This window comes from Bacillus cereus group sp. MYBK220-1 (assembly GCF_051916445.1).
GTDB lineage: Bacteria > Bacillota > Bacilli > Bacillales > Bacillaceae_G > Bacillus_A > Bacillus_A cereus.
On sequence record NZ_JBQAGQ010000004.1, the window covers coordinates 288357 to 346027 of the forward strand.

Genomic DNA, 57671 nt, shown 5'->3' on the forward strand with positions numbered 1-57671 from the left:
ATAAAGAAGATGGTACATTTACGTACGATAAAGAAGTGAATCTTATTGACCAATCATACGTTGCATATCATCGAAGTTTAGGTGGTCTTTCATCAGCTGCTTATTTGGAATTTATAAAGAAGAAGTTCCAGGAGGATGGAAAGCTATACGGTCGTTACAATTTAGAAACGGGAAAACAAACGGTGAATTATGAATCGCCGGCCGCGTATGGACTAACGATTTTGTACGTACTACAAACAGGTGATACAAAGTTTGCGAAGGAATTGTATGATCATATGGCCACATTCCGAAATGACAACGTATTTAGTAGATATTACGGTGGATATGTAACAGGTGAAAATAATAATACGCATATTTTTGATAACGTACTACCACTTTTAGCTGAAATGGAATTAAAAAAGAGTGAACAATAAAAGGTGCCACCATATGAGGGTGGCACCTTTTATTTGTTCATATAATTTTACGTCCTAATATTAGAGAAGTAGTCAATCACGAATTCACGGAATTGCTGAGCTGTTTTTGATAAGTAGCGTTTTTTTGACCAACTTAATCCGATGGTTCGCTGACAAGTGGGTTCAATAATACGCAACTTGCTCGATGCTAAAGTAGAGTTTTTTAATAAAGTTAAACTTGGAACAAAAGCGATGCCGAGACCTTGCTTAATGAGGTCGCTAATCACGGTCGGTTCATCGACTTCAAAAGCAATATGTGGAGTGAAACCAGCTTCTTTACAAAATTCATCCGTTAAGTGCCGAAATCCATAACCAGTGTTCATACTAATGAACGGTTCGGCCTTTACTTCATGGAGGTGGATATTTTCTCGGCCTGATAAACGATGGCCTGAAGGGACGACTAAGAAAATTTCTTCTGTAATAAGTGGTTCCCAAACAATTTCTTCTCCTTCAATTGGCACAGAGGAGATACAAAAGTCAATTTCTATATTATCTAGTTGTCGTTTCATAGAAGGAGTGGATGCCAGAAATTGTTGGAACCGAACGTTAGGATGTTCTAGTAAAAAAGAGCCAAGTAGTTCTGGTAATATTCTCGGAATAGAAACGGCTAGTGTAATAGAGCTTTGTTGTAATTCGGCTAAATCTTTAATTTCTCGTTCCCCTTCGCTTAATTCATGAAAAATACGCTCTACTCGTTTTAAAAATACTTTTCCGAAAGAATTTAAAGTAATCTGTCGACCTTGGCGATCAAATAAAGGAACGCCTAAATCCTTTTCGAGTCTAGCTATTGTTTTGCTGAGTGAAGGTTGTGCGATATGCAATTCTTCAGCTGCCTTTGTCATATGTTCTAGTCGTGCGACTGTCTGAAAGTATTTTAACTGGAGCAGTTCCATTTCGAGTCTCCTTTCTATAGACCAAAAGGAATGAATTAATAATTAAAGATGTATTATACAGTATGGAAAGTGACGTGTATAGTAAATCTGTTAAACCATTCTAATGGTGTTAAATTCGGAGAAGGAGTATGTTTCATGAAGGGAATTCAACTTGTATTTAAAGATTGGAAAGCGATGTGGCACCATAAACATGGACGTATCGCTTTAATTTTTTTATTAATCGTTCCGTTAATTTATTCAGGATTCTTTTTAGCTGGATATTGGGATCCGTACGGAAAATTAGATAAATTACCTGTTGCGGTTGTGAATTTAGATAAAGGTGCTGCGATGGATGAGAAAACAATTCATGCAGGAGACGATTTTGTAAAAAATTTAAAGGAGAATAAAGAACTGGCTTTTCATTTCGTATCAGAAAAAAATGCTGATGAAGGGCTAAAAGAAGATAAGTACTATATGGTTGTTACGATTCCAGCTGATTTCTCTAAAAAGGTAAGTACACTTATGGATGAGAAACCAGAACCAGCACAATTGCAGTACAAAGTAAATCCGGGTAAAAACTTTGTAGCAGCGCAAATTGGAACGACAGCTGTTGAAAATATGAAAACAAAAATTTCAAATAGTATTACGAAATCTTATACAGAAGGTGTGTTTTCAAAGTTTCAAGACTTAGCACAAGGGTTGAGTGATGCAAGTAATGGTGCTGGGAAGTTACATGAAGGAACGACAGATGCAAGAAATGGGGCAGATCAGCTTGTAGATGGTATTCATCGTTTAAGTGACGGGACATCAAAAGTGAAAGAGGGAAGTGAAAAACTTGCTTCTAGCAAATCAGCCTTAACTGACGGAGCGAATGAGCTAAGTCAAGGAGCAACTTCACTTCATAGCGGTATGGAGTTATTAGCACAAGGTGAAAAAACGTTACAATCAGGGGTTAGTGAATTAAGTGCTGGTACAAATGAATGGGTGAGCGGAAGTGAGAAGCTTGCTGAAGGCCAAGTAAAAGCGGATGGTGCAGCTAATAGTATAAAACAACAATTAGAAGAGTACGTGAAAAATCATCCAGAAGTGCAGCAAGATCCCGCTTTTCAAAAAATTGTTGCTACATCTAACGGACTAGCTAAAGCAACAAGTACTTTAAATAATAGCCAACAACAATTGACACAAGGTGCGCAGAAGCTTACTGACGGTCAACATAAGATTGAAGAAGGCATAAATACATTCGGAGTTAAGTTAAATGAAGCTACTGCTGGAACGAAAAAGATAGCAGATGGTGCATCGAATTTGGCTGATGGATTTACGAAGTGGGGAAATGGATTTACATCACTACAAGAAGGTGTAAATCAACTTGCGAGTGGCGGAACAGAGCTGAATCATGGTGCTGATCAGTTAACGAACGGACTTGTTAAACTTGATGATGGTGCGAAAGAACTTTCTAGGAAATTAGGAGAGGGCGCAGAGAAGATAGCGGATATTCGTAATGATGATGCACGCAATACGATGTTCTCAGAGCCAGTTCAGTTAGTGAAGTCAACAGTTTCTGACGTTCCTAACTACGGTTCAGGCATTGCACCATATTTCTTATCGCTTGCATTTTATGTTGGCGGAATTATGGCATCGAATATTTTACCGCTTGGCCGCAGACAAAATATGAAGGTAAGCGGAACGGTACATTTTATTAATAAACTAGGATTGGTATATTTAATTGGACTTATTCAAGCGCTACTCGTAGATGTAGTTGTGCTAGGTGTTATGAAATTAGAAGTCGCAAGTGTGCCACTTTTTGTTTTATCAAGTATTGTTATTTCCTTTACGTTCATGACATTTATTCTTATGCTAGTAACAGTATTTGGTCTTGTTGGAAAGTTCTTAGCGGTAACCCTTCTTGTCCTGCAATTAGCGACGAGCGGAGGTACTTTCCCAGGAGAATTAAATATAGCTGTTCTTAGTAAAATTGGACAATTTCTCCCAATGTCTCATTCTCTTAGAGGATTACAAGATGTTATCTCTTTAGGAGATTGGTCGCAATTACAAATGCAAATTTTAATATTGTTATGTTATCTCGTTGTTGCCGGTGGAATTGCTTGGATCACGAGTCATATACAGCATAGAGAAACGAATATAGAACAAGTTTCTTAAGATGAAATAAGCTATCCGATTTTTTCGGATAGCTTATTTTTTATTTACGTTCCATTACTGCAAAGTAATTATTTTCATTATCAGCAAAGTTGAATGCTCTACCAGTAGGTAAATCTACAACCTGTCCAACTGTGACATTTTTCTCAGAAAGATCTTTATATAGACGGTCTAAGTCATTTGAGAAGAACATAAGTGAAGGTGTATTTAGGTTTAGTTCAGGTTGCATCTTCGCGATTAACGCTTTATCGTGAAGGACGATGCTTGTTCCTGCTTCTTTCGCCGGTGCAATTTCAATCCAGCGGAATCCGTTTCCGTTATTTTCTTCCGCAATGATTTGGAACCCTACTTTTTCTGTCCAAAATTGTACTGTTTCGTCTTGGTTATTTACATATAGCATAATTTGTCCAACTTGATTAATCATAGGTGTCTCTCGCTTTCTTTTTATATGCGTATTATTATATCAAATATATGGCTTGAATAGTTTTTTATGATTTTTTCGGAATACAACCTTCGTCCATTTCACCTTTGTTGTAGGAGAAGGCCCTGTAATCCAAATATGAAATGGTATTGTGCTACAAATGACCATTGTTGAAATAGAGATAATGGCTGTTAACACAAATAGTAATAGGGTATATAATATAGTATTTTCTTGCAGCGTGAATAAGGAAAGAAGTTTTGTACATAGTTGCAAGAAGAATAAATGAGCTAAATAAGCACCATACGTGTAATTTCCAATGAAACGTAACGTTTTATATAAGAAACCACGACGCTGTACTATCATAATAGATAACACATACAGTATGATAATTTCGCATACGATATATAAAAACATAGATGGTTTTAAATAGGTAGAAACAGTTAAATGAATAGAGTTTGCTCCGTAAAAACTAAACAACTCATAATTGATGAATAAAAATAAGATGAAAAATAATATTGTTATAAGCGGGATATGTTTCATGACGAATAGCCGCCAAGTTTTTAGTGCTACAGCGGCGATGCCGCCCATAACGAAATAGAATGAGTAGAATAGAAATGATCGATCTGTATAATGTAAAATTGTTGAACTTGTTAATTTTTCTCCATTAAAAATATAGTGAGAAGAGAACCACATTAATAGAAAATATAGGCAAGCGAAAAAGGTCATATATTTATATATGTCTTTTTTATTTTCTGTTCGTTTTTGAAACCAATAAAAAAGTGTGCATAGTAAAGGGAACAATAAGTGAATTTGGAACATCATAATAACGTACCAAAGATGGGGCGCGGCTGTTCCGAGTAATAAACTTTTTATTCCACTTTGTAACGTAATAAGATCATTTGTTGTTAATAAGTAAAGAATAGACCAAAAGAAATAAGGAATGAGTAAGTGTGTCGCTTTTTCAGAAATATATTCTTTATATACTAATTGCTTCGTATAGTGACGAATTAAGTGAAATCCAACGATAAATATGAATGCTGGTGCTGAGAATTTTGCAAGATTAAATAGCATGCCCATAATGAGGGATTGCTCAAGTAAGACATTTCCTTGCTTCATTGTATATAATAACGAACTTTGCAAAACGACAGCGAGAAATGCAATGCTTTGCAAAACTTTAAATTCAGGTGCGCTTTGTGTCATCGTTTCCATCTCCTTTTCCATACATGATTATAGTACGGAGAATGGATAATGGATGTGGAATATTTGTGAAGATTTTAACAAATTTGTGGCGAGAGGAGATATCAACCTATCAATAAATAACGAAAGAAAGAGGATGCTCGTTTGGAGCATCCTCTTTCTTTCTATTAAGCAAATTTGTTTTTGATCCAATTCTTACCTTCTACAAGGCGAGCTGTCATTACGGCACAAGCGTTATCTGCTGTTACGTTTAACATCGTTGCAGGTGGATCAATGATTGTACTAATTGCTGCGATAATTGGCAGTGCTTCTGGCGGGAAACCGTATAGAGATACGATTAACATTTCACCGATCATACCACCGCCTGGAATAGCACCCATTACTGTTCCTACTAATAGAGAAACAACAAGTGCGATTGCTAATGTTTTCGGTCCTTCGAATTCCATGTTGAAAATACCGAATAAGAAAGCAATTTTTAATACGCCACCTAAAACAGAGCCGTCTTTATGAAGTGTAGAACCAAGAAGGACAACTGTTTCACGAACGTCTGAAGAAATACCCATTTTCTTCGTTGCTTCTAAGTTCGCTGGAATACTTGCGGCACTACTACAAGTTGCAAGTGATGTAACTGTAGGAGAGACCATGTTCTTCCAAAATACTTGTACACCTTGTTTGCGACCTGCAAGGTATACATAGAACGTGAAGAATACAAAGAAGTAGATAAGAGAAGCTGGATAGTATACCATTGCTGCTCGGAAGTAAGTTCCAAGAAGTTGTGGTCCGAATTCGCCAACTAATGCTGCAAAGTAAGCAGCAAGTCCGATTGGGGCGTAGTACATAATGAAAGATACAACCTTCATTGAAATCTCTGCACCAGCCTGTAGGAATGTAGCGAATGGCTTTCCTTTTTCGCCAACTGCTGAAGTTGCAATCCCCATTAAGATAGAGAAGAAAATAAGAGCTAACATATTTTCACGAGATAGTAACTTCGAGAAGTCAGATACTGTTAAAATACCGACGATTTGATCTGCAACACTAACAGCTTTGCCGGCTTTGTCAGGTTGTGTTAGTTCTAGTACAACACCTTGTGCTGGCGGGAATATTTTCACAACAATAATCATAAAAATAGCAGCTAAAATACTTGTAAATAAGAAAGTCCCAGCCATACTAGACATAATTTTACCGAAACGTTTTAATCCATCCATATTAGCAATAGACGATGCGATGCTAAAGAACACTAGAGGTACAACAATCGTAAACATTAAGTTTAAGAAAATGTCACCAAGCGGCTTTAAAGCAACTGCATCGGCACCCATGAAATAACCAATGAAACCACCAATTAGGATAGAAGATAATAAAATAAGTGGAAAGCGATATGCCTTCATAAATATATCCTCCTATCAATTAAAAAAATCATACTGAATCATTATAGCGAGTTAGAGTCCTCTTTACTAGGAGAATACGGATAAATGGAATAGCGCGAAAACCAAGAAATTTTTGTTTTTAAGCTCGGCATACAGCAGGAAATCTAGACATATATATTTGTAACCTAGTGGTGGCAAGGAGTGCACCATAATTTAGGTAGAGAAAAAAGGGGAGGGAAGCGGGATGAATATTTTACTTTGCTGTGCAGCGGGAATGTCTTCCAGTTTGATTGTTACAAAGATGGAGAAATCAGCAGAGGCAAGAGGGATAGAAGTGAAAATCTGGGCAGTATCAGGTTCTGAAGTGAATAGTCATATTGATAAAGCTGATGTCCTTTTACTTGGACCGCAAGTACGTTATTTATTACCGAAAATGAAAGAATTATGTAAGGATAAAGGGATACCTGTTGATGTCATTCAATCCGTTCATTACGGACTTTGTAATGGAGAAGCTATCTTGCAAGCAGCGTTGTCAATGAAACCATGAGGAGAGTGGGATAGATGATACGGTTTTTAGAGAAGTATGTGATGCCGGTAGCAGGGAAGGTTGCAGAGCAGAGGCATTTACAAGCAATTCGAGATGGAATTATTTTAACGATGCCTTTCTTAATTATTGGATCGTTTTTCCTCATTATTAGTGCACTGCCGATACCCGGATATAACGAGTTTATGGCAGGTTTGTTTGGTGAGAATTGGCAGAGAGCTTTAGGGTATCCAGTTAGTGCAACTTTTAATATAATGGCTTTAATAGCTGTTTTTGGAATCGCTTACAGGCTTGGAGAGTATTATAAAGTGGATGCTTTAGCATCCGGGGCATTGTCGCTTGTGACGTTTTTACTTGCGACGCCGTTTCAAGTTGCATATATTATACCAAGTACAAAAGAAAGTGTACTTGTAGAAGGCGCTATCCCAGCTGCATTAATGGGAAGCCAAGGGTTATTTGTAGCAATGATTATTGCACTTATATCTACTGAACTGTATCGATTTATTGTACAAAAAAAGATAATTATAAAGATGCCAGAGACAGTTCCACCAGCTGTCACGCGTTCATTTGCGGCACTTGTTCCAGGATTTATTGTTGTAACAGTTATTTGGATTTTACGCTTAATTATAGAAAATACTTCTTTTGGCAGTATCCATAATATTGTAGGACAAATTTTACAGGAACCACTTAGTGTACTTGGTGCTAGTCTTTGGGGCGCAATAATAGCAGTTATTCTCGTTCATGTTCTTTGGTCGTGTGGAATTCATGGTGCTACTATTGTTGGTGGTGTAATGAGCCCCGTTTGGTTGTCGTTAATGGATCAAAACCGAGTCGCTTTTCAAGCTGGGCAAGATGTACCAAATACGATTACGGCACAGTTTTTTGACTTATGGATTTATATGGGCGGTTCTGGTGCAACGCTTGCTCTAGTTGTCGGAATGTTACTATTTGCACGAAGTCAACAATTAAAAAGTTTAGGGAGATTGTCAATTGCACCTGGTATATTTAATATTAATGAGATGGTAACTTTTGGTATGCCGATTGTAATGAACCCACTTTTACTAATTCCATTCATATTAGTTCCAGTTGTGTTAACAATTGTTTCTTACTTTGCAATGGAATGGGGATGGGTCGCACGTCCGAGTGGGGCCGCTGTACCTTGGACGACACCTATTCTTTTTAGTGGATATTTAGGATCGGGCGGGAAAATTTCAGGTGTTATTTTGCAACTTGTTAACTTTGCGCTAGCATTCTTCATTTATTTACCGTTCTTAAAAATATGGGATAAACAAAAACTGGCGGAAGAAAAGGGGGAGTAAAGAACTAAAATGGATACGATAGAGACGAAAGCTTTTCATTTAATCTTGCATGGGGGAAACGCGAGAAGTTGTTCAATGGAAGCAATTGATTGTGCGAAGCGTGGGGAGTTTACAGAAGCTGAAGCTAAATTACAAGAAGCACTAGAGGAATTAAAAGAGGCGCACCGTGTACAAACGGAGCTTATCCAGAAAGAAGCTGGTGGCGAAAAGACCGAAGTTACTCTTTTAATGGTACACGCGCAAGATCATTTAATGAATGCAATTACGGTGAAAGAATTAGCGAGTGAGTTTGTAGAGTTATATAGGAAGATGTCGGTGGATGAATGAACCTTGCTTATGCAAGGTTTTTTTATCTCGAATTAACGGGCAGTAAAACACCCACTAATTAAAATTTCATTTTATGTATGTGCCTGTACCATCAGCGAAATGTTCATCCCACTGATGGTATTTTACAATCCTCCTTTTTTCGGATGAGTAAGAGTTATAATTAATCGGCAGTAACAATTTCTCCTATACCACGAATTAATCTTTTTATATGCATCCGCTCCGGTTTTAATATATTTACGATATAATCAATCGATATTTGTGGTTCAACGGTTGTACCGCAAGTATAACAGTCAATAGCTGCAAAATTTTGTTCCGGGTAAGTGTGAATGGAAAGATGGCTTTCTGATAATAACACTAATACAGTAACACCATATGGCTGGAACTCTTTTTTACTTACGTTTAAAACATGGGCACCAGAGTAATCTGCAGCTGTAACTAGATGATATTCTAAAAATTGCATATCATCTAATAGGGAAAAGTCCACTCCCCACAAATCTACTATTATATGCTTGCCAAAAGTAGAATATTCCATAGGGTAGCACTCCTTATTATAATATTGTCAAAACTTCATTTCCTGTTTGTAGCATTGATGTAAGATAAGATTTGATTCTGAATTTAAAAGAGCGAGGTTACGTTGTTCTAAATGTTCTTCTTTAAATTGAAATAAAGGAAAAAGAAGAGCAGGCAATGTTCGAGGAGTTGGTACTACATATAATTGTTCAATTTGATCGAGTACATGTGCAGAATTAGTAGCAAGATGAAATCCCCAGTCAGTTCCGAAAGAAGGAACGATTGTATGATAACTCTTCACAGTTAATCCAGCGTGTTCAATTGTATTACCGATACTCCAATATACTAGAGGTGCATCAGCAGGTGAATTAGATTGACAGACGAAAGCACCATCTTCTGTTAAGAATGTAGCTATACGAGCAAATAGTTCGCTTGTATATAAAGTACTTAATAATTCTGTCGCTGGGTCTGGAAAATCAATAATGATTACATCGTATAAAGATGAAGGTGAATTTAGAAATTCTTTTGCATCGCATACGTGCACGTTCACACGATTATCAAAAAAAGCATTTTTGTTTAAAGATATTATTTCTGGAACATTACGTGCCATATTAATCATTGCCTCGTCTAAATCAACAAGGTCTACATGTAGCACAGTTTCATATTTCAAAACTTCTCGTAAGGCAAGGCCATCGCCACCACCTAATATGAGAACACGTTTTGGATCAATTACTTTTGCCATAATCGGATGTACAAGTGCTTCATGATAAATTTGCTCATCAACGGAACTGAATTGTAGTTGCTTGTCCAAGTATAAGCGAACATCGTTTACTTGGACTAAATTAATATTTTGATAATTACTCTTTTCTTCAAATAGGCTCGTATGTTCACCAGCTTGTATTTCCTTTAGAGAAATTTCATCCCACACATCTAAGCTGTGTGAATCTGTAGGTACTATAGTTACATTTTCCGATTGTACTTGCTTATCTTGCTTATCTTGCTTATTCTGCTCATCCTGTTTGTCCTGTTTGTCTTGTATATCATGCTTGTCCTGCTGTTCTAGTTCAAATTTGTCAGAGTCTAATTCAGAACGCTTGTCTTTTTTATAGCTTGTTATTCTATAAATCTTTATTTTGCTTTGTTTTCTATGTTTTGGCATAGGAATCCCCTTTCGAATTGTGTTATTTTATTCTATTTTATTTTATGTAATCTAGTAGAGTTTGCTTGGACAATAGAATAGATAGAAGACTGAGCCCAAGAAAATGTTGTTTTTTACTAGATTTCTACGATAAAAAGGTTTTTTTAGTGTTTTTTCATATTAAATACAACTAGACAACTAAACACTAATCTATTTTCATACAGTTATGTGTTAAAAGCGTGTTGTTTTATAACACACTGTGTGTTTTTTGGACGACACACTAATTGAAAGCGTTAACACACAAAGAAAATAGTCGAAAAAGTGCTGATTTTAGTGGTTTTAAAAAGTTGGCAGGCTAATTGCATTAATAAATAGCGTAAAGAAAAATAAATAAAACATAAATTTTTTTATACTACACAAGGGGGATTTTCAAATGAATATTTTATTATGTTGCTCAGCAGGGATGTCTACAAGTTTACTAGTTACAAAAATGGAAGCGGCTGCAAAAGCTCGCGGTTTAGAAGGCAAGATTTGGGCTGTATCTGGGGATGCAGTAAAAACGAATATCGATCAAGCAGATGTATTATTACTAGGACCACAAGTTCGTTACATGCTTTCTTCAATGAAAACGCTTGCTGATGAGAGAAACGTTGGAATCGACGTTATCAATCCAATGCACTACGGCATGATGAATGGAGAAGCAGTTTTAGATCACGCATTAACACTTAAAAAATAATTAGGGGGGAAGCGAAATGCAAAAGTTTATTGCATTTATGGAGAAATATTTAGTTCCAGTCGCAGGAAGAATCGGATCGCAGCGTCACTTAGTTGCGATCCGTGATGGATTTATCGCAGTTATGCCTCTTATCTTAGTTGGATCATTTGCAGTACTTATAAATAATCTACCAGTTGATGCATTCCAAAAACTTATGAAGGGTGCATTTGGGGATGTTTGGAAAGATATCGGCGGTGGTATGTGGACAGGGTCCTTTGCAATATTAGCCCTCATAGCCGCAGTTGGGATAAGTTATAATTTAGCGAAATCTTACGGTGTAGACGCGTTGTCAGCAGCAATTATTACATTCGGTGCATTAATTATTATATCTCCGACAACGCCAAAAGAAGGCGGTATTGATTTAGCTTGGACAGGATCACAAGGTTTATTCGTTTCTATCATTGTAGCTCTTCTTGTAACCGAGGTATTCAGGTTCTTTGTTCAAAGGGATATTACAATTAAGATGCCAGATGGTGTTCCACCAGCAGTAATGAAATCATTCGCAGCATTAGTTCCAGCATTCGTTATTTTAATCGTAACAGCAAGTATTCAGTTAGCTGTGAAATTAGCGGGAACAAGTATTCATAAAATCGTATTTGAAACAATTCAATTACCATTACAAGGTTTAGCAGGTACGTTACCAAGTGCAATTATTATCGCATTACTTATTCACGTATTATGGTTCTTCGGATTACATGGTCCTAATATTATCGGTGGTATTATCGACCCAATTTATTTACCAGCACTAGAAAAGAACATTAAATTATTTAACGATGGTATGTCTGCATATGATGTACCGCACATTTTCACAAAGCCATTCTTTGATGTATACGTATACATCGGCGGATCAGGTGCAACATTAGCATTCTTAGTAGCGGTAATGCTTGTTGCAAAAAGTGCGCAACTTCGTGGTGTAGGTCGCGTATCTATCGGTCCTGGTTTCTTCAATATTAACGAACCAGTTATTTTCGGTACACCAATCGTATTAAATCCAGCGTTAATCATTCCATTCGTACTTACACCGGTTGTATTAGTTATTACTTCTTATACAGCGATTTCTTTAGGGTGGGTACCAAAAACAGTTGCTTTAGTTCCTTGGACAATGCCACCAATCTTTAGTGGTTATCTTGTAGCGGGCGGAAGCATCGCTGGTGCAGCACTACAAGTGGTAAACTTTGCAATCGCGGTAGTAATTTACTATCCATTCGTATTAATGTGTGACCGTACTTATGTACAGGCTGCAAAAGCTGAAACAAAAGGAAGCGACAATTCAGTATCACTTTAAAAAATATTATTCTGGCGAGTTCTTATAGCTCGTCAGAATAATTACCTTTATATCATGTTCAAAAAGATGAAAAACATCTATATGAACACTAAACTATCATTAATAAATTCATACTTTAATAGACATGTTCAAACTGAAGGGGTATTTAAATCGGTTGAACCTTATAGAGAGGGCGGTAATTATGATGACTACAGCAGAACAAATTCCATTCCAATTGATTTTAAATAGTGGTAACGCACGAAGCTTTGCGATGGAGGCACTTCAATTTGCCAAACAGGGGAAAATGGCAGAAGCAGATGAAGCGATGGTAAAGGCAAAAGAAGCGATTAATGAAGCGCATCATTTCCAAACAGAGCTCATACAATCAGAAGCAAGAGGAGAAAAAACAGAGGTTAGTGTTCTTTTAATTCACGCACAAGATCATTTAATGAATGCGATTACAGTGAAAGAATTAGCAGCAGAGTTTATCGATCTTTATAAAAAGCTTGAAGCGAAAGGGGAATAAAGCATGACTGGAATTAAAATTGCTACAATCGGCGGTGGATCTAGTTATACACCAGAGTTAATTGAAGGATTTATTAAGCGTTATGATGAGCTTCCTGTTCGTGAAATTTGGTTAGTAGATATTGAGGCAGGAAAAGAAAAGTTAGAAATCGTTGGTAACTTAGCGAAACGTATGGTGAAAAAATCAGGCTTACCAATCGAGGTACATTTAACACTTGATCGCCGTGAGGCATTAAAAGATGCTGACTTCGTAACAACACAACTTCGCGTTGGTTTATTAGAAGCACGTGCAAAAGATGAAGCAATTCCGTTAAAGTATGATGTAATCGGTCAGGAAACGAATGGTCCTGGTGGTTTATTCAAAGCATTGAGAACGATTCCTGTTATTTTAGATATTTGTAAGGATATGGAGGAGCTCTGTCCAAATGCATGGTTAATTAACTTTGCAAATCCAGCTGGTATGGTAACGGAGGCTGTCCTTCGTTATACAAATATTCAAAGAGTAGTTGGTCTATGTAACGTTCCAATCGGAATTCGTATGGGTCTTGCAAGATTACTTGAAGTAGATGCGAGTCGTGTTCACGTTGATTTCGCAGGTTTAAATCATATGGTATACGGACTAGACGTATATTTAGATGGCGTGAGTGTAATGGACCGCGTGTTAGAGCTTGTAACAGATCCAGAAAAGCAAATTACGATGGAAAATATCGCAGCGCTTAACTGGGAACCAGACTTTATTCGCGGACTTCGTGCAATTCCATGTCCATACCATCGTTACTACTACAAAACACGTGAAATGTTAGAAGAAGAGAAAGAAGCTTCTGTTGAAAAAGGTACACGTGCAGAAGTAGTAAAACAATTAGAAAATGATTTGTTTGAGTTATATAAAGACCCGAACTTAGATATTAAACCACCACAATTAGAAAAACGTGGCGGAGCTTATTATAGTGATGCAGCATGTAGCTTAATTACGTCTATTTACAATAATAAAGGTGATATCCAGCCTGTTAATACACGAAACAACGGAACAATTGCAAGCTTACCACATGATTCTGCTGTTGAAGTGAACTGTATTATTACGAAAGAAGGTCCAAAACCAATTGCAGTGGGAGATCTTCCAGTACCAGTTCGCGGTTTAGTACAACAAATTAAATCATTCGAGCGCACAACAATTGAAGCTGCTGTTACAGGGGATTATCATAAGGCGCTGCTTGCTATGACAATCAATCCACTTGTACCATCAGATAAAGTTGCAAAACAAATTTTAGATGAAATGTTGGAAGCACATAAAGAGTATCTTCCACAGTTCTTTAAAAAGGTAGAGAAGTAAAAGCGGCGCTATTTAGCCCGCTTTTTTTATTCTATTAGGAGGTATTATGATGATTAAGTTAATTGTAAATGCAGATGATTTCGGTCTTACAGAAGGTACAAATTACGGCATTATTGATGGGCATATAAATGGACTTGTAAATTCAACGACGATGATGATGAATATGCCAGGAACAGAGCATGCGGTACGCTTAGCGAAAGAGTATAACCTACTCGGAGTAGGCGTACATCTCGTATTAACGGCAGGAGAGCCACTGTTAAAGGATGTACCGTCACTCGTAGGGGAAAACGGATCGTTTCATAAACAAAGTGTTGTAAGGGAAGGGAATATAAATCCAGAAGAAGTTGAGAGAGAATGGACTGCTCAAATTGAGAAATTCCTATCTTACGGATTAACACCAACTCATTTAGATAGTCATCATCATGTGCATGGTTTACCGATTTTACATGATGTTCTTAAGAGATTAGCGGCTAAATATAATGTTCCGATTCGTCGTTGTGAGGAAGATAGAGCGGTGCATCCATTTTCTGATGTGTTTTACAGTGACTTTTATGCGGATGGTGTGACGGAAGATTACTTTGTGAAGTTAAAAGAAAGAGTACAAGGTGAACAAACGGTAGAAATTATGGTTCATCCAGCTTATATTGATCCAGAGCTTGTGAAGCGTTCTTCTTACGTAATGGATCGTGTGAAGGAATTGCGTATTTTAACAGAGAGTGAGTTGCCAGAAGGCATAGAGCTTGTGAAGTTTTAATAGAAAAAACGACGGCTACATCATGCCGTCGTTTTTTCTATTTATAAAATGGACAGAATATATCCGCCAAAGGCTCCCAGTATAACGATAACCCAAGGTGGTGTTTTCCAAAAAGCTAGTAAGCAAAAAAGAAGCGAAGCGAAAACGAAATCTGAAGCATTTATAACTGTACTCGTCCAAATAGGATCGTAAAAAGCGGCAATTAAAATACCAACAACTGCGGCGTTAACACCAAGTAGTGCGCCTTGTATGAATGATATTTTTCTCACACTGTTCCAAAATGGTAAAACACCAATAACGAGTAAGAAAGCAGGGAGGAAAATCGCAATTGTTGCGAGTGTTGCCCCAAGCGTCCCGTTTAATACTGCTCCTATATAAGAGGCGAATGTAAATAGTGGTCCTGGTACTGCTTGTGTTAATCCGTATCCAGCTAGGAACTGTTCTTTCGTCATCATTCCGTTTTGTACGAACTCACCTTCAAGAAGGGGCAGCACGACGTGTCCTCCTCCAAATACAAGTGCGCCAGAGCGATAGAAACTATCAAATAAAGCGATGTAATAAGAAAACGGTCTTAATATCGGTAGCAGTAGTAATAGTCCAAAGAATAAGACGAGACAAGAAACTGCTATCTTTTTTGAAATAGGTACTTTTATATTTTGAGATTGGCTAATTGGTTGGTTGCGATATAAAAACCAACCGATAAAGCCACATATTATAATAAGGATGACTTGTGTCCAACTACTTGGCCATAATAAGGCAATTGCGGCAGTTACAATCGCAATCGTCGCACGGTTGCGATCTGGAGTTAACTTTCGCGCCATTCCCCATATGGCATGAGCGACAATAGCTACTGCTACAAGTTTTAGTCCATGAATCCAGCCAGCACTTCCAAGATCGAACTGATTAAGGAATGAGGCGAAGAAAACTAAAATAAGGACAGACGGTAAAGTGAATCCAATCCATGAAATAATAGCTCCTAATAGTCCGCCTCTTAATAATCCAACCCCCATACCGACTTGACTGCTGGCAGGACCAGGAAGGAATTGACATAGCGCTACTAAATCTCCATAGCTTCGTTCATCCATCCATTTTCTTTTTTGCACGTATTCGTGGTGAAAATAGCCGAGATGAGCGACAGGACCGCCGAATGAAGTAAGTCCTAATTTAAATGAGACGAGAAAAATCTCTAATAATGTGTGAAAGATGTGTTTGTTTTTTTTCAAAATAACCTCCTATAATGTTTTTCTATGTGCATTATACAAGAGACTTTCAATCTACAGGAACGATTTTAATGTAAAGATTTTGTGAATCTTTTCTTTGTAATTAAAATTGAAAAAGTCATAAATGATTATGTCTAAACCATAAAGTAGTAGAAGTAGTGCTGGGAAATTTATATAAGGAGAATGCCTTATGACAACACATTTCTTTGCCAGGTTAACAGGTAAGAGGGAAGTGCCTCCTGTAAATACAGAAGCTTTTGGGGTAGCAGAGTTTATTTTTAGTGATGATTTAACGAAATTGCATTACAGAGTAATACTAAAAAATATAGAAAAGGTTACATCGTGTCAAATTCATTTAGGGAAGTCTACTCAAATTGGTCCTGTTGTTTTATATTTGTATGGTCCACTGGAGCAAGGGATTAGTTTGAACGAGGGAAGTATTACTGGTGTAGTGAATGTAGAGGATTTTGAGGGACCTTTACAAGGGAAATCATTTGTACATTTACTTCAAGAAATTATTCAAGCAAATGTATATGTTAATGTCCATACGAAATCACAAAAAAGAGGAGAAATAAGAGGGCGAGTTAGAAAAGTAAAGAAGTAGAGGAAAAGGCTGTCCATATGTTGGAACAGCCTTTTCTCATTATATAAGGTGCTAGTTTTAGCGATTATTGTCGGTAAATCGATATGTTTTGAAAATCGCTGATATAATCTGAGTTGCGCCGATATAACTCACGTTACGGTCGATATTTTTAAAAACGGCCTCAATTAATTTTTAACAGGCTGATTTTTAATAAAGAAGTCCATAACGTAAAATACTTCGTCATCAGGTATTTGTATTTCAAATGTATTTTCAATTGGTTGCAATGCTTTTTTTACTTTCATATACATCCAGTATTCATCTTGTCTCCTTTTCTCCTTATCAGGATGAGGAAGAAGGCTTTCTCCTTTTTGGAGACGGTCAACCATACAGCTCATATGCAGAATAACACCCATTAAGCTATCAGGAGTTAGCTGTAAGGAAATTAATTCTTGGATTGTATTTAATGCGTAACGAATTGTTTTAATCAGTAATGCCCCATCGTTACGTTGCATTTGTTGTTCAAGAATATCCGCCATTTTTGCATATGTTTCTTCATACGTAATTAATTCTTGAATGGGCTGAATCGCTGTGTAGTTTACGATGTCTTGGAAATGATATGTTAAGCACGGCACTTGCACATCGAAATTCGTGACGATACAAATGATGTTACGCTCTTTTTTTATGTTCTCGATCATTTTCGTTAAATCTTTTTCATGGACGATACTAATCGGAATAATTTCAATTAAGTCTTTATCAAATCGTAAATAGTTCTCTAACATTTTTTGAATAGCTAAAGCACTTCCTTCACCAGTTAAACAAGCTGTTAAAATAACAGATTTCATTGGAGAGAGAGGTTTTTTCTTTTCTTCTTGTACGTTTAAGTAAAATGGTGTTAAATTTTTTACTGTTTCATACAGCGCATCTAATGAATAACCGAGCTGAGCTTTTCGAGCTGCTTCTAGTGCATGTGGTGTGCTCGTCATCGAGAGAACACGTACAGGGATTTTGAACTCCGTTTCTAATATGTCACCGATATAAGCAAGTGACCCCATATCGACAAGTAAGAGAAGCCCATTTACATTTTGTAGTGTTTTCATATACACTTTCACACGTTCCAAGAAATCTTTCGGTGATTCGTGTAACGGCATATCAATACCGGTTACTTCCTCAATGCCGAGAAGTTCGTTTGCAACGTTTGCCATTTCAGTTGCGATGCCATTACCGTGTGCTAATATTAATACTTTTACTTCTGTTTGTGAGGCAGGAATTGGATCAACAACGAAGAACATTGTTAAAAAGCCAGCTTCATCAATAGGCATTGTTATTTGTAATTCTTCCTCCAGTAGTTGAATGCATTGCATGGCTACGGAAAAAGCTTCTTTATATTTCGTACGAATTTGATTTAATTGTGGGTGATGTATTTGTTTTCCGCTTTGTAAACGTTGTAGAGTTGTCTGTACATGTAAACTTAAAGCGAGAAATACTTTTTCATCAAACGTCTTAGATAAATGCTTTTCAGCAAGTTCCGCTATTTTTTCACATACGGAAACGATATTACGATCCACAATTTTAAAAACATTTTCATGGCTTGTTTTTTTGGATATTTGGTTAAAATATTGTACGAAAAAGCTTTGAACATCATTTTCTATTAGTAATTCTAATTCTTCCTCTTCAATACCACGTGCTTGAAGTTCTTCGTATTTATAGTCAATATAATCGTAAATAGAAGAGCGTTTTTCATCTTCTGTTTTATGATTACTCCAACCTTCCTCACCTGTAAATACAAATGTTTCATTTGGTATTTGGTATAAGTGACGGCTCTTCCTTTCAATGAACAACCCTTCTTTCATATACCAAGGTAAATCTGTACTTGAAACATAGACAGAATCACGTTTCTTTGTGACCAAATCAGAATAGGCTTTCGCACAGGCAATTTGAACATCTGTTTTTAATTGACCGATGTTATTGGGACAATTGTAAAAGACGAAAGCACGCATTGCATTTGGGCTAACGTGAATGTCTTTTCGCAGACGAATTGCTTCATTTGTGAAAAATAGCTGTAGTAAAGCAAAGCGCTCTTTATGTGTACGCTCACGAAGTGGTGGCAGCGTAACAGTCATCGGTATACGTCTTGTAAATGTTTTTAATAAAAATGAATTTGGTTCTTCTGTTGTTGCAGTAATGATTAATACTTGTGCTTTACGTTCGTTCTCTGTTTCTCCAAGGCGGCGGTATACTCCGCGGTCAATAAAGGTGAAAAGCATTTCTTGTCCCTCTGGAGGCAGGCGATGTACTTCATCTAAGAAAAGAATTCCTTCATGTGCTTTTTCAATTAACCCTTTTTGATCACTTGCTCCTGTATAAGCTCCTTTTTTAATCCCAAATAATTGCCCGAGTAGTAACTGTGGATTATTTGCATAATCAGCACAGTTAAAGACGATAAATGGTGCATCTTTGGGAAGCTGTTCAACTTCAATTGCATATTCGTGCATTAAAGAAGCAAACATAGACTTTCCGACCCCTGTTTCTCCCAGTAGTAAAGTATGCATACCGTTTGGAGGATAGAGAATAGAAGCTTTCGCTTTTTCAATTGCAATTTTAAGGCTCGTATTTTCAATTGCAAATGTATCCAATGAAGTTATGTCTTTTGAATGCGTTTCCAACGAAGTGTTCGTTTCTATGTAAAAACGAACAGGTCGCGTATTTGTTTTTAATAAACGTTTATCTTTTACAAGTTTGTTTAAATCGCTACTTACATTGGCGCGATCTAGTTGCAGAAATGTAGCGAGTTCTGATGCGGTTACACCTTCTGTATAATTGCCTTTTTGTATTGCGTTAAAAATGAGATCTATTCGTTTCATTTCTATTCACCTCGAAACTTCATCACTATTTAAAATTTTACACAAAAATGGGAAGGGTGGGAAGAGAAAAATAAAACAGCTTTAGCACATAGGCACTAAAGCTGTTACAATCTTGTGTCTTTCCAAAAATTTACCTTGAGATGAGAAGAAGGATTATAGGGAAGAAGTTTGTATCCTTGTGACTGTAAATAATCAATTACTTTTGGCAGTATTTGTACGGTTACACTCGAATCATGCATTAAAATGACTTCGACTTGTTCATCACTTTGATTACGTACTCTTTCGAGTATGGCAGAAGGATTGTCATAGCTTTTCCAGTCGTATGTATCGATCGTCCAATCCCACATTTTATACTGGGCCGATACAAGTGCGTCACGGTAATTCTTTTTTAAGTAAGGCATACTACCATATGGAACGCGAACGAGATGTGTATTTAATTTCGTAACTTGCTGGACAATGCTTTGTGTTTGCTCCATTTCTGCAATTAAAGTGGAAGGGTCACCAGTGTAAAGGCGTTTTACATCGTGTGACATACTGTGAAGTCCGATATAATGTCCTTCTTTAATTAATCGTTGCATTGTCTTTTTATAATGTGGTACTTTTCCACCAATAACAAAGAAAGTTGCTTTTCCGTTCTTTTCTTTTAAGATGTTTAAAATTTGTGTAGTATATTTGTTTGGCCCGTCATCAAATGTTAAGTACGCAATTTTTTGTGTAGGAGAAGTTGTTTCAGTATTTGGATGATATTCAGCAGGAATAACAGTTGTTGCTTCAGTATTAGATGATACGTACATAGTAATCGTTAAAAATAAAATAATACATTGAAATACTCGCTTGATCATAACATTCACCCTCAGTTTGACAATCAAGATGTAAAAAAGAAAACTTGATACTTTTCTTATTATGTATATCTTTCTCCAATAGAGGAACTCTCAAACAATCTATATTTTGGAAATATAAAATGAGAATAAAAAATAGCATCCTCTTATAAGAAAGAGGATGCTATTTGAATATTTCATAATTGAAAAGGCTATACTACAATTAGTCTTCGCGTTTTTTCACTTTTTTATAAAAGGAAATGATTGGTTTGTAGCGTTCATGTACAAGCCCGATTATTTCAGCAATGATTTCTGTGAAGAAAATCAAAGCGAAAAGAAGAATAATGGATAACCATAACGTTGCAGTAGTGAAAATAATGGCATTTACACTAAAGAAAATACCGAATGCGTATATAATTAGTACCGTTTTGCGATGAGAGAATCCCATTGCAAGTAAGCGGTGATGTAAATGCGATTTATCTGGTGCTGAAATAGGTTTTTTATTTACGATACGACGGATGATTGCAAATATCGTATCAAATATAGGTACACCTAAAATGATAATTGGAACGATAAAACTGAATAACGTTACACTTTTGTATAATCCAAGTAACGATATAACAGAAATACAGTATCCTAAAAATAGTGCTCCTGTATCTCCCATGAAAATTTTTGCTGGATGGAAGTTGTAGAATAAAAATCCAATTGTACTTGCTAATATAATTAATGCGAGTGGCAAGATAATAGCTGTTCCAGTACCCCATGGGCTAGTAAAGGCCATATATGCTAGCGTTGCAAGTACGATAGATGAAATCCCAGCAGATAATCCATCTAAGCCGTCAATTAAGTTGATTGCATTCGTAATACCTACAAGCCAAAATACTGTAATTGGATAAGCAAGCCATCCAAGTTCAGTATCCCCAAAGAATGGGATATATAATACTTGCACTAATAATCCACTTTTTACAATCATAATGGCAACTAACAGTTGTCCACCGAATTTTACTCTCGCAGATAACTCGTACATATCATCTAAAATTCCGATGATTACAATGATAATTGCACCTAGCGTTATCGATAACATTCTTTGCTCATATAAGCCGCCGACAACAAATCCTACAGCTACACCAATAAATATTGCTAACCCGCCAAGACGTGGCATAATCTTTTGGTGCACTTTACGTGCGTTTGGCTTATCTGTCGCTCCTATTTTAAAAGCTAATTTAATAACTAAAGGAGTAACGACAAGTACAGTGATGAAAGATGCCAAAATGGCATAAATCACTTGTGAGTCCATTAATACCCCACCCTTTATAGTCTAACGTAATTTTTTTTTTTGAAAATATATTTATCTGAAAATTATGATGTTTATTTACAGGCTCATAACATATGGTATCACAAAAAGATTAGAATTCAATCTTTTTTTCTTTTTACGGTTAATGGAAGCGAATAGAATATATGACAATTGTATATAGAATGTTGAATCATATGAGAAGGTTAATCGTACTGAACCTTGGAATGTGACATTTCCTCTTTTTCTTCGATAGTGAATACTTTTATTTCAGTATTATAAGTGTTGCACGTAGAAATAAGTAAGTCTCGTGTTAAAATGTGGGAATTTATCACGCGTGAACTGGCAGCCTCATTTTTACTAATTAAGTTTTACTTTATAGTACATTTAATTTTACAAAAACTTTAAAAAAAGTAAGGGAAGTAATTCATATAATGAAGAAGGAAAAGGGTTTTCACATTTTTAATATGAGAGGGGGAAGCGCAGGGAGAGTTCTATATTTCATATCTTTTCTATTGTAAATTCCTGTGCGAAAAGGAAATGAAAATTACGATAGTAGGTACTGGATATGTTGGATTGATTACAGGAGTGGGATTGGCAAAATTAGGGTATTCAGTTACATGTTTTGATATAGATGATGAAAAAATTGAACGGATAAAACAAGGGGATTTACCTATTTATGAGGTTAGATTACATGAATTAATAAATTATGCATATGAGAATAATGCTTTAATTTTTACATCAAATAAAGAAGAGGCATTTGATGATGTAGAGTTTATATTTATTGCAGTTGGAACACCACCTTTATTAGATGGGACGGCAGATTTAACGTATATTCAGAGTGCTTGTAACGATATTGGATTATATGCGACGAACGATATTATTGTTGTTACGAAAAGTACAGTTCCAGTAGGTACAAATGATGTAATGAAGGGATGGATTGAGGAGAAGTTAAAAGGGAGGCATACAGTACATATCGTATCGAATCCAGAGTTTTTGCGTGAAGGTTCAGGTATTTATGATTTCTTTCATGGAGATCGTATTGTAATTGGAGCGGATAGTGAGGAAGTAGCAAGAAGAGTAGAGAGTTTGTATAGTGAATTATGTTTAGAAACGTATGTTACAGATATTAAAAGTGCAGAGATGATTAAATACGCGTCGAATGCCTTTTTAGCTACAAAGATTAGTTTCATTAATGAAATTTCAAATATATGTGAGAAGGTAGGCGCGAATGTATTAGATGTTGCCAAAGGGATGGGAATGGATAAGAGAATTGGCGCATCTTTTTTAAATGCGGGCATTGGCTACGGAGGGTCGTGTTTTCCGAAAGATACGAAAGCGCTGGTGCAAATTGCGGGAAATGTTGCTCATGATTTTCGTTTGTTAAAAGCGGTTATTGAAGTAAATAATAAGCAACAGCTGCTATTGATTGAAAAAGCGAAAAAAGTTATGAACATGAGTAAAAAGCGGATTGCAGTTCTTGGCGCATCCTTTAAACCGAATACGGATGATATTAGAGAGGCATCATCTCTTATTATAATAGAAGCATTACTTAATATAGGTGCAGAAATTGTTCTTTACGACCCAAAAGCAATTCAATATGTGAAAAATATATTTGGAGATGCTATACAATATAGTAGATGTATAGATGAATCGATTAGAGATGCGAGTGCGGTTTTTATCGTAACAGAATGGGAAGATATTCAAACTTATCCGTTAGAAAAGTACGTACAACTTATGAGGGAGCCTATTTTATTTGATGGGAGAAATTGTTATACTGATGAAGATGTTAAGAAACAAAAGATAGATTATTACTCGGTAGGAAGAAAAAGTATTTGTAATAGAAAAGTTTCTGTTATGCGTTAAAAAGGGATGTACTCATGCATATTTTTATATGTCATAATAGAAGCTGTAATTAGTGAAAGAAAAGAGGCAATCACATGACTGAACGTTTAAAAGTAATGACAATTTTCGGGACACGTCCAGAAGCAATTAAAATGGCACCTCTTGTATTAGAGTTGCAAAAACACCCAGAAAAAATTGAATCGATTGTGACTGTAACAGCACAGCATCGCCAAATGTTAGATCAAGTATTAAGTATCTTTGGAATTACGCCAGATTTCGATTTAAATATCATGAAAGACCGCCAAACTTTAATTGATGTTACAACGCGTGGTTTAGAAGGTTTGGATAAAGTAATGAAAGAAGCGAAGCCGGATATTGTACTTGTACATGGTGATACAACAACAACATTTATTGCAAGCTTAGCTGCTTTTTATAATCAAATTCCAGTAGGTCATGTTGAGGCGGGCCTTCGTACGTGGGATAAGTATTCTCCATACCCAGAAGAGATGAATCGTCAATTAACAGGTGTAATGGCGGATCTGCATTTCTCACCAACAGCAAAATCAGCAACGAACTTACAGAAGGAAAATAAAGATGAGTCACGTATTTTCATTACAGGAAATACAGCGATTGACGCGTTACAAACGACTGTAAAAGAAACATATAGTCATCCTGTACTAGAGAAACTTGGAAATGATCGTCTTGTACTTATGACAGCTCACCGCCGTGAAAACTTAGGTGAACCGATGCGTAATATGTTCCGTGCAATTAAGCGTCTTGTTGATAAGCATGAAGATGTACAAGTTGTGTACCCTGTTCATATGAACCCTGTTGTTCGTGAAATAGCAAATGAAATTTTAGGTGAACATAACCGTATTCATTTAATTGAGCCGCTAGATGTAATTGATTTCCACAATGTTGCAGCTCGTTCATACTTAATGTTAACGGATTCTGGTGGTGTACAAGAAGAAGCTCCATCACTTGGGGTACCAGTTCTTGTTCTTCGTGATACAACAGAGCGCCCTGAAGGTATTGAAGCAGGTACGCTGAAATTAGCAGGAACAGACGAAGAGACAATCTTTGGTCTTGCTGATGAGTTGTTATCAGATAAAGAAGCTCATGATAAGATGGCGAAAGCATCTAACCCTTACGGTGATGGTCGTGCATCAGAGCGTATTGTAGAAGCGATTTTACAACACTTTAATAAGTAAATAAAAAAAGGCCCAATCGGATAGATTGGGCCTTTTTTTTACGGCTGATTGCGCATAATCCACTCTGCATGAGCATTTGTAGAAGGTGGCGGATCAGTTGGTGTTTTATTTTGGTTTGTCTCTTTTTTTGTTTGTTCGTTAGAGTTAGAACTTGAATCAGGATTTGAGTTGTTTTTTGTAGTTGGATTTTTTGCTTTTTCTCCTAATTCTTTTTCAATTTCGTTACGCACCGTTTCTACACTGATTGGATCTGGAAGGAAGTAATAAATACCGCCTATCTTTTTGTCTTCGCCTTCAAGCTTTAACGTTTGCATTGTAGAAGGATCAAATCCAGAAAGTTTATTGTAAAGAGCAAGTCCGTCTGAAATAGGAATGTCGGTTTTTATATATTTTCCAACGACAGCTGTTAAATCTTTAATTTTAAATACAGTAGAGGTGGAGTTTAGTTTATGAGCAACAGCGGCCAGTAATTGTCTTTGTCTAGCAGCTCGACCATAATCGCCATTTGGATCTTGCTTTCGCATACGGACGTAAGCAAGTGCTTCTTCACCGTTTAAGTTTTGCTGTCCTTGCTTAAACTGAATTTTTTTGTAGTAATCCACGTCAGAGCGCTCCCAGAAATCGAAGGGTACGTCAACGGTAACGCCGCCAACAGCATCAACGATACCTTTAAAGCCTTGGAAATCAATTTTCAGATAATGGTCTACAGGAACTTTTAGAAAGCCTTCGACAGTTTTGATTGCCATTTCTTCTCCGCCGTAAGCATGGGCAGCGTTAATTTTGTCTTCCTTATTTTTGCCAACAATTTTAACTCGAGAATCACGAGGAATACTCATAAGTGAAATCTTTTGCGTTTTTGGATTGACTGTTGCAAACATTAATGAGTCTGTACGACCATTTTGACCATCTGTCGCATAATCTTCTATACCCATAATGAGAATTGTAAAAGGTTCTTTTGTAATTTCTACATCTTTGTTTCTTAAATCTGATTTTTCACGAGTAAAACCACTATACATCCCCATAAGAGAAGAGTAAGAATTTAACACATAAACTCCTATGCTGCCAAATAAAAATGCGAAAATAAGGAAGAAGAAAAGTTTCCTTCTTCGCTTCTTTTTTATTCTGCTATTTTGGAGATGATAATAACGTTCTTCCATATATAATCTCCTTAGTTCGTTAGTTCATTTGTAGGGAAGTAATTCACTACATTAATCTTTGAAGGTGATAAATTGGTTATGCTTAGATAACATCTTGTTCCAAGTACAACATATCTCCTTCTGTAATTGTACATTTCCCGTTTGTTAATTCAATCATCCAATCTGTAAATGCTTGTTTGCCGTCTTCTTCTACATACGTATCAAATGTGACATTTTCTAGATAATGTATATCTTTAATGGCATATTTTGAATTGCGTAATTCATTTTCCACTTTGCCAAGTAATGTGTAATCAATCTCGGTTTGCATCACACGCATTAGTTTTCGCTGGACAACACCGACATGATTAACGCCTTCGCTTGTACACTTTCCATATGCACGAATTAATCCACCTGCACCAAGTTTAATGCCACCAAAATAGCGTGTTACGACAACGACGGTATCTTTTAGTCCACGTTTTTTAAGTACTTCCAGCATTGGTACGCCAGCTGTACCGCTAGGCTCACCGTCATCATTTGCTTTTTGAATATGATCTTGTTCGCCAATTAAATAAGCGGAACAATTATGTGTTGCATTCCAATGTTGTTTTTTTATTTTTTGTATAAATTCTTGAGCCTCTTCCTCAGTCGTTGCTCGGCTAATATAACAAATAAATCTTGATTTTTGAATGACGATTTCGTGTTCGCCGTAGTCTTTGATTGTTAAATATTGTAATAGCACTTGTGTACGCCCCTATCTATCAAAATGACTAGTACTTTCCATTTTAAAAGCGAGCCTTTTTATATTCAAACATTTTTTCTAAATATGCTGAAGTTTTTGGTGAGTATTTTATCTTTTTGTTGTAATTTGTCGAGATGGTAGGTATAATTTCAACCGGCATTTTCATGTATGGATGCACCATTTGTAGTTTTCGTGTAAAATTAGGAAATAAAACTTTTTATAAGGCAGGTACGAAAATGAAAATAGCTATTGTTACTGATAGTACGGCATATATACCGAAGCAAATTCGTGATGAACTCAATATATATATGATTCCATTAAACGTTGTGTTTGGAACAGAATCTTATCAAGAAGAAGCTGAAATTTCAGCAGATGATTTTTATGTGAAAGTACGTGAACAAGAGGAACTTCCAAAAACTTCTCAACCAGCAATCGGAAAGTTTGTTGAGCTATATGAAGAACTAGCTAAAGATTATGATGCAGTTATTAGTATTCACCTATCAAGTGGAATTAGTGGTACATATCAAACATCAACGACAGCTGGACAGATGGTAGAGGGTATTGATGTATACACGTATGACTCTGAAATTAGTTGTGAAGTACAAGGATTTTATGTGCGTGAAGGTGCAAAGTTAGCAAGTGAAGGAAAGAACCCAAAAGAGATTATCGCTCGTTTTGATGAAATGAAGAAAACGATGGACGCCTATTTTGTAGTTGATGATTTACATCATTTACAACGTGGTGGTCGATTGAATAGCGCGCAAGCTTTCATCGGCAGTCTGTTACAAGTGAAGCCAGTTTTATATTTTAGAGATAAAATCATTATTCCGTTTGAAAAGATTCGTACACGTAAAAAAGCATTAAAACGTATCATTGAAATTTTTGATGAGCAAGCAAGTAAAGGTGTACCTATGGAAGCAGTTATCATTCATGCACAACGTGAAGAAGAAGCGAATGAATGGAAGAAAGAATTAGAAGCAAAATATCCTCACGTCACAATTCGTACAGGTTATTTTGGAGCTGTAATTGGTACGCACTTAGGTGAAGGTGCATTAGGTCTTGGATGGTATACGAAGTAATAAAGATATAAAAAGCTCTCTTTTTAAGAGGGTTTTTTTACGGGTATGTTACGTTTAGTTGACAAGTTAATATTTGGAAATGGTAAAATGTACGTAAAATAAAATAATGAGGAAAGTTTTATAACTTACTTTTTACAAGAAACTATATTATAATGGAAGAGAGGTGAAACATATGGAGCATAATTCTTGTTTATGTCCAAAGTTTGAGTCAGCTTTTACTCTGCTTAGTAAGAAGTGGACTGGCTTAATTATTAAATCTTTGCTTGAAGAGTCGAAACGTTTTAGAGAAATCGCAGATATTATCCCAAATATGAGCGATCGTATGTTGTCAGAGCGTTTGAAGGAATTGGAAAGCGAGGGCATTGTAGTTCGTAATGTCTATCCAGAAGTACCAGTTCGAATCGAGTATGGCTTAACTGACAAGGGGAAAGCGTTAGAAAGTGTTATGGATGAGGTCCAAAATTGGGCTGAGAAATGGATGAAGTAGCATTTCATTTGTATTCGTATATTTAATAAAACGTAAGGGATTCCTTACGTTTTTTCTTTGTTTATAGAAGTGAGAAAAGTATATAAATTTCTACACATACATACAAAAATATACGCATTTTGCGCTAGAGCTACATATAATATTACATTTGTTTTACAAAAACGTAACATTAGCAAAAAAAATCCCGAATTATGGTATAAATTTTATAGGTTATATACGGAAAAAGAAAAAAGAAAGCGGTGTAAAAAATAAAATGAAAAAGCTAAAAATGGCATCTTGTGCATTAGTTGCAGGGTTAATGTTTTCTGGGCTAACACCAAATGTATTTGCAGAAGATAAAATTTCTGACGTGAAATCACAAATTAATACACAAAATGACACTTTACATAAACAACAACAAGAACGTGATGAATTACAAAAGCAAATGAATGACTTAAACAAAACAATTCAAGGTTTAGATAAATCTGTTCAAGAGAATGCTGCAAAGCTTGATGAAACAATGAAAAAAGTTTCTGATACTGAGCAATTAATTGAAAAGAAAAATAAAGATATTGCAGAATTACAAACAAAGATTGCAAAACGTGAAGAGCTATTAAGAAAGCGTTTAGTTGCACTTCAAGAACAACCAAATACGAACGTTGTAACAGAAGTTCTTGTAAACTCTAAAAATGTTGCAGATTTAGTTGATCGTTTAACTTCAGTTTCTAAAATTCTTGAGTCTGATGAAGATATCATGAAAACACAACAAGAAGACCAAGCTAGTGTGAAAAAAGATGTTGCAACGGTAAAAGAGAAACAAAAAGAATTAAAAGAAGCACAAGCTCAAATTGAAACTGCTAAGAAAGAACTTGACGCTGAAAAAGAGAAAAAAGCAACAGCGGTAAACGATTTAAGCGGTAAAATGGATACAGTTGTAACTTCAATGACAAGTACGGAAGGTCAATTGAAAGAGCTTGAGAAACAAGCACTGCAATTACAACGCATTGCAGAAGAAGAAGCACAAGCAAAAGCTGCACAAGAAGCTGCTGCTCAAAAACAAGCAGAGCAAGCTGCTAAAGCTGCGCAAGCTCAGCCAGCACCTGCAGAGCAAGCTGCACCAGCAAACAATGGTGGACAAGCTCAAAAAGAAGAGCCTAAAAAAGAAGAACCTAAAAAAGAGGAACCAAAAAAAGAAGAGCCTAAGAAAGAAGCACCTAAACAAGAAGAGAAAAAGCCAGCTTCAAATGTGGGTGGCGTAATTGGTAAAGCACAAAGCTACTTAGGTTTACCATATGTTTGGGGAAGTGCATCTCCATCAAACGGTGGTTTTGATTGTAGTGGATTCATTTCTTACATCTTTGGTGTAGGTCGTCAAGACGTTAATGGTTACTGGAATTCTGTTTCAAAAGTAAGTAGCCCACAACCAGGAGATTTAGTATTCTTCCAAGGTACTTATAAAGCAGGTCCATCTCACATCGGTATTTACGTTGGTAATGGCCAAATGATTCACGCTAGTGATAAAGGAATTGCGTACGGTGATATTAACAGCTCGTATAACCAAAAACATTTCTTAGGATACGGTCGATTCTAGGATTTATAAAAGAATAAAAAAAGTGTATAAAGTCGATAGCTTACTATTTTATAAGTAGGTTATCGGCTTTTTTGAGTTTTTACGAGATGATGAGAAAGGTTTATAGTAGTGCTGGAGGTGATTGTTGATGGTAGCGGGGAAACAGTTGCTATTAGAAGAACTTTCTTCAGATTTACAGAGGAAATTAAACGATTTGAAAAAGAAGGGAGAGATTGTATGTGTACAAGGTGTAAAAAAGAAGAATTCTAAATATATGTGCCAACGCTGTGGAAATGTAGATCGGCGGCTATTTGCGTCGTTTTTATGTAAAAGGTGCAGTAAAGTGTGCACATATTGCCGGAAGTGTATAACGATGGGGAGAGTAAGTGAATGTGCTGTACTTGTTCGCGGGATTGCTGAAAGAAAGAGAGAAAAGAATTCAAATTTGTTACAGTGGAACGGGACGTTGTCTACTGGCCAGAATTTGGCGGCGCAAGGAGTTATAGAGGCTATTAAGCAAAAAGAATCATTTTTTATTTGGGCTGTATGCGGGGCTGGGAAAACAGAGATGTTGTTTTACGGTATTAACGAAGCGCTTCAAAAAGGAGAAAGAGTTTGTATCGCAACGCCAAGAACGGATGTTGTTTTGGAATTAGCACCGAGATTACAAGAAGTATTTCCATATGTAAAGGTAGCGGCTTTATATGGAGGGAGTGTAGATAAAGAAAAAGATGCAGTATTAGTCGTTGCGACCACGCATCAATTATTACGTTATTATAGGGCGTTTCATGTCATAGTTGTAGATGAGATAGATGCTTTTCCATATTGTGCAGATCAAATGTTACAGTACGCGGTAAAACAAGCGATGAAAGAAAAAGCGGCGCGTATTTATTTAACTGCGACTCCAGATGAAACGTGGAAGCGAAAATTTAGAAAAGGTGAACAAAAAGGTGTTATTGTTTCTGGACGATATCACCGTCATCCGTTGCCAGTTCCTCTATTTTGCTGGTGCGGAAATTGGAAGAAAAGCCTCAACCGTGAAAGAATTCCTCGAGTTTTACTACAATGGTTAAAGATGCACTTAAACAAAAAGTATCCTGTTTTTTTATTCGTTCCCCATGTACGATATATAGAAGAAATAAGCTCGTTATTGAAATCATTGCATAATAAAGTTGAAGGGGTACATGCAGAAGATCCGATGAGAAAAGAGAAAGTCGCAGCGTTCAGAAAGGGAGAAATCCCATTATTAGTTACAACGACAATTTTAGAGCGAGGCGTAACGGTGAAAAATTTGCAAGTTGCAGTTTTAGGGGCGGAAGAAGAAATATTTTCAGAAAGTGCGCTCGTACAAATTGCGGGCCGAGCAGGGCGGAGCTTTGAAGCACCGTATGGAGAGGTCATTTATTTTCACTATGGCAAGACAGAGGCGATGGTGCGCGCGAAAAAACATATTCAAGGTATGAATAAAAATGCGAAAAAACAAGGAATGATCAATTAATGCATTGTTTACTTTGTGATGAGTGTTTTGTAGAAAAGATTAGTTGGTACACTTTTTTTGTAAAGTGTCATAGAAAATATATATGTGATAGATGTGAGCAGAAACTTTCCTATATTATAGGAGAAATTTGCATGGAGTGTGGGCGACCTTTAGAATTTGTTCCTGCCTCATTTCAAGAAGACGGTATTTGTATAGATTGTATAAGGTGGATGAAAGAGGAGAAGTATCGTTCTTTTAAAAACCGTTCGTTATATATGTATGATGATGAGATGAAAGAAATAGTAGCGCAGTTTAAGTTTCGGGGGGATGCAGAGTTAGTGCACATTTTTTATCGTCCTTTTCGAAGTTTATTTCAAAAGTATTTTGCCAGTGTTTCAACCGTTATCGCTGTTCCGCTTAGTAAGGAAAGGGAAGTTGAACGTGGTTTTAATCAAGCTGAGTTATTAGCAACTTGTTTGCCTGTCAAAATTTCTTATCCATCATTAAGAAGAAGGGAAACAGAAAAGCAAAGTAAGAAGACACGTAAAGAAAGGGTGTCAGGAAGCAATCCTTTTTATTTTCAGGGAGAAGAGATGTTTTCTGGGCAACATATTTTACTCGTTGATGACGTGTATACGACAGGGATTACAGTTAGGCAAATCGGAAGTTTGTTATATGAAAGAGGGGCAAGGGAAGTATCTAGTTTGACACTTTGTAGAAGTTAATATGGCAGTGTCGAAAGGGATAAGAAAAAGACGATAAGTCTTCTTTGACTTCATATGTTGTCATTCGTTATAGTCAAAATATGGGGCGAATACCCTGATTTTTAGAGTGAAGGGAATGGAATGAACATGCAAGGAAGAGTGAAATGGTTCAATGCAGAAAAGGGATTTGGGTTTATTGAGCGTGAAGATGGTGACGATGTATTTGTCCATTTTTCTGCTATTCAACAAGATGGGTATAAGTCATTGGAAGAAGGGCAACAAGTAGAGTTTGACATTGTAGATGGAGCACGTGGACCACAAGCAGCTAATGTTGTGAAACTGTAGGGTATATTGTTTTGGGAAGAGAAAGCTGCGTTTGTGGCAACGTTATATATATGTAGTAGAACCTCTTGTTTTTCGCAAGGGGTTTTTGTTATAGGGTAAGTTGTCAAAAAGTTGTTTCTTTTCTGTAACGAATTGTCCACAGAAATATTCGTTATTCACGATGTTAATAGGATAAAATAAAGATAGAAACGATGCATCTTTTCATTTCAACAAAAAACGATAAAAAAATCGCAATTCCACTAATTTTTTTAAAAAAGTTAGAAGGAGTTTTTAAGCCAATGTCGAAATTATAGTACATAGGCTTGAAAGGAGGAATTCATCTATGAAATTCAACATTCGTGGTGAAAATATTGAAGTAACTCCAGCATTAAAGGAATATGTAGAGAAAAAACTAAGTAAGTTAGAGCGTTATTTTGATACATTCCCAGAGATTAAAGTTAATTTAAAAGTATACTCTGACAAGCAACGTGTCGAGGTAACAATTCCATTTACTGATTTATTACTTCGTGCAGAAGAAACTAATAGCGATATGTACGCTGCTATCGATTTAGTAGTTGATAAAATTGAGCGACAAATTCGTAAACATAAAACAAAAGTAAATCGTAAGTTACGTGAGAAAGGTTCTATGAAAACGAACTTTATCCTTCCAGAAGCAGTAGCTGTTTTGGATGAGGTAGAAGAAGATGAATTAGAACTTGTACGTACAAAACGATTCGATTTAAAGCCGATGGACGTTGAAGAGGCAATCCTACAAATGGATATGCTAGGACATAATTTCTTCGTCTTCACAAATGCTGATACAAATGAAACTAATGTTGTATATGGCCGTAAAGATGGGAAATACGGTTTAATCGAAACTAAATAATAATTCGAAAGCGCAGCCAAATGAGGCTGCGCTTTTTTTGCTGAAAATAGATTTTTAAAAAACTTTTCTTAATTTAGAACGAGACAATCGGCCGATTGTTGTCATAGTTATAAGACAAGTGTTACAATTATCATTAGGTATATACATTTTAGTTTTTTTAATTAGGAGAAAAATTGGCATAACATACATTTGATTTTTATAACGACTGATTGTAATAGAGAAAAAGAAAAACAATCGGAAGTTTTATTTTAATAAAAAGAGGAGCGTATTTCCTATGATCGGTATTTTAAAAAAGGTGTTTGATGTAAATCAACGCCAAATTAAACGTATGCAAAAGACAGTTGAGCAAATTGATGCATTAGAGTCATCTATTAAGCCACTAACTGATGAACAATTAAAAGGAAAGACGCTTGAATTTAAAGAACGTCTAACAAAAGGTGAAACAGTAGATGATTTACTACCTGAAGCTTTTGCAGTTGTTCGCGAAGCGGCAACTCGTGTTCTTGGAATGCGTCCATATGGCGTACAGTTAATGGGTGGTATTGCCTTACATGAAGGGAATATTTCTGAGATGAAAACGGGTGAAGGTAAAACGTTAACATCTACATTACCTGTATATTTAAATGCTTTAACAGGAAAAGGTGTTCACGTTGTTACAGTCAATGAATATTTAGCACAACGTGATGCGAGCGAAATGGGACAACTTCATGAGTTCCTTGGCTTAACGGTAGGAATTAACTTAAATAGTATGTCACGCGAAGAGAAACAAGAGGCTTATGCTGCTGATATTACGTATAGCACAAATAATGAGCTTGGATTCGATTACTTACGTGATAACATGGTTTTATATAAAGAGCAGTGCGTTCAACGTCCACTTCACTTTGCTATTATCGATGAAGTCGATTCTATTTTAGTCGATGAAGCACGTACGCCGCTTATTATTTCAGGACAAGCTCAAAAATCAACAGAGCTATACATGTTTGCAAATGCATTTGTTCGTACGTTAGAAAATGAAAAAGATTATTCATTTGATGTGAAAACGAAAAATGTAATGCTAACAGAAGATGGTATTACGAAAGCAGAGAAAGCTTTCCATATTGAAAACTTATTCGATTTAAAACATGTAGCACTTCTTCACCATATTAATCAGGGGCTTCGTGCACACGTTGTTATGCATCGTGATACAGATTATGTTGTACAAGAAGGCGAAATCGTAATTGTAGACCAATTCACTGGTCGTCTTATGAAAGGTCGTCGTTATAGCGAAGGATTACACCAAGCGATTGAAGCAAAAGAAGGTGTAGAAATTCAAAATGAAAGCATGACGCTTGCAACAATTACATTCCAGAACTACTTCCGTATGTATGAAAAATTATCTGGTATGACTGGTACAGCGAAAACAGAGGAAGAGGAATTCCGTAACATTTACAATATGAACGTTATTGTAATTCCGACAAACAAACCGATTATTCGTGATGATCGTGCCGATTTAATCTTTAAATCAATGGAAGGTAAGTTCAATGCTGTTGTTGAGGATATTGTAAATCGTCATAAAAAAGGACAACCTGTTCTTGTAGGTACAGTTGCAATTGAAACTTCAGAGCTTATTTCAAAAATGTTAACGCGTAAAGGTGTACGTCATAACATCTTAAATGCGAAAAACCATGCTCGTGAAGCAGATATCATTGCAGAGGCTGGTATGAAAGGTGCTGTAACAATCGCGACGAACATGGCAGGTCGTGGTACAGATATTAAGCTTGGAGACGATGTGAAAAACGTTGGTTTAGCAGTTATCGGTACAGAGCGTCACGAAAGTCGTCGTATTGATAATCAGTTACGTGGTCGTGCTGGTCGTCAAGGGGACCCTGGTGTTACGCAATTCTACTTATCGATGGAAGATGAATTAATGCGCCGATTTGGTTCAGATAATATGAAAGCAATGATGGACCGCCTTGGTATGGATGATTCTCAGCCGATTGAAAGTAAAATGGTTTCTCGTGCGGTAGAATCTGCACAAAAACGTGTTGAAGGAAATAACTATGATGCACGTAAGCAGTTACTGCAATATGATGATGTACTTCGTCAGCAACGTGAAGTTATTTACAAACAGCGTCAAGAGGTAATGGAGTCTGACAACTTACGCGGCATTATTGAAGGTATGATGAAATCTACAGTAGAACGTGCTGTTGCTCTTCATACACAAGAGGAAATTGAAGAAGATTGGAACATTAAAGGTCTTGTTGACTACTTAAATACAAACCTTCTTCAAGACGGAGATGTAAAAGAAGAAGAATTACGTCGCCTTGCTCCTGAGGAAATGAGCGAGCCAATTATTGCGAAATTAATTGAGCGATACAATGAAAAAGAAAAGCTTATGCCAGAAGAGCAAATGCGTGAGTTTGAGAAGGTTGTTGTATTCCGCGTTGTAGATACGAAATGGACAGAGCATATTGATGCGATGGATCACCTTCGTGAAGGTATTCATTTACGTGCTTACGGTCAAATCGATCCACTTCGTGAGTACCAAATGGAAGGATTCGCGATGTTCGAGTCAATGGTTGCTTCTATTGAAGAGGAAATTTCTCGTTACATTATGAAAGCTGAAATTGAACAAAACTTAGAACGTCAAGAAGTTGTTCAAGGTGAAGCTGTTCATCCTTCTAGCGATGGCGAAGAAGCAAAGAAAAAGCCAGTTGTAAAAGGTGACCAAGTGGGCCGCAACGATTTATGTAAATGTGGTAGCGGTAAAAAATATAAAAACTGCTGTGGTATCGTTCAGTAATATAGGACGGTAGCTTAGGCTGTTTTGCAAACTTTTATATCAAAAATGTATAATTAAGAAGGATTAAACTCTCTCCGTAATAAGTGGAGAGAGTTTCCCTTGTTTTCATACGAAAGTAACAGCAATTACATAGAGGTGAAGGAAATGGAATTAGTAGAAATTAGACAGGAATTAGAGAAAATGGCTAAGCGATTAGCGGCTTTTAGGGGGTCTCTTTGACCTCCCTACTAAGGAGAAACAAATTGCAGAATTAGAAGAGAAAATGATGGGCGCAGGATTTTGGGATGACCAACAAGGCGCACAAGCTGTAATTAATGAAGCGAATGCGTTAAAAGATATGGTTGGAAAGTTCCGTCAGTTAGATGAGACGTTCGAAAATTTAGAAATCACGCATGAGCTTTTAAAAGAAGAGTATGATGAAGATTTACATGAGGAATTAGAATCAGAAGTAAAAGGCTTAATTCAAGAAATGAATGAGTATGAGCTTCAGTTACTATTAAGTGATCCTTATGATAAAAATAATGCGATTTTAGAATTACATCCAGGTGCAGGTGGAACTGAGTCACAAGACTGGGGTTCTATGCTATTACGTATGTACACACGCTGGGCTGAAAAACGCGGATTCAAAGTAGAAACGGTTGACTATTTACCAGGTGATGAAGCTGGTATTAAGAGTGTAACTTTATTAATTAAAGGTCATAACGCTTACGGTTACTTAAAAGCAGAGAAAGGTGTACATCGTCTTGTACGTATTTCACCATTCGATTCTTCAGGGCGTCGTCATACATCATTCGTATCTTGTGAAGTTGTACCAGAGTTCAATGATGAAGTTGAAATCGAAGTACGTACAGAAGATTTAAAAATTGATACGTACCGAGCAAGTGGAGCTGGTGGACAGCACGTAAATACGACAGATTCAGCAGTTCGTATTACACATACACCGACAAATACGGTTGTAACATGTCAGTCGGAGCGTTCTCAAATTAAAAACCGTGAGCATGCGATGAAAATGTTAAAAGCGAAATTATATCAAAAGAAACTAGAAGAGCAACAAGCAGAATTAGATGAAATTCGCGGAGAGCAAAAAGAAATCGGATGGGGTAGCCAAATCCGTTCTTACGTATTCCACCCGTATTCTCTTGTAAAAGACCATCGTACAAATACGGAGGTTGGTAACGTACAAGCTGTTATGGATGGAGAGATTGATCCATTTATTGATGCTTACTTACGTTCTCGCATCTAATAAGCGAAAAAAAGCCAACGAAATTGTTGGCGCATGCTGAGGACAATAGAGGATATAAAGAATTTGATTTTATTTTTATAGATGAAGTAAAGAGGAAGAGAAGTTGGAAACGACAACTTCTCTTTTTGATGGGATTATATGTAGATTACAATGCTGTATATTGTTTTGTAAAAAGTAGAGAATAGTAAAATAGAGCGGTAATATGGTAAAGATTTATATAGAACTTTCTAATTTTCCTTTTAAAAAGGATGCTTTATAGGAGTTTTTTAAGTTGTTCACAGAATTGAAACAACTTATGAAAGCATTATTTTATCAAGGTTCTCACTGTATTTTTGAGGAATATGAAATACACCTTAGTTTTTCTATATAAAGATAATGCTTATAATGAAAATGAGTGTGTTAGGAATAAAAAGAATATCAACAATGGGGAGCGATAGAAGTGAAAAAGAAATTGTTGGCTATTGCGCTAGGGACATCGGTTGTTTTTGCTTTAGGAGCATGCGGAAATAAAGAAGAGAGTAAGTCTTCGAAACAGTCTGCAAGCACAGACAGCGCAGAACAAATTTTCCAAAGAAGTTGTGCGGGATGTCACGCAACAGATTTATCAGGGGCAACTGGACCTGATTTAAGAAAAGTAGGCGGTAAGTACGACGCTGCAGATATCGAAGAGATTATTAAAAAAGGCCGCGGTTCAATGTCACCAGGACTTATTCAAGGTGAAGATGCGAAAAAAGTGTCTGAATGGTTAGCTGAACATAAATAAAAAAGGTGAAATGGACGAGTTGATAATATAGTCAACTCGTTTTCCTTTTTTCTGGTATGTAACATAACTGTAACAAAAATGTATCCAAATTGGAAACCGTTTGATGTTACAATGGGGTTTGTAGAATTTTGCTGAAATATATTACATAGAGTGGTATTGCTTATGAGAAAGCATAAGTAAACTATCTTCAACAAGGATGACTAAATGAAAATGAAGGATGTCTTTTGTTTTCAGATGTACAGAAAAGTATTTCGAAAAAAATCATTAAGTATTGGGTGATAAATAATGATAAAAATGACGAATGTTTATAAGGAGTACCCGAATGGTATGAAAGCCATTGCTGGTCTTACAGTTAACATTAAACAAGGTGAATTCGTATACGTAGTTGGACCGAGTGGAGCCGGAAAATCTACATTTATTAAAATGATGTATCGTGAAGAGAAACCATCTACAGGATCTATTAATGTAAATGGACTTACTATCGAAACATTGGCAGAAAGAGATGTTCCGTATTTCCGTCGTCAATTAGGCGTGATTTTCCAAGATTTCAAATTGCTACCTAAATTAACAGTATATGAGAATGTTTCGTTTGCTTTAGAAGTAATTGAAGAAGAACCGGATGCAATTCGTGAGCGTGTAACAGAAGTTCTAGGTCTTGTAGGCCTTGAAGATCGTGCAGACGCACTTCCAAGTGAGCTTTCGGGCGGGGAGCAACAACGTGTGGCTATTGCAAGAGCAATTGTAAATAGACCAAAGGTTGTAATTGCCGATGAGCCAACAGGTAACTTAGATATTGAAACAGCTCTTGATATTATGAATATTTTTACTCGCATTAATGAGCGCGGCACAACGATTGTTATGGCGACGCATAATGCAGATATCGTAAATACAATCCGTCATCGTGTAATCGCGATTGAAGGCGGAAAAATTGTTCGAGATGAGATTGAGGGAGGATACGGATATGAAGGCTAAGACCCTTAGTCGACATTTGCGAGAAGGTGTAAAGAATCTATCACGTAACGGATGGATGACATTTGCTTCTGTTAGTGCAGTAACAGTTACATTATTACTTGTAGGTGTCTTTTTAACAGCGATTATGAATATGAACCATTTTGCGACGAAAGTAGAGCAAGATGTAGAGATTCGTGTACACATTGATCCAGCTGCAAAAGAAGCGGATCAAAAGAAATTAGAAGAAGATATGAGTAAGATTGCAAAAGTAGATTCTATTAAATATTCTTCTAAAGAAGAAGAGTTAAAACGTTTAATTAAAAGCTTAGGTGATAGTGGAAAAACGTTTGAGTTATTTGAACAAGATAACCCACTTAAAAACGTATTCGTTGTAAAAGCGAAAGAACCAACCGATACAGCGACAATCGCGAAGAAGGTTGAAAAAATGCAGTTTGTTAGTAATGTTCAGTACGGAAAAGGGCAAGTTGAACGATTATTTGATACTGTAAAAACTGGTCGTAACATTGGGATTGCGTTAATTGCTGGTCTTTTATTCACAGCGATGTTCTTAATCTCTAATACAATTAAAATTACAATTTATGCTCGTAGTACAGAAATTGAAATTATGAAACTTGTTGGTGCAACAAACTGGTTTATTCGTTGGCCATTCTTGCTAGAGGGATTATTCTTAGGAGTATTAGGATCAATTATTCCAATTGGCCTAATTCTAATTACGTATAATTCGTTGCAAGGTGTGTTTAATGAAAAACTTGGCGGAACAATTTTCGAGCTTCTACCATACAGTCCATTCGTATTCCAATTAGCTGGTTTACTAGTGTTAATCGGTGCTTTAATCGGTATGTGGGGAAGTGTAATGTCAATTCGTCGCTTCTTAAAAGTATAAAAAGTTGCAAACATAATTCGTACAAGCTTATCATATAGTAGAAATAGGTAAAGGCATCACACACTGTGTGATGCCTTTTGCTACACCACCTGTGTGTTTTGGAAAGGGGAATTCCGCATTGAAACGTAGAGTTGCAATTATTGGAATGGTTGTTGCATTTTTAATTGGTGCTGGCGGAATGTTTGCAGGCATGTCTGTATTTGGGGTTAACCCATCAGAAGTAACGCAAACAATTTCGAGTGGGAATGCTAGCACTGCGCAAGGGAATTTGGCAAAAATTAATGAGGCGTATGCACTAATTGATTCACGTTATGTGGAAGACGTGAAAGATGAAAAGTTAGTTGAAGGTGCAATACAAGGTATGTTGTCTACGCTGAAGGACCCTTATTCCACGTATATGGATAAAGAAACAGCCAAACAGTTTAGTGAATCGCTTGATCCCGAATTAGAGGGGATTGGGGCTGAGGTGAACAAGACGGACGGTAAGCTTATTATCGTATCGCCAATTAAAGGTTCACCAGCAGAAAAGATAGGAATTAAACCGAATGACCAAATTTTATCTGTAGATGGAAACAGTGTGAAAGACTTATCACGTGAAGAAGCAGTATTAAAAATTCGTGGTAAAAAGGGAACGACTGTCGCAATTGAAATTAAACGTGCGGGAGTAACTGATCCGATTGTATTTAAAATTAAGCGTGAAAAGATTCCGATCTTTACAGTGTTTAGTTCTGTGAAGCAAGAGAGCGGAAAAGATATCGGTTATATGCAAATCACTTCTTTTGCTGAAAATACAGCGAAAGAATTTAAGGATCAGTTAAAAGAGTTAGAGAAGAAAAATATAAAAGGCTTAGTTATTGACGTGCGTGGTAATCCTGGTGGCTACTTAAATAGTGTAGAAGATATACTAGGGGAAATTATGACGAATAAAAAGCCGATGCTACAAGTAGAGCAGCGAAATGGTGAGAAGAAGAAATTCTCTACGGAACTGAAAGAGAGAAAACCATATCCAATTTCAGTATTAATTGATAATGGAAGTGCTTCTGCTTCAGAGATTTTAGCGGGTGCGTTAAAAGAAGGAGAAGGATACGATTTAATTGGTGAAAAGACATTTGGTAAAGGTACTGTCCAGCAAGCTGTTCCATTTAAAGACGGCAGCAACATTAAATTAACGATGTTTAAATGGTTAACACCGGATGGGAACTGGATTCATAAAAAAGGAATCGCGCCAACAGTAGAAGTGAAGCAACCAAATTATTATCATGCGACACCAATTCAAATTGAAAAAACACTTTCATACAATTCAAATGATGTACAAGTAAAACATGCTCAGGAAATGCTTAAGAGCTTAGGTTATGTACCAGGTCGTGAAGATGGATACTTTAGTAAAGAGACAGAATCGGCTCTGAAAGCATTCCAAAATGCAAATGAAATGGAAGCGACAGGACAGCTTGATAAAAAGACAGCTGAAGCGATTCAAACTAAAATTATCGAAAAAATCCGTTCTGGAGAAAATGATCTACAATTACAGTCAGCATTAAAATTAATGGCAAAATAAGAAGAAATACAGGCAGTTTGCTGCCTGTATTTTTTTGTGTTAAACAAACGTTTGTTTAGTTATGATAATATAAAAAGAAAGAATGATATAAATGGTGGTGAATGAGTTCATGGAGGCATGGATTTTTGAAATAATGCGGGCAGTTGGACGTTTTTTCTTACACCCTGCTGTCTATATATTTGTAATAAGTAGTATCTTCGTTGGATACTTACGTATGTTAAGAGAACGAAAAGATTTTTCTTTTAAAGTTTATGATATTTGGTTTGAACTGCGAACCTCTCTATTTGCAGGGATTGGATACGGATTAGTAGTATCTATTATTACGATTGGGCTTGGACTTGTTGTTTCTAAAGCAAGCTTATGGGCCATTTTAATTTGGACGTTACTATTTGGATTAACGGCTATGTATCGATGTTTATCGGCGGCTTATACATTTAGCATTGCGATCGTATGTGTTCTATTATCTTCTAAGCTACCAGTTTCCTTTTTACAGCTTCGAGAAGGTGAAGAGAGTACCATTGTATCCCTTGTTATTTTACTAGGCGTTATGCTTATTGTAGAAGGCTTATTGATTTCTAAAAATGCAGTAGGATATTCGACGCCGAGGATTAGGCAGGGGAAGCGTGGATTAAAGATTGGTTTACACGAATCAAAGCGTTTATGGATCGTTCCTATTTTTATTCTTGTACCGGGTGATGCGGTAACGCAGTTTATTTCATGGTGGCCTGTCGTTTCAATAGGTTCAAATACATATTCTCTATTCCTCGTTCCATTTTTAATTGGATTTATGAGAAATATTAAAAGTTATGAGCCGACGGAAGCTTTATTATTTACAGGAAGACGTGTTTATGGGTTAGCAGGACTTGTGCTCGTTTTAGGAATCGCAAGTTACTGGTGGCATGTACTTGCAATTATCGCGATGGGAGTCGCTATGCTTGGGCGTTTCACAATTTCGATGCAAGAAAAAATTGCCGATGAAACAAGACCAGCGTATTTTGCTGCACGCAATGATGGGCTCGTTGTACTAGATACAATTCCAAATACAATTGGAGCAGAGCTGAAATTACTGCCTGGAGAAATTATTACGAAAGTAAATGGAGTCATTCCAAAAAGCGCCGAGGAATTTTATGATGCGCTTCAAACGAAGACGACAGGAGCATTTTGTAAATTAGAAGTATTAGATACAAATGGTGAGCTTCGTCTTGCACAAACTGCATTATATGCTGGTGGACATCACGAATTAGGTATTGTATTCGTTGAACAGGAGCATGAGTGGGATTCGGAAGCGATGTAATAGATGTGATTTTTCATAATTATTCGGAATAGTTTCAAGAACTCCTAAACTAGATTTCAAAATCAGCTAGAAAGTAAAACAGCTAAGAAAATTATATTTTCTTAGCTGTTTTATTTTGAAATAATAAAAAATAAAGGACATAACTTTTTCCTCAAAAAATCGTGTCTTGACAACGGGGGCATTATTGAGTGTTTTTTTAAGTGATTCTGATTATTACTATCCAACCCGAAGGCTAAGGGCGGTGGGTTTAAACCACGCCCTTTGAGCTGGAAAAATTTTAAAAATTCTGTTGATATTATCCTTAAATAGAATATAATAGAATTATAGAAGCCAATATACATAAATAATTCTCAACATAAATTTTAATATTAAAGAGGCAAGATCAAGACGTTGCATCAATTGTAACAAAGATAATATCGCAGCATAAAAACAATAACTTTTTAGGATGTGAAATATGAAACCTTATACAAAATCAGTATTAGAGGATGGAGTTAATATAACACTAGATCAATTACTTGGAATTTATGCTAACGAGAAATCAAGGGGAGTTTACTTTACTCAATCCGATGGCTCTGAATTGTTTGAGTCTTATGAAAGTCTTTATTTTAATGCCAAATCCATCTTAGGGGCACTACAAAAGCAGGGATTTCAGAAGGGCTCTTATATTATCTTTCAGACAAACAATAATCTATCCTTTATAAGGTTGTTTTGGGGTTGTATTTTAGGAGGCATGATCCCCGTTCCTCTGTCTGTACCGCTAATTGCATCGCCTGACACTGAAGCTTTCAAGAAGTTAGTGAAAGTAAGTGAGCAGTTGCCGAATGCGTGGATAATTACTGATGAAAGAAATTTAAATACGTTTAGAGAAAGTTATGAAGCCAATAATTTGAAATACTTAGAGTATGAAACCTTAGCATGTAATATGGAAGAGGGGCAATGCGTTACAGTAGATTGTCAGGACTTAGCGTATATACAATATTCGTCTGGCAGCACAGGTAACCCTAAAGGAGTAAAATTAACACATGAAAATCTAGTTTATAATTTGGCACAGATAGTAGATCGTTTGAAACTAGACACAAATGATGTCATGGCTAGTTGGTTACCATTGACACATGATATGGGCTTGATCGGTTATCATTTAACTCCGATATTTGCGGGTATATCTCATTCCCTTCTAAATTCGGGTACATTTTTAAAGAAATCTTGGCTATATCTTCAAAAATGTGCGCAATTAAAAGCAACGGTGCTTGTAAGTCCGAATTTTGGATTAGACTGGATGATAAAGACTGTAAAGGATTCACATTTAGAAAATATTGATTTATCTAGTGTGCGAAACATAATGTGTGGTGCAGAACCAATATCAATGGATACCATTAGACGATTTTATGAAAAATTCTCGTCTTCTGGCTTGCGTGAAAATACGATCCATCAAGTCTATGGTATGGCAGAAGCTAGTCTGGCTGTTACTATTCCTGAAGAAGGACATAATAGAAGTGTATGTATTAACCGTCATAAAGCTCGTATTGGTCAAGAAGTGGAGTATATAGAAACGAAGGAGCCAAATGCAGCAGAGTTTGCCATAGTAGGAGAACCATTATATGAATTAGAAATATTGATTGTAGATGATGAAGACCACATCTTAGGGGAAAATTACATAGGCAATATAGTGATCAAAGGGAAAAATGTATTTGAGGGATATATGAATCATGATAGTTCCCCTTTTAATGAACAGGGCTTCTTCTGTACAGGAGATTTAGGACTTTTACGCAATGGAGAACTCATTGTAATGGGCAGAAAGAAGGATATTCTGTTTGTAAATGGTCAGAATTATTATGCTAGCGATATAGAAAATATGTTAACATTGGCGATCCCAGAGTTGTCTCAAGTCGTTGTGTGTGGTGTTCGCAATCCGTCATCGATCAGGGATGAAATTATAGTATTTGTACATAATCGAAAAGATGCCAAGGCATTTTTGCCACTTGCCCATCAAGTGCAGGATATGGTATTAGAACGGGTTGGAATAGCTGCAGATTATGTAATTCCAATAAAAACGATACCGAAAACAACAAGTGGAAAGGTAAAACGTTTTATTTTAATAGAGAGATTTGAGAATCATGAGTTTGATGAAGTTATCGCAATAGCTCCATATTCTTATCAGAGTATCAAGGAATCTGCAAAGAAGTCAGCATGGAACAAAACGGAGATTGAAAATCAAATCGTTGAAATTGCAAAAGAAGTATTCTCTATCCCTTCTTTGAAAGTAGACGATACGATTTCTCGGATGGGAGTTAGTTCGTTAACGTTGATTCGTTTCCAGGATGAAATAAATCAACGATTTCAAGTCGAAATCCCTATTGTAAGCCTTTTCAAAATGTCTACCCTGGAACAAATAATTAAGATGGTTGAGGAACAACTAAAGGCAGAGGATGTCAATGCATCCGAATTAACAGGGAATAAAGACATGTGGTATGAGCCATTCCAGGTAACAGAAATACAAGGAGCCTATTTAGTTGGAAGACAAAATATTATGGAAATGGGTAATGTCTCCACACATGCCTATTATGAGTTTGAAACAGAATTAGATATTAAACGCTTAAACGATGCATTGAATCATGTTTTAGAGCGTCAGCTTATGCTGCGTACTATTTTTGATGATACAGGAATGCAAAAAGTTCGGCGTTCTAATTCTTCTTATGAGATTTGTATTGAAGATTTACAAGACTTGTCTTTAGAGGATCAACAAAAACGTATATTGGAAAAAAGAAATAGCAGGTCACATTTTGTTTTCCAACAAGATCATTGGCCATTATTTGAGTTGACTGCATTTATTCTTGGTGAGAAGAAAAATTATCTCTTCCTGGATATTGACTTATTAATTGCTGATGGAGGCAGTTTATTAATTTTAATACAAGAGATAATGGATTATTATGAGAAACCGAATATGGAGATTAAACCTTTAACATTCCAATTCTCAGATTATGTAAGGGCATTGGAGAGCTTTCGTGAATCTTCCGCCTATCAAAAAGCTCAAGACTATTGGCAAGCCAAAATAGAGGATTTTCCCTATGCACCTCAGCTACCATTAGTTTGTGAGCCAGAATTCATAGAGAAACCAATATTTCAGCGAATGGAGAAAAGTCTGATAACTGATCAATGGAATATTGTGAAGGGCCTGGCAACTCAGTACGGTGTAACACCATCTGTATTCTTATGTACAATTTATGCGGAAGTTTTGTGCAAATGGAGCAATCAATCCAGAATGGCACTTAATTTAACATTATTTAATCGACAGTCCTTTCATCCAGACGTAATGAAGTTGATTGGAGATTTTACATCAGTTTTATTGTTAGATATTGATTTATCTGTTCATCGTGCTTTTTGGGAGAAAGCATCTATGGTTCAAGATATATTATTTGAAGCAGTAGACCATCGTTTTTATAGTGGTGTTGATGTTATACGAAATATTGCAAGTAAGAGAGAAATGACTAGTAAAGCGATTATGCCAATTGTATTTACTAGTATGTTATTCGATAAATCGGAATTTGCAGATACGTTGACGAAATTAGGGAAAATTAAATACGGAATAAGCCAGACCCCTCAAGTATTTTTAGATTTCCAAGTCACGGAAAGAGACGGACAATTAATTATGACTTGGGATTATGCAAAAGATTTGTTTGATGAAGACATGATCAGTGCCATGTTTGAAACGTATCAACTTCGATTGCAGCAAGTTATAGACAATAAACTTTCATCTATGCCGCTGCCTGTAACACAGTATCAACTACTGCTTGATTACAATCGTACACAAGGAGATTATGAAGGGGATTTACTGCAAAGATTAATAGACCAGCAATGCCAGAAGACTCCCGATGCTATTGCAGTCAAATTAGGACAGGATACATTGACCTATGGCGAGTTGGCGAGAAAATCCAATCAGGTCGCTCGTTATTTAGCAGAACAAAACTATGCGCTCAATTCTTATATTGGAGTTTGGGCAGAGAGACGAATTGAGACCATTGTAAATATGGTAGCTATTTTAAAAGCCGGCCATGCTTATATTCCTGTTAATCCGGAACATCCTGAGGAAAGAATAAAATATATCGTGGAACATAGTGATATCAAGCTCATGATTCATCCGGATTTATATGAAACAGAGAACCTTTCTACCTATAACGATGGCGCCTTAGAACTGTTAGAAGGCTGCCAGCAGGATAGAGCCTATGCTATCTATACGTCAGGAAGCACTGGACATCCTAAGGGTGTTGTGATCACCCATGAAGCAGTAGTGAATACATTATTAGATATTAATGAGAAATTCCAAGTAAATAGCGAAGATAAAATCATTGCCCTATCATCGATGAGCTTTGATTTATCCGTCTATGATATTTTTGGAGCACTCATTAGCGGAGCTCAGTTAGTGTTAATTCCAGATCTTTTAGATATGGCCAGTATTCATCAGATCATGATCGAAGAAGAAATCACGATATGGAATTCGGTTCCGGCAATTATGGATATGTATCTAGAAAGCACAAAGCAAGACACGGTGCATAGCACTTCAGCAGAGCGCTTACGTATGGTGATGCTAAGTGGAGACTGGATTTCTCTTGGTTTGCCAGCGAAAATCAAAACAAGAATGCCAAAAGCACAAGTCATCGGGTTAGGTGGAGCGACGGAAGGCTCTATATGGTCCATATATTTCCCAATCACAGAAGTGAAGCCAGAGTGGAAAAGTATCCCTTACGGCTATCCACTGAAAAATCAACAAATTTATGTACTGGATGAATGTGGGGAAGAATGCCCAGTAGGCGTACCAGGAGAACTGCATATTGGTGGAAAAGGAGTCGCCGAAGGTTATCTCAATGAAGAAGAGAAGACGAAGGCCGCCTTTATCAACCATAGATTAGGTTATCTGTACAAAACAGGTGATTATGGTGTCATGCGTCCGGAAGGATATGTAGACTTCCTGGGAAGAAAAGATAGTCAAGTTAAGATACGTGGACATCGTGTCGAACTAGGAGAAATAGAACACTGTATCAATCATTTGCCACATATTCACCAGTCCGTCGTCGCTGATTACAGTGATTCACATGGAGAGAAGCAATTGTGTGGGTATATTGTTGCAGATGAGACCGTAGAATTGGCAGAAATAAAAAGAGAGTTAGCCAAACATCTGCCTGATTATATGATCCCGGCACAATTCATACAGGTAGATGAGATTCCACTATCTGCAAATGGTAAAGTAAATCGTAAATTATTGCCGAACCCGGGACAGTTTATTGAAGAAACTAAGATGATAAGGGGTTATGAGGCACCAAAGACCCAGACGGAAAAATTGGTAGTAGAGGCATTTGAACATGTACTTGGTATGGAAAGAGTAAGTGTAAATGACAATTTCTTTGATTTGGGTGGAGATTCGATTAAGGCTATCCATATTCTAAACAAGATAAGAGAAGCTGGATACGATAGCTCCATGCGAAATCTTTTGATGGAGAGAACACCAAAGCTAATAGCCATGAATTTATCCACAAAAAAAGAAATTATGCCTGCGGAGCAAGGAGAAATAACTGGTGAAATTTCACTGACACCAATTCAAAACTATTTCTTCGCACAAAATATGATAGATCCTGAACATTTTAATGTATGCCAAGTGTTTAAGGTTCGTGAAAAACTAAATGATCTGGCACTACAAAAAGCTTTATCTGCGTTAGTGCAGCATCATGATATGTTGAGAGCTACGTACAAAGATAAGAAACAGGTTATAGGGAAAGTAGAAGATAAGAAATGGTACGGCTTTACAAAAATAGCATGTGAATCTGAAGAGATTCAGGAAAAAATTAAGACAACGAAAGTAAAGATGGATTTGGCGGAAGGACCATTATTGCAGGCTGTTTTATTTAGTACGCCGGAGCAAGATTATATGATGTTGCTAGCTCATCATATGATAATGGATGTGATTTCCTGGCGGATTTTAACTGAGGATTTGGAGAAGGGCTACTCTCAAGCTTTGAATCAAAAAGAGATAACATTACCAGCTAAAACCGTTTCCTTTAAAGTATGGAGCGAAGGATTAGCTTATTACAGCCAGAGTGAAAAGTTAAAGAGAAGGTTAGCTTACTGGTCAGAAATAGAAAATAAATTGGTTGATGGTAAGTTAAAAGAAGATGGAATTGATGATAAATTCGAACCAAAGACAGCCGTGGCATGTCTTAATGCCGCTATCACAGAAAAGTTATTAAAAGAAAGTGCACATGCTTATAATACAGAGATTAATGACTTGCTTGTAGCAGCACTAGGACGTGCGGTAAACAAAGTAACAGGTCAGAGAACGCTTGCTATACAGATGGAAGGACATGGTCGTGAAGAAACAGTAGGCTCTTTTGATTTAGGTAGGACAATAGGATGGTTCACTAGTATATATCCCGTAGTTTTAGATGAGTTAGGCACTAATATTGCACAGGATATTCGAAATACGAAAGAGACACTACGACGCGTACCAGGACATGGAATTGATTATGGCATCATAAAGAATGCAGCCATGGGTAATCCAGAAGAAATGGATGTAGAAGTGGCACCAGATATATCATTTAATTATCTTGGAGAACTAGGAACAAAGAAAGAATCTGGCGATCTATATTTCGAGTTTTCACAATTAGGTTATGGACAGGATACGAATCCTCGTAATCAATTTGGACCATCCATTAACGTCATAGGTCATGTGCAAAAAGGTAGTTTATCTATGACAGTAACCTGCAACAGCAGTCGTTATTTGGCTGAGAGAATTGAGCAAATAGGAAAAGCATATGAAGAAGAACTGATAGCAGTCGCAGAACATTGCTCCCACGCACAGAAGAGTGAGTCAACGGCAAGTGATTTTGGTGAGAGCGTATGGAAAGATAGCGAATTTTGTTATGTACAGGAAGCTGTCGAAATCCGCGGCCAGGAAATTCAACGTATCTATCCATTGGCTCCTGTGCAAGAGGGAATGCTCTATGAGAAGCTTATGGATGAATCATCTACAAAATATGTTGTTCAGCAGACGTTGCGATTGGCAGATGTAGATGTAGAGAAGATGCACAAAGCTTTTAAGTATTTAGCAACACAGCATGATATTTTACGTACAAAAATCTGTTATCGGGGAGTAAGTGTACCAAGACAAGTTGTATTGAAAGAAAGAATGCCGGAATTTAATTATATGGAAGTAGATAATGAATCGGATTATCTTGATTTAAAGGAACAAGATGTAAAACGAGGATTTGATTTAGAAGAAGATACACTACTTCGTATGAATCTGATAAAAATAAACAACAGTGGTTATCGGTTGATCATGACAAACCATCATATTATTTTAGATGGTTGGTGTTTGCCAATTTTGCGTAAAGAATTATTTAGTGCGTATATGGCAACAGATGAAGAACAATTAAAAACACCTAATCAGGCTGCTTCTAATAAAATGGGTAGCTATGAAAAGTTTGTCCATTATATAAATGAAAAAGATAAAGAGACGAGCCTTAAATATTGGGAAGACCTTCTTCAAGGATATGAGACAAGGGCTGATATTCTACCTTTAGGTCGTCCAGATGAAACAGAAGAAGAGAGTCAGAGCCAAGAGTTTAAGTTAAGCATAGAGGTAACTGAACAAGCAGAAGCGATATGTGCCCAATATGATGTAACATTGAACACGCTAGTAGAAGCTTGTTGGGGCGTTTTATTGGAAAAATACAACTCAACAAATGATGTTGTATTTGGAAAAGTTGTATCTGGTAGAAATGCAGAGATTGAAGGTATTGAAGAAATCGTTGGTTTATTTATCAATACAATACCCGTACGTATATCGACAACAAACGAAGACACCTTTGCCGATTTGTTGAAATCATTACAGAGCCAGGCAATTATTGCAAATGAACACGATTTTCTTCCCTTAGCAGAAATACAGAATCATACTTTATTAGGAAGAGATCTAATTGGAACATTATTCTTCTTTGAAGGCTATCAAGGAACAAGTATAAATATTGATGGCAAATTAAATGTGGAATCCGAATATTACCGCGAACAAATTGGGTATGACTTGGGGATGACAGCATTTAAGAGTGATCGTATCCATTTTAGAATTCTTTTCAGTACAAAGCTATATAACAAGGAACAAATAAACATTATTGGTTCCCATCTGCAAAGGCTTATGGAACAAGCAATTGCAGCACCACAGACGAAATTAATCGAATTAGGCATGACCAGTGAAGCAGAAGAAATGAAAGAATTAGTACAGTTTAACGCAACGGACAGCGACTATCCAAGAGACAAGACAATTGTACAATTATTTGAAGAACAAGTAGCAAGAACCCCCCATAATACAGCAGTTGTATGCGGGAATGAGCAATTGAGTTACGCTGAATTAAATGCTCGTGCCAATCAGCTTGCATTAAAGTTACGACGGGAATACCATGTCCAGCCTGATGATTTTGTTGCGATTATAGCAGAAAGAAGTTTGGAGATGGTGATCGGGTTATATGCCATCCTAAAGTCGGGTGCAGCATATGTACCCATTGACCCATTGTATCCAGAAGAACGTATCGAGTATATATTGGAAGATAGCCAGCCTAAAGCGGTTTTAATTGGTCATGGAAAGTATAATATTTCTCCTGAAAAGGTTGTTAACTTATATAGTGAAAGCAATTATGGAGAAGGTGCAGGGAATCTAGAACATGTAAATACTCCTCGTGATCTTATTTATCTGGTTTATACATCGGGTACAACAGGAAAACCAAAAGGGGTTATGGTAGAGCATCAGAATATAGTCAATCAGCAGATGTGGACACAAAGAGAATACCCATTACACGAGGGAGAATCTCTTTTAATGAAGACCACTTGTACATTTGATGTTTTTGCCTGGGAAGTATTTTGGTGGATGTTAGCGGGTGGTAAACTTGTTATTTTGCAACAAGGAGAAGAAAGTCAAAGTGATAAGATCATCAAGGTAATTGAGGATTATAAAGTCAATGCAATCCAGTTCGTTCCTTCCATGTTCAATATGTTTCTAGAAGAATTAGATATGAGCAAAGAAAAAATAAATACTCTGCGTTATATCATTAATATTGGTGAGAAACTGAATGCGGAAAGTGTGAGACATTATAATCAATTAAGGGAAAAAGGACAAGTAAGAGCAGAACTACTGAATCTCTATGGTCCAGCAGAAACTACAGTTAATTCCAGTGGATATCATTGTCCAACAGGCTTAGATGTAGATAAAATATTAATTGGTAAGCCTATTAGTAATACACAAATTTATATATTATCAAATGAAAAAATAGCCGGAATAGGTGTACCAGGGGAATTATGTATTGCAGGAGAAAGTGTGTCGCGTGGATACTTAAATTGTGAAGAATTAACAGCTCAGAAATTTATTAAAAATCCTTTTGGTTCAGGAATGATGTATAAAACAGGTGATCTGGCACGGTGGATACCGGATGGAAATATCGAGTACCTTGGCCGTATAGATGATCAAGTTAAGATAAGAGGTTTCAGAATCGAACCAGAAGAAATTGAAAGTACTTTGATGGAGCTCGAAGGAGTTAGTGGAGCAGCCGTTGTAGTACGACAAGACAAGCAAGGAGAAAAATATCTGTGTGCTTATGTAGTCGTTCATACAGAAATAGAAGAATTAGACGAAGATACAATCAAGAGTGAATTACGCAAGAAGTTACCAGACTATATGGTTCCTGTGTATATTATTCGAATTGACCAAATTCCATTAAGTCATAATGGAAAGCTGGACAAAGCGGCACTACCAGAACCAGAATACAAGCCTAAGGAATATGTAGCACCAATAAATAGAGAAGAGAAGTTAATAGTTGAAGCATTTGAGAAAGTCCTTGGAATAACAGGAATTAGTGTCAATGATAGCTTTTTTGACTTGGGTGGTCATTCACTGAAAGTTACATTATTGTGTAATGAATTAGAAAAGACAATCGGTATAAGACTGCAGCTTAGTGAAATATTTGCTTTATCTACACCAAAACGTATTGCAGAAAGAATTGGAAGCTTACAACAGGATCGTTTTTCGGAAATACCGAAAATAGCTGAAGCAGAGTTCTATCCTATGAGTTCTGTTCAAAAGCGACTTTATCTTCTCGATGAGATAGTAGGTCCTAGTACTTCCTATAACATTTCGAATGTCATAAAATACGAAAACACTCTGGATAAAGAGCAGTTACAGGGAGCATTAGATAAGCTCTTAGAGAGAGAAGAAGTATTAAGAACCAGCTTCCATCTTATTAATGGAGAGCCAGTTCAAGTGATTCAACCAGATGCGAGAGTAGTATTGGAATACAAAGAAGCAGATACACTAGATATTCAAGATGAATATGATCGTTTTGTTTGCCCATTTAATTTATTCAAAGCACCTTTGATGCGGGTTAAGTTATTACAGACACCACAAGCTTCATACTTGATGCTGGATATTCATCATATTGTTTCTGATGGAGAAAGTCTGCCTATTATGATGAACTGGATAAGCGAGTTATATGAAGGAAATACTTTACCAATCCCAAGGCTTCATTATAAAGATTTCTCTGCTTGGCAAATGACTCAGGATATTACGAAGCAGGCGGCATATTGGAAAAACGAGTTCTTAGGCGAAATTCCAATACTTAATTTGAATACAGATTTCCAACGTCCTAAGAAAAAGAGCTTCAATGGTGCCGACGTAAAAACTAAGATTGAAGAACCAGTTTTTATGGAAATAAAAGAATTAGCGAAGAAGCATGGTGCTACGGAATTCATGACTATGTTATCAACCTTTATGATTCTATTGAGCAAATACAGTCAACAGGAAGAAATTGTAGTCGGAACTCCTGTATCAGGTAGAACCCACGTTGATACACAAGAAATGCTGGGGATGTTTGTAAACTCCTTGGCTATCAAAGGAAAAGTGAAACAAGAGGAGAGTTTTGAACAAGTATTGCTTGGAGTAAAAGAAAAATGTCTTCGTGCGTACGATAATCAGGACTTTCAATATGAAGACTTGGTTGAGGCAGTAGATGTAAAGAGAGATTTATCAAGAAATCCATTATTTGATGTAATGTTCATGATGCCAGAGAGTGAAATTATGTCTGGTTCAAAGAGCATTGTGAGTGGAACATGGGTACCAATGGAAGGAAAAGTAGCTAAGTTTGATCTGAATTTAATGGTAATACACACATCAGAGGGTTATGTGGTCAACTTAGAGTATTCTACAGATTTATTTAAACAGGAAACGATAAAGCAAATGCTGGATGATTATGTTTTATTACTATCAGAAGTTATAAAACATCCAGAAGAGCGTTTGCAAGAGCTACTTAAGAAAGAGGATGTTAAGAAAGAGGAGAAAGATTCGACCCAAGCAGAGCTTGATCATCGTGCCAATCATCTGGCACAGCAAGTTTCAGATTTGATGCGGGCATTGCAGCAAAGAGATCAAGCTTATTGGAAGGCAAAAGTAGACAATTTCCCGCATGCACCTCAGTTACCACTTCTTCCAAATGGGAATGCTGTAAACAACGCAACAGTAAAACGTTTAGAAACGAGAATTGCTGCGACAGACTGGGCGATTGTGAGAAACAAGGCTTTGGATAACAAAATTGCACCATCTGCGTTATTGTGCACAATATATGCGGAAGTTCTATTTAAATGGAGCAATCAATCCAATATGGCACTTAGCTTAAATCTGTTTAGTAATCAGCCTTTTCATCAAGATGGAATGTCTCTGATGGGGGATTTCGTATCGAAATTGTTGTTAGATATCGATTTATCATCTCATAGACCATTTTGGGAAAGAACTACTGAGATTCAGAATCGGTTATTTGAAGCGTTAGACCACAGATTTTACAGTGGGGTTGATTTCCTGCGTGATCTGGCTGAACACCGTGGTCAAGAAGGTCAAGCTATAATGCCAATTGTATTTACGAGTATGCTTCGTGACGAAGTAGATTTTTTCAATGCCAATATAGGTAGTAGGGGAGAATTGAAATACGGAATAAATCAGACCCCTGAAGTGTTTTTGGACTTCCAAGTTGCGGAAAGCGACGGACAATTAATTGTGACTTGGGATTATGCAAAAGATTTGTTTGATGAAGACATGATCAGTGCCATGTTTGAAACGTATCAACTTCGATTGCAGCAAGTTATAGACAATAAACTTTCATCTATGCCGCTGCCTGTAACACAGTATCAACTACTGCTTGATTACAATCGTACACAAGGAGATTATGAAGGGGATTTACTGCAAAGATTAATAGACCAGCAATGCCAGAAGACTCCCGATGCTATTGCAGTCAAATTAGGACAGGATACATTGACCTATGGCGAGTTGGCGAGAAAATCCAATCAGGTCGCTCGTTATTTAGCAGAACAAAACTATGCGCTCAATTCTTATATTGGAGTTTGGGCAGAGAGACGAATTGAGACCATTGTAAATATGGTAGCTATTTTAAAAGCCGGCCATGCTTATATTCCTGTTAATCCGGAACATCCTGAGGAAAGAATAAAATATATCGTGGAACATAGTGATATCAAGCTCATGATTCATCCGGATTTATATGAAACAGAGAACCTTTCTACCTATAACGATGGCGCCTTAGAACTGTTAGAAGGCTGCCAGCAGGATAGAGCCTATGCTATCTATACGTCAGGAAGCACTGGACATCCTAAGGGTGTTGTGATCACCCATGAAGCAGTAGTGAATACATTATTAGATATTAATGAGAAATTCCAAGTAAATAGCGAAGATAAAATCATTGCCCTATCATCGATGAGCTTTGATTTATCCGTCTATGATATTTTTGGAGCACTCATTAGCGGAGCTCAGTTAGTGTTAATTCCAGATCTTTTAGATATGGCCAGTATTCATCAGATCATGATCGAAGAAGAAATCACGATATGGAATTCGGTTCCGGCAATTATGGATATGTATCTAGAAAGCACAAAGCAAGACACGGTGCATAGCACTTCAGCAGAGCGCTTACGTATGGTGATGCTAAGTGGAGACTGGATTTCTCTTGGTTTGCCAGCGAAAATCAAAACAAGAATGCCAAAAGCACAAGTCATCGGGTTAGGTGGAGCGACGGAAGGCTCTATATGGTCCATATATTTCCCAATCACAGAAGTGAAGCCAGAGTGGAAAAGTATCCCTTACGGCTATCCACTGAAAAATCAACAAATTTATGTACTGGATGAATGTGGGGAAGAATGCCCAGTAGGCGTACCAGGAGAACTGCATATTGGTGGAAAAGGAGTCGCCGAAGGTTATCTCAATGAAGAAGAGAAGACGAAGGCCGCCTTTATCAACCATAGATTAGGTTATCTGTACAAAACAGGTGATTATGGTGTCATGCGTCCGGAAGGATATGTAGACTTCCTGGGAAGAAAAGATAGTCAAGTTAAGATACGTGGACATCGTGTCGAACTAGGAGAAATAGAACACTGTATCAATCATTTGCCACATATTCACCAGTCCGTCGTCGCTGATTACAGTGATTCACATGGAGAGAAGCAATTGTGTGGGTATATTGTTGCAGATGAGACCGTAGAATTGGCAGAAATAAAAAGAGAGTTAGCCAAACATCTGCCTGATTATATGATCCCGGCACAATTCATACAGGTAGATGAGATTCCACTATCTGCAAATGGTAAAGTAAATCGTAAATTATTGCCGAACCCGGGACAGTTTATTGAAGAAACTAAGATGATAAGGGGTTATGAGGCACCAAAGACCCAGACGGAAAAATTGGTAGTAGAGGCATTTGAACATGTACTTGGTATGGAAAGAGTAAGTGTAAATGACAATTTCTTTGATTTGGGTGGATACTCACTTAATGTAATCCGGCTGTGTAATGAATTAGAGAAGAGCACAGGGGTAAGGTTACCACTTAGAGAAATTTTTGATTTAGTTACACCAAAAAATATTGCAGAACAAATAAAAAACTCAAAGGAGAATACGTTTGAAGAAATACCAGAAATAGCAGAAGCAGAAAGCTATTCTATAAGTTCAGCTCAAAAGAGACTTTATCTTTTGGACCAACTAACAGGCCCTGGTATAACTTATAATATTCCTTTAGTAATCAAGCTTAAAGTTAAACCAGACAATGAGCGACTTCAGAGGGCATTGGATCAATTAGTAGAGCATGAGGAAATTTTAAGGACAAGTTTCCATATCGTGAATGGTGAACCAATTCAAAAAATTTCTTCAGATGCAAGAATTGTGCTGGAGCACAGTGAAGTAAAGACAGCAGATTCACAGTATATCCAAGATGAATATAATACTTTCGTCCAACCATTTGACCTGTCAAAATCACCACTAATGCGTGCAAAAATACTGAATACTCCAAGTGATTCATATTTATTCCTGGATATTCACCATATTTTATGTGATGCAGGAAGCATGCCAGTTATGCTTTACAAAATACAAGAGTTATATGAAGGAAGAGAATTGTTAACACCACGAGTACAGTATAAAGACTTTTCTGCTTGGCAAAATGCTAGAGATATCACAGAACAGGCAGCGTACTGGAAGAAAGAATTCTCCGGTGATATACCAGTCCTGAATTTAATCATGGATTATCCACGCCCTCATAAACAAAGCTTTAGAGGTGCTAATTTCCGAACACAGGTAGAAGAAAAAACGAGTATTAAAGTAAAAGAGTTAGCGAAGAAGTATGGTGCAACGGAGTTTATGGTGTTGTTATCCACCTTTTTCTCTATGTTAGGAAAATACAGTCGACAGGAAGAAATTATAGTAGGAACGCCAATATCGGGCCGAAACCATACGGATACCCAAAATATGTTGGGCATGTTTGTAAACACTCTGGCAATCAAAGGGAATGTGTGCGCTGATGATACATTTGAGGATGTATTATTACGTACAAAAGAGAAATGTTTACAGGCATACGATAACAAGGATTATCAGTTCGAGGATTTAGTTGAAGCAGTGGGAGTAAAGAGAGATTTCTCAAGAAACCCAGTATTTGATGTGATGTTTGTATTGCAGGACGATG

Annotated in this window: 40 protein-coding genes (2 of these 40 cut by a window edge); 28 read left to right on the plus strand and 12 right to left on the minus strand. The window is 36.7% G+C overall.

Features of this window, described 5'->3' with window-relative positions; genetic code table 11:
- Positions 1-413, plus strand: partial view of a transcriptional regulator gene (locus ACTFRU_RS19030; protein ID WP_440037751.1) — the end only. The gene continues 673 nt to the left of window position 1, outside the view; 413 of the gene's 1086 nt are visible here — the last part of the coding sequence; its start codon lies off the left edge, out of view; the stop codon is at positions 411-413.
- Positions 414-460: 47 nt separating this feature from the next.
- On the opposite strand, the gene ACTFRU_RS19035 is transcribed toward ACTFRU_RS19030, so the two are convergent.
- On the minus strand, positions 461-1345 hold the full coding sequence (locus ACTFRU_RS19035) for a LysR family transcriptional regulator (protein ID WP_139848919.1): 885 nt from the start codon (positions 1343-1345) through the stop codon (positions 461-463).
- A gap of 135 nt (positions 1346-1480) precedes the next feature.
- Here ACTFRU_RS19035 and ACTFRU_RS19040 point away from each other — a divergent pair, with 135 nt between their 5' ends.
- Positions 1481-3481: a YhgE/Pip family protein gene (locus tag ACTFRU_RS19040; protein ID WP_440037752.1), complete on the plus strand. Its 2001-nt coding sequence runs from the start codon at positions 1481-1483 to the stop codon at positions 3479-3481.
- A gap of 40 nt (positions 3482-3521) precedes the next feature.
- On the opposite strand, the gene ACTFRU_RS19045 is transcribed toward ACTFRU_RS19040, so the two are convergent.
- From ACTFRU_RS19045 to ACTFRU_RS19055, 3 genes are all read right to left on the minus strand, one after another.
- Positions 3522-3902, minus strand: coding sequence for a VOC family protein (locus ACTFRU_RS19045; RefSeq protein ID WP_000610162.1), 381 nt, complete (start codon positions 3900-3902; stop codon positions 3522-3524).
- A gap of 39 nt (positions 3903-3941) precedes the next feature.
- Positions 3942-5099: an acyltransferase gene (locus ACTFRU_RS19050; RefSeq protein ID WP_000194290.1), complete on the minus strand. Its 1158-nt coding sequence runs from the start codon at positions 5097-5099 to the stop codon at positions 3942-3944.
- A 164-nt stretch (positions 5100-5263) separates the two neighbouring features.
- Positions 5264-6481 carry a dicarboxylate/amino acid:cation symporter gene (locus tag ACTFRU_RS19055; protein ID WP_440037753.1) on the minus strand — a complete coding sequence of 406 codons (1218 nt, stop codon included), beginning with the start codon at positions 6479-6481 and terminating at the stop codon, positions 5264-5266.
- A 223-nt stretch (positions 6482-6704) separates the two neighbouring features.
- Between ACTFRU_RS19055 and ACTFRU_RS19060 the strand changes: the two genes are divergently transcribed.
- Genes ACTFRU_RS19060 through ACTFRU_RS19070 form a run of 3 tightly spaced genes read left to right on the plus strand, consistent with a single transcriptional unit; the run spans position 6705 to position 8650 of the window.
- Complete coding sequence (locus tag ACTFRU_RS19060) at positions 6705-7007, plus strand: PTS sugar transporter subunit IIB (protein WP_290102034.1); 303 nt, start codon at positions 6705-6707, stop codon at positions 7005-7007.
- 14 nt (positions 7008-7021) lie between these two features.
- On the plus strand, positions 7022-8323 hold the full coding sequence (gene celB / locus ACTFRU_RS19065) for a PTS cellobiose transporter subunit IIC (protein WP_000617789.1): 1302 nt from the start codon (positions 7022-7024) through the stop codon (positions 8321-8323).
- A gap of 9 nt (positions 8324-8332) precedes the next feature.
- Positions 8333-8650 carry a PTS lactose/cellobiose transporter subunit IIA gene (locus tag ACTFRU_RS19070; protein ID WP_000379645.1) on the plus strand — a complete coding sequence of 106 codons (318 nt, stop codon included), beginning with the start codon at positions 8333-8335 and terminating at the stop codon, positions 8648-8650.
- 160 nt (positions 8651-8810) lie between these two features.
- On the opposite strand, the gene speD is transcribed toward ACTFRU_RS19070, so the two are convergent.
- Both speD and ACTFRU_RS19080 read right to left on the minus strand, forming a co-directional pair.
- The gene (gene speD / locus ACTFRU_RS19075; protein ID WP_000456823.1) at positions 8811-9182 is read right to left on the minus strand and encodes an adenosylmethionine decarboxylase; all 372 of its coding nucleotides are present in this window, start codon (positions 9180-9182) and stop codon (positions 8811-8813) included.
- Positions 9183-9209: 27 nt separating this feature from the next.
- Entirely contained in the window at positions 9210-10319 is a 1110-nt protein-coding gene (locus ACTFRU_RS19080) for a polyamine aminopropyltransferase (protein ID WP_440037754.1), read from the minus strand.
- Between the two features lie 412 nt (positions 10320-10731).
- Here ACTFRU_RS19080 and ACTFRU_RS19085 point away from each other — a divergent pair, with 412 nt between their 5' ends.
- The 5 genes from ACTFRU_RS19085 (at position 10732) to chbG (ending at position 14946) form a co-directional block, all read left to right on the plus strand.
- The gene (locus ACTFRU_RS19085; RefSeq protein ID WP_001023569.1) at positions 10732-11034 is read left to right on the plus strand and encodes a PTS sugar transporter subunit IIB; all 303 of its coding nucleotides are present in this window, start codon (positions 10732-10734) and stop codon (positions 11032-11034) included.
- A 16-nt stretch (positions 11035-11050) separates the two neighbouring features.
- Positions 11051-12358 (plus strand): PTS cellobiose transporter subunit IIC, encoded by a 1308-nt coding sequence (celB, locus tag ACTFRU_RS19090; RefSeq protein ID WP_001168854.1) that lies wholly within the window; start codon positions 11051-11053, stop codon positions 12356-12358.
- Positions 12359-12539: 181 nt separating this feature from the next.
- Entirely contained in the window at positions 12540-12863 is a 324-nt protein-coding gene (locus tag ACTFRU_RS19095) for a PTS lactose/cellobiose transporter subunit IIA (protein ID WP_000989055.1), read from the plus strand.
- 3 nt (positions 12864-12866) lie between these two features.
- The gene (gene celF, locus ACTFRU_RS19100) at positions 12867-14192 is read left to right on the plus strand and encodes a 6-phospho-beta-glucosidase (RefSeq protein WP_000145762.1); all 1326 of its coding nucleotides are present in this window, start codon (positions 12867-12869) and stop codon (positions 14190-14192) included.
- Positions 14193-14241: 49 nt separating this feature from the next.
- Complete coding sequence (chbG, locus tag ACTFRU_RS19105; protein ID WP_016123775.1) at positions 14242-14946, plus strand: chitin disaccharide deacetylase; 705 nt, start codon at positions 14242-14244, stop codon at positions 14944-14946.
- Positions 14947-14987: 41 nt separating this feature from the next.
- Here the strand turns inward: chbG and ACTFRU_RS19110 are convergent, their stop codons facing one another.
- Entirely contained in the window at positions 14988-16169 is a 1182-nt protein-coding gene (locus ACTFRU_RS19110) for a chromate transporter (RefSeq protein WP_440037755.1), read from the minus strand.
- Between the two features lie 187 nt (positions 16170-16356).
- On the opposite strand from ACTFRU_RS19110, the gene exsM reads away from it, so the two are divergent.
- A complete protein-coding gene (gene exsM / locus ACTFRU_RS19115; RefSeq protein WP_000207046.1) occupies positions 16357-16770 on the plus strand; it encodes an exosporium regulatory protein ExsM in 414 nt (137 codons plus the stop codon).
- 164 nt (positions 16771-16934) lie between these two features.
- Here exsM and ACTFRU_RS19120 read toward each other — a convergent pair whose 3' ends face one another.
- The 3 genes from ACTFRU_RS19120 to ACTFRU_RS19130 all read right to left on the minus strand — a co-directional run bounded on the left by ACTFRU_RS19120 (position 16935) and on the right by ACTFRU_RS19130 (position 21725).
- The gene (locus tag ACTFRU_RS19120; RefSeq protein ID WP_000820967.1) at positions 16935-19610 is read right to left on the minus strand and encodes a PRD domain-containing protein; all 2676 of its coding nucleotides are present in this window, start codon (positions 19608-19610) and stop codon (positions 16935-16937) included.
- 104 nt (positions 19611-19714) lie between these two features.
- Positions 19715-20452, minus strand: a complete 738-nt coding sequence (locus ACTFRU_RS19125) for a polysaccharide deacetylase family protein (RefSeq protein WP_000597150.1) — start codon at positions 20450-20452, stop codon at positions 19715-19717.
- Positions 20453-20651: 199 nt separating this feature from the next.
- Positions 20652-21725: a glycosyltransferase family 4 protein gene (locus ACTFRU_RS19130; RefSeq protein WP_006917642.1), complete on the minus strand. Its 1074-nt coding sequence runs from the start codon at positions 21723-21725 to the stop codon at positions 20652-20654.
- 534 nt (positions 21726-22259) lie between these two features.
- Between ACTFRU_RS19130 and ACTFRU_RS19135 the strand changes: the two genes are divergently transcribed.
- Positions 22260-23585 (plus strand): UDP-glucose dehydrogenase family protein, encoded by a 1326-nt coding sequence (locus tag ACTFRU_RS19135; RefSeq protein ID WP_006917643.1) that lies wholly within the window; start codon positions 22260-22262, stop codon positions 23583-23585.
- A gap of 74 nt (positions 23586-23659) precedes the next feature.
- Positions 23660-24775 (plus strand): non-hydrolyzing UDP-N-acetylglucosamine 2-epimerase, encoded by a 1116-nt coding sequence (gene wecB / locus ACTFRU_RS19140; RefSeq protein ID WP_000140145.1) that lies wholly within the window; start codon positions 23660-23662, stop codon positions 24773-24775.
- 38 nt (positions 24776-24813) lie between these two features.
- Here wecB and ACTFRU_RS19145 read toward each other — a convergent pair whose 3' ends face one another.
- Positions 24814-25932, minus strand: a complete 1119-nt coding sequence (locus ACTFRU_RS19145; RefSeq protein WP_000392799.1) for an LCP family protein — start codon at positions 25930-25932, stop codon at positions 24814-24816.
- Between the two features lie 82 nt (positions 25933-26014).
- Positions 26015-26650: a YigZ family protein gene (locus tag ACTFRU_RS19150; protein WP_000926672.1), complete on the minus strand. Its 636-nt coding sequence runs from the start codon at positions 26648-26650 to the stop codon at positions 26015-26017.
- Positions 26651-26886: 236 nt separating this feature from the next.
- Here ACTFRU_RS19150 and ACTFRU_RS19155 point away from each other — a divergent pair, with 236 nt between their 5' ends.
- The 15 genes from ACTFRU_RS19155 to ACTFRU_RS19225 form a co-directional block, all read left to right on the plus strand.
- Positions 26887-27729 (plus strand): DegV family protein, encoded by an 843-nt coding sequence (locus ACTFRU_RS19155; protein ID WP_000684725.1) that lies wholly within the window; start codon positions 26887-26889, stop codon positions 27727-27729.
- A 172-nt stretch (positions 27730-27901) separates the two neighbouring features.
- On the plus strand, positions 27902-28216 hold the full coding sequence (locus ACTFRU_RS19160) for a winged helix-turn-helix transcriptional regulator (RefSeq protein ID WP_000400857.1): 315 nt from the start codon (positions 27902-27904) through the stop codon (positions 28214-28216).
- 148 nt (positions 28217-28364) lie between these two features.
- Complete coding sequence (locus ACTFRU_RS19165; protein ID WP_149214744.1) at positions 28365-29786, plus strand: C40 family peptidase; 1422 nt, start codon at positions 28365-28367, stop codon at positions 29784-29786.
- A gap of 127 nt (positions 29787-29913) precedes the next feature.
- Positions 29914-31263, plus strand: a complete 1350-nt coding sequence (gene comFA / locus ACTFRU_RS19170; RefSeq protein ID WP_440037756.1) for an ATP-dependent helicase ComFA — start codon at positions 29914-29916, stop codon at positions 31261-31263.
- The gene (locus ACTFRU_RS19175; RefSeq protein WP_006926665.1) at positions 31263-31967 is read left to right on the plus strand and encodes a ComF family protein; all 705 of its coding nucleotides are present in this window, start codon (positions 31263-31265) and stop codon (positions 31965-31967) included. The genes comFA and ACTFRU_RS19175 overlap by 1 nt, the downstream gene beginning before the upstream one ends.
- A 126-nt stretch (positions 31968-32093) precedes the next feature.
- Complete coding sequence (cspC, locus tag ACTFRU_RS19180; RefSeq protein WP_001990088.1) at positions 32094-32291, plus strand: cold shock protein CspC; 198 nt, start codon at positions 32094-32096, stop codon at positions 32289-32291.
- A 322-nt stretch (positions 32292-32613) separates the two neighbouring features.
- A complete protein-coding gene (hpf, locus tag ACTFRU_RS19185; RefSeq protein WP_000671186.1) occupies positions 32614-33156 on the plus strand; it encodes a ribosome hibernation-promoting factor, HPF/YfiA family in 543 nt (180 codons plus the stop codon).
- A 274-nt stretch (positions 33157-33430) separates the two neighbouring features.
- The gene (secA, locus tag ACTFRU_RS19190; RefSeq protein ID WP_000579387.1) at positions 33431-35938 is read left to right on the plus strand and encodes a preprotein translocase subunit SecA; all 2508 of its coding nucleotides are present in this window, start codon (positions 33431-33433) and stop codon (positions 35936-35938) included.
- A 144-nt stretch (positions 35939-36082) separates the two neighbouring features.
- Positions 36083-37181, plus strand: a protein-coding gene (gene prfB, locus ACTFRU_RS19195) for a peptide chain release factor 2 (protein ID WP_096001716.1) whose coding sequence is annotated in 2 segments (ribosomal slippage) — positions 36083-36154 and positions 36156-37181 — 1098 coding nt in all. Because the reading frame shifts where the segments join, the coding sequence is not laid out codon by codon here.
- 439 nt (positions 37182-37620) lie between these two features.
- On the plus strand, positions 37621-37944 hold the full coding sequence (cccB, locus tag ACTFRU_RS19200; RefSeq protein WP_000727971.1) for a cytochrome c551: 324 nt from the start codon (positions 37621-37623) through the stop codon (positions 37942-37944).
- A 285-nt stretch (positions 37945-38229) separates the two neighbouring features.
- The gene (ftsE, locus tag ACTFRU_RS19205; RefSeq protein WP_000594321.1) at positions 38230-38916 is read left to right on the plus strand and encodes a cell division ATP-binding protein FtsE; all 687 of its coding nucleotides are present in this window, start codon (positions 38230-38232) and stop codon (positions 38914-38916) included.
- Positions 38906-39799, plus strand: coding sequence for a permease-like cell division protein FtsX (gene ftsX / locus ACTFRU_RS19210; RefSeq protein ID WP_000645027.1), 894 nt, complete (start codon positions 38906-38908; stop codon positions 39797-39799). Before ftsE ends, ftsX begins: the two co-directional genes overlap by 11 nt.
- Before the next feature lie 118 nt (positions 39800-39917).
- Entirely contained in the window at positions 39918-41354 is a 1437-nt protein-coding gene (locus ACTFRU_RS19215) for a S41 family peptidase (protein WP_000830313.1), read from the plus strand.
- 109 nt (positions 41355-41463) lie between these two features.
- Positions 41464-42648 (plus strand): PDZ domain-containing protein, encoded by a 1185-nt coding sequence (locus ACTFRU_RS19220; RefSeq protein WP_000388603.1) that lies wholly within the window; start codon positions 41464-41466, stop codon positions 42646-42648.
- Between the two features lie 454 nt (positions 42649-43102).
- Positions 43103-57671, plus strand: the 5' portion of a protein-coding gene (locus tag ACTFRU_RS19225) for an amino acid adenylation domain-containing protein (protein ID WP_440037757.1). 2531 nt of this gene lie beyond the right edge of the window; 14569 of the gene's 17100 nt are visible here — the first part of the coding sequence; it begins with the start codon at positions 43103-43105; the stop codon falls past the right edge of the window.

Bases quoted from the DNA above. Each gene is read 5' to 3' on its own strand.
- ACTFRU_RS19035 (WP_139848919.1), bottom strand. From the start codon at position 1,345: ATGGAACTGCTCCAGTTAAAATACTTTCAGACAGTCGCACGACTAGAA.
- ACTFRU_RS19040 (WP_440037752.1), top strand. From the start codon at position 1,481: ATGAAGGGAATTCAACTTGTATTTAAAGATTGGAAAGCGATGTGGCAC.
- ACTFRU_RS19045 (WP_000610162.1), bottom strand. From the start codon at position 3,902: ATGATTAATCAAGTTGGACAAATTATGCTATATGTAAATAACCAAGAC.
- ACTFRU_RS19050 (WP_000194290.1), bottom strand. From the start codon at position 5,099: ATGACACAAAGCGCACCTGAATTTAAAGTTTTGCAAAGCATTGCATTT.
- ACTFRU_RS19055 (WP_440037753.1), bottom strand. From the start codon at position 6,481: ATGAAGGCATATCGCTTTCCACTTATTTTATTATCTTCTATCCTAATT.
- ACTFRU_RS19060 (WP_290102034.1), top strand. From the start codon at position 6,705: ATGAATATTTTACTTTGCTGTGCAGCGGGAATGTCTTCCAGTTTGATT.
- celB (WP_000617789.1), top strand. From the start codon at position 7,022: ATGATACGGTTTTTAGAGAAGTATGTGATGCCGGTAGCAGGGAAGGTT.
- ACTFRU_RS19070 (WP_000379645.1), top strand. From the start codon at position 8,333: ATGGATACGATAGAGACGAAAGCTTTTCATTTAATCTTGCATGGGGGA.
- speD (WP_000456823.1), bottom strand. From the start codon at position 9,182: ATGGAATATTCTACTTTTGGCAAGCATATAATAGTAGATTTGTGGGGA.
- ACTFRU_RS19080 (WP_440037754.1), bottom strand. From the start codon at position 10,319: ATGCCAAAACATAGAAAACAAAGCAAAATAAAGATTTATAGAATAACA.
- ACTFRU_RS19085 (WP_001023569.1), top strand. From the start codon at position 10,732: ATGAATATTTTATTATGTTGCTCAGCAGGGATGTCTACAAGTTTACTA.
- celB (WP_001168854.1), top strand. From the start codon at position 11,051: ATGCAAAAGTTTATTGCATTTATGGAGAAATATTTAGTTCCAGTCGCA.
- ACTFRU_RS19095 (WP_000989055.1), top strand. From the start codon at position 12,540: ATGATGACTACAGCAGAACAAATTCCATTCCAATTGATTTTAAATAGT.
- celF (WP_000145762.1), top strand. From the start codon at position 12,867: ATGACTGGAATTAAAATTGCTACAATCGGCGGTGGATCTAGTTATACA.
- chbG (WP_016123775.1), top strand. From the start codon at position 14,242: ATGATTAAGTTAATTGTAAATGCAGATGATTTCGGTCTTACAGAAGGT.
- exsM (WP_000207046.1), top strand. From the start codon at position 16,357: ATGACAACACATTTCTTTGCCAGGTTAACAGGTAAGAGGGAAGTGCCT.
- ACTFRU_RS19120 (WP_000820967.1), bottom strand. From the start codon at position 19,610: ATGAAACGAATAGATCTCATTTTTAACGCAATACAAAAAGGCAATTAT.
- ACTFRU_RS19125 (WP_000597150.1), bottom strand. From the start codon at position 20,452: ATGATCAAGCGAGTATTTCAATGTATTATTTTATTTTTAACGATTACT.
- ACTFRU_RS19130 (WP_006917642.1), bottom strand. From the start codon at position 21,725: ATGGACTCACAAGTGATTTATGCCATTTTGGCATCTTTCATCACTGTA.
- ACTFRU_RS19135 (WP_006917643.1), top strand. From the start codon at position 22,260: ATGAAAATTACGATAGTAGGTACTGGATATGTTGGATTGATTACAGGA.
- wecB (WP_000140145.1), top strand. From the start codon at position 23,660: ATGACTGAACGTTTAAAAGTAATGACAATTTTCGGGACACGTCCAGAA.
- ACTFRU_RS19145 (WP_000392799.1), bottom strand. From the start codon at position 25,932: ATGGAAGAACGTTATTATCATCTCCAAAATAGCAGAATAAAAAAGAAG.
- ACTFRU_RS19155 (WP_000684725.1), top strand. From the start codon at position 26,887: ATGAAAATAGCTATTGTTACTGATAGTACGGCATATATACCGAAGCAA.
- ACTFRU_RS19160 (WP_000400857.1), top strand. From the start codon at position 27,902: ATGGAGCATAATTCTTGTTTATGTCCAAAGTTTGAGTCAGCTTTTACT.
- comFA (WP_440037756.1), top strand. From the start codon at position 29,914: ATGGTAGCGGGGAAACAGTTGCTATTAGAAGAACTTTCTTCAGATTTA.
- ACTFRU_RS19175 (WP_006926665.1), top strand. From the start codon at position 31,263: ATGCATTGTTTACTTTGTGATGAGTGTTTTGTAGAAAAGATTAGTTGG.
- cspC (WP_001990088.1), top strand. From the start codon at position 32,094: ATGCAAGGAAGAGTGAAATGGTTCAATGCAGAAAAGGGATTTGGGTTT.
- hpf (WP_000671186.1), top strand. From the start codon at position 32,614: ATGAAATTCAACATTCGTGGTGAAAATATTGAAGTAACTCCAGCATTA.
- secA (WP_000579387.1), top strand. From the start codon at position 33,431: ATGATCGGTATTTTAAAAAAGGTGTTTGATGTAAATCAACGCCAAATT.
- ftsE (WP_000594321.1), top strand. From the start codon at position 38,230: ATGATAAAAATGACGAATGTTTATAAGGAGTACCCGAATGGTATGAAA.
- ftsX (WP_000645027.1), top strand. From the start codon at position 38,906: ATGAAGGCTAAGACCCTTAGTCGACATTTGCGAGAAGGTGTAAAGAAT.
- ACTFRU_RS19220 (WP_000388603.1), top strand. From the start codon at position 41,464: ATGGAGGCATGGATTTTTGAAATAATGCGGGCAGTTGGACGTTTTTTC.